Source organism: Corynebacterium sp. MSK012, assembly GCF_030232435.1.
Taxonomy (GTDB): Bacteria; Actinomycetota; Actinomycetes; order Mycobacteriales; family Mycobacteriaceae; genus Corynebacterium; species Corynebacterium jeikeium_D.
The window spans coordinates 111,185-168,855 of record NZ_JASPJU010000005.1; the positions used below are offsets into that span (position 1 = coordinate 111,185).

Here is a 57,671-nt window from a genome sequence, read left to right on the forward strand (position 1 = left end):
CGAGCGGGGATGTTCCGTGGTGGGAAGTCGAAATCGAGATGTGTGCCGTGTTTTCCCCGCGCGAGCGGGGATGTTCCCATGTCGCCCATGAACTGCCACGCCGGGACAATGTTTTCCCCGCGCGAGCGGGGATGTTCCGTGGTGGGAAGTCGAAATCGAGATGTGTGCCGTGTTTTCCCCGCGCGAGCGGGGATGTTCCGAACACGCTTGAGCTGCTGTCTCCGTTGCTTGAGTTTTCCCCGCGCGAGCGGGGATGTTCCCCCACAAATCCTCTCCGCATTCTGGGCAGCATGGTTTTCCCCGCGCGAGCGGGGATGTTCCCAAGTTTTGGATTACTCGGCGGCGCAGATTCCAGTTTTCCCCGCGCGAGCGGGGATGTTCCTCCGCGCCTGCGACAACTGATCCTCAGCACGCTGTTTTCCCCGCGCGAGCGGGGATGTTCCGGTACAGCTGCCAACGGAATTTCACGTTGCAGCGTTTTCCCCGCGCGAGCGGGGATGTTCCGACTCCTGGTTCGTGGCTGATTACAGCCAAGTGGTTTTCCCCGCGCGAGCGGGGATGTTCCCTCCATCTGCAGCTCCGGGTGATGGCGGAACCCGTTTTCCCCGCGCGAGCGGGGATGTTCCGTGGATGCAGGGGAAACCCGCCACCGAGCAGGAGTTTTCCCCGCGCGAGCGGGGATGTTCCTGCCCACGCCGGTTGACGCAGGCATGAAAAAAGGTTTTCCCCGCGCGGCAACGCTCGCCCCGGCTCAAAGCGTTAGTTTTCCCCGCGCGAGCGGGGATGTTCCGTAGACCTGCTTACTGCACAGCGGGAGACGTTTGTTTTCCCCGCGCGAGCGGGGATGTTCCCGCAGCACCCGGTACGGAGACGCTACACCAGCTGTTTTCCCCGCGCGAGTGGGGTAGTTCAAGTTTGATTATGAGGGGATATTATCCCGATAGAAACACTCAGGAGGGTACACGCATGACAAGGTATTGGGATCACAGCGGCAGTATCTACAAAGATGACGGTCAGGAAGACTGGTGCGTTTACAATCCGTCTTTGCGTGATTGGGAGCGCACCCCGCGCGCTAAGGAAGCCTACGACCAGGCAGGACAAGACTCGTTCGACCCCATCACCGAGCAGCAAGCACTCGCTGAGATCGCAGAGCAGCAGGAACAGCATGACGAAAGGGCGAAGAACAAAATCAAGGAACTGCGCGCAAGAATGAAAGCTGTCGGCGCGCAGGCAAGGCAGGCTGACGAACAGCCGTATCCAACTTTTTCTCAGCAGTCCGCCGCATACCGTGAGGGCGCGCAGGCCTACAACGAAGGCAAATCTTGGCGCGATAACCCGCATGCCCCCGAGTCAGGTCTAGCCGCCCCGTGGCGCATGGGTTTCAATACCCGCAAGCAGCAGGTAGCGGAGATCAGGGCACAGCGAGCCGCCGCTGCGAAAGAGGAAAACTAGGCCCTGGCCACAAAAACGCTCAGCCAAAGCTCTAAAATTCCCACAAATTCCCGGTTCCAGCCCCGCGCAATCTGTTACACTTAGCAAAACGAAACTCAGGAGCTTGGTGTGCAGTACTTTTTCACGGTCCATGGCCGCAGAGATATCAACGCGTATGACTCTGATGAGGAAATGCACGCTGCCTTTGAACGGATTGGACGCTTCAATCAGAAGCTTCAGGACGAAGGCCACTGGGTTATGTCCGGCGGGCTGGTTCCACCGGAGGATGCCATGACGGTGCTGCCGGATGGTTCGCACAGCGATTTGCCGTACTACAACGCGATGACGTTCCCGTCAGCTTTTTGGATTGTCCAAGTCGCAGACGAGCAAGAGGCCATCAATCTAGCCCACGAAGCCGCGGAGGCGTGCGCGCAGGCAGTCGAAATGCGCGCCATCGCCGATTAACTCACCGCAGCCCGTGCACCCGGCGCATGATGGTCAACATCGCTTGCGTCGGGATTCGCCGCATGAAGGGCACTGCAACGCTTGCCGACGACCCCCGCGCCACCAGAGCCAAAGGTCGCTCGGCGGTCACCTCGCGCATAACCACCTCAGCAATCTCCGAAGCGGGAATGCCATCTTCCTCATTGGCGTTCAACTTCGTCAGCATGCGGTGGACATCAGCAGCGTAAACGGAGCCCTCATCGCCATACGTCGTCCGACGTGTAGAAATCCCCGTGTTGATGGCACCCGGTTCGACAACCGTCACCCCAATACCGAACTGCGCGACTTCACCGCGCAACGAAAGCCCAAAGCCGCGGATAGCGGCCTTCGTCGCCACATAGGAAGAACGGTAGGACAGCGGCAACCCGCCGAGCATCGAGCCAACCAGCACAATTCGGCCACGACCGGCCTCGCGCATGCCAGGCAGCAGCTGCTGTAACAGCTCCACCTGCCCCAGAACATTGACTTGGAAGAGACGCTCAAGCGCCTCGCGGGGTAGCTCCTCGAAAGCGCCCGACTGGCTCTCACCGGCGTTGGCGACGACGACGTCGTAAGGCCCGTGGGCGACCACAGCAGCGATGTCGTCGGCGCTGGACATGTCGAGTGCCACCATCTGCACGCCCTCGGGGTGCGGCGCCTCGGCGCCCCTGCGGGACGTGCCAACGACCTCGAAACCGTCCTTGACTAGTGCCTCCGCGCATGCCCAACCGATGCCGGAGGAAGCGCCGGTCACTAACGCACGGCCGCCACCTACACTCGGCAGTTTCGGTCCGCGGGTGAGATTCGCAAAAGCACCGGTCAGGCCATCAGTCATCGAGCCTGCACCGCCTCAATGGTCATGCCGCCCGCGCGGAGACGGCGGGACAGGGCGTCGCCAAGCGCGACAGTAGGAGTGAGCACGCCGGTAGCGTCCGGCAGATCGTCGTGGACGAGTGCGAGGGCGGCGCTGGAAATCATAATCGCGGTGCCTGCGTACCCCGGGTCTTCCTCGAGAGACACCTTGGAACGCCAGTGAATGCCGGAGGTATCGACAGTGTAGGCCTCGATGGTGAAGCGACCCTCGGCCTGTTCTTCAGCGCTCGGGCCCTCACCCGGCTTCGGCAGCTTCTTATCAATGAGCTTGGCCGTCGGCCCGAACGCCATCGCCGCCAGCGCCAACCTGCAGACAGCCGCAAAAATATTTGCGCGGACGAAAGCCCTCGGGCCACGGCCGACATTGAGTAGCTCGCGGTAGCGGAAGGAATCACCGTAATCCGCCAGCATCGCCGAGCGCTGAACAATTCGGGTGTTGAACGGCGACATGAAGAAGGGCGCTCGCCAGTGGCGGCGGAAGCGCGCCGGGCGCAGGTCGACGCCGAACTTACCCTGGTCGGGACCCGGCTCAGCCAGGGCGTACTGATCGGCGATGATGCGACGCAGCTTGGGGTCCTTCTTGGCCTGTGCAAGCTGGACGCGGACCGAATCGATAGTGCCGCCGGAGACACCGCCCTTGACGTGCTTGAACAGCAGGGTTGTTTCACCGAGCTTGGTGTGGGCCGCCTCGTGGAGCTCGCGGACAGCGACGTCGGAAGGAATCGAGTCGAAGCCGCAGGAGTGAACAATCTTCGCTCCGGTCTGCTGTGCCACCTCGTGGTTATTCGCGATGGAGTCGTGGACGAACAGCACCTCGCCACACAGGTCGACGTAGTGAGTACCGGCCTTGGCGCACTCGGCCACCAGAGTGCGGCCGTACTTCGCGTACGGTCCCACAACGGTCAGCACCACCTTTGTGCTGGCCGCAAGCTGAGCCACCGCTTGCTGGTCGGCGGCATCCGCAACAATGACCGGCCAGTCCGATACGCCTGCGTTCTCCGCGACGTCGGCAAGCTTCTGGGCGTTCCTGCCTGCGAGCGCCACCTTCGTCTGACCGGCGTGTTTAGCCAGATAGTCCACAATCAAGCGGCCCACGAAACCCGTGGCACCGTAGACGACGATGTCGTACTCGCGGTCGTGATTGCGACTCTGTGGCTGTGCGGAAGAAGTAGTCATGCCTACGAAACTAATAAAACGAAAGCGATACCGCGGGCGAATTAAAAAGGTTTTCTGAATCCGGGTACTCAGCGAGAGGTTTGGAGGGAGGGTTAACGTAGGACAAGTGACTAGCGCTAACGAAAACCCCGAACAGATCGAAGGACTACGGCCAGAAGATCCCGGATTCCGTCGCGCGCTTATTGCTGTGCTTTTCGCTGGCCTGGCATCGTTCCAAGCGCTCTACGCAACGCAGGCGCTACTGCCCACGCTTTCCGACGAGCTATCGGTCGACCCCGCCACCGCCGCGCTGACGGTATCCGCCACCACCGGTGGCTTGGCCTGTGCGATTATCCCGGTGTCCATTTTGTCGGAGCGCTTTGGGCGCAGGCGCGTCATCGTCATCAGCGCATTTGTGGCAACGCTACTGGGGCTCGTGGTGTCAATTGCGCCGGGCATCGGTTCGATGATTGCGCTGCGCCTGTTGCAGGGCATTGTCATTGCCGGTGTGCCCGCAGTGGCTATGGCGTATGTCAGTGAGGAAGTCCACGCCGACCATGTCAGTCGCGTGATGGGGCTGTATATCTCGGGCACGACGGTCGGTGGCCTGCTCGGCCGTATTATTCCGTCCATTGTGCTGGAGTTCGCCTCCTGGCGGGTGGCGATTGCGGTCTCGGCGACGGTGGCGTTTGTTTTCGCCATTCTGACCTGGTACTTCCTGCCGCAACAGCGTAGGTTCCAGCCGAAGCAGCTGTCGTTTGCAGGGGAGGGGCAGGCCATAGCGCGGCACTTGCGCGACCCGCGCATTCTCGCGCTGTGCGCCCTGGCGTTCCTGTTTATGGGGTCGTTTGTCTCTCTGTACAACTACCTGGGCTTCCGACTGGGCGATAAGTTCGGGCTCTCCCCGGCACTGGCAGGGTTCGTATTTATTCTCTACCTGTCGGGCACGTGGTCGTCGGCACGCGCGGGCGTGTGGGCGAAGACGGTGAGCCGCCGTCGCCTCATCGCCATTGCGACTCTGGCCGCGTGCGTGGGCCTGGGGCTGGCGCTGCTGCCGTGGCTGCCCGCATTGGTTGTGGGCGTACTTGTATTCACGGCATCGTTCTTCGTGGCGCACTCACTGTCCTCGTCCGGCGTGGGGCTGGTGGCGCAGCGCGACCGCGCCGAGGCGTCATCGATGTACCTGTTCAGCTACTACGCGGGTTCGTCCATTGTCGGTTGGGTATCCGGCATGGTGTTCAGTCGCTTCGAGTGGGCAGGGCTGATTCCGTGGTTGGTGGCGCTGTCCTTCATCGCGGGCGCGTGTGCTGTGGCGGGGTTGAAGCCGCGGCGGTAGAAGATAAACCTACTTCTGGCCCACAATCAGCTCAGTGCCTTCGGCTGAAAGCGATGCCTGGCCAGCGGGCTTACGCGACGGGCCAGAAACAACCTCACCAGTAGCAATATCAAAGTGTGAGTTGTGGTTCGGGCAAATCATCACACCATTGCTGACCTCGGTGATACGACCATTCTGGTGCGGGCAGGAACTGGAGAAAGCGGCGAACTTGCCTTCCTCCGGCTGCGTGACGACGTAATTGCCGATCACCACACCGCCGCCAACCGGAATGTCGGCAGCGTCAACCTTTTCCACCGCAGACTTTGGTGCACAAGCGGCTACGAGTGCGCCAGCTGCAGTGGCGGCAGTTCCCAGGAGGAAACGACGACGGGAGCACGGGGAGACATCAGAACTCATGGCATTGAGATTACCTCTATTTCGCGACCTTTATTTCTGATAGGAGCGCTCACCGAAGATGGCGCGTCCCACACGGACGGTGGTCGCCCCCTCGGCGATGGCTTCGCGGTAGTCGCCGGACATACCCATTGACAGTTCGTTGAGGCTGACACCGTCCGGCAAATCCCCGAGCAGACTGTCCCGCAGCTCCCGCAGCTCCGCGAAGGTCTCGCGCACATTCGGATCATTCTGGGCCGCGATGGTCATAAACCCGCGCAGACGCAGGTTCGGGTATTCGCCATCGGGGCCAAACATGCGGACAAACTCCGCCGCGTGACTCGGCGCCAGACCCGACTTCTGCGGCTCGCGGGAGGCATTGACCTGAATCAACACATCGAGCTTGCGCTCGGAATCGGCCAAGCGACGCTGCAGCGCCCCGGCCACCTTCGGGCGATCCAGCGCCTGAAACTCATCAGCACAGCTGACTAAGTGGCCGGCCTTATTCGTCTGCAGTGGGCCAATGATGGCCATATGCGGTGCCTTGTCGCCGAAGGCCTCCCGGAATGCCTCCGCCTTGGCCACCGCTTCTTGGACGCGGTTTTCCGCCAGGCCAGCGCAGCCGGCTGCTGCGAGCTCCGGCCAGGATTCCACCAGGGCGTCGACAGGCACAGTCTTGCTGACTGGCAGCAGGCGGACCTCGGAGGGCTGGCGCCCAGCTCGTCGGCAAGCGTCGTCAATCTCGGAGCGAACCTTGCGATAGTTTTCCACGAACATACCTCCCACTCTAAGGCCTGAGTAGGAAGAACTGTGCGGTAGTGTCGAATCATGCTCATGGACAGACTCTCGACGCTTTCCGTCATGCAGAGACGGATCTTGGCAATTGTATTTGGGCTGGTGTCGCTGGTCGTTGTCATCGACTTCATCTATCTTGCGGCAACTGCCTACATGATGGACCTCGAGGTCTTCCAAGACGCCGGCTGGGCACTACGACGAGACCAGGATCTCTACTCACCAGAGTTTCCCACCAGATCGGGTTTCCGCTTCATCTACCCACCGTTTGCGGCGCTGCTGTTTTACCCGCTGACCTGGGCGGGGCCGGTGACCCTGCAGATCATCTGGACGTTCGCCACGCTGGCGGCGGTGTGGGCGATGCTGTGGATGGTCTTCACTCGTCTCGGCTCTGAGCGTCCGAAGCTGATGGCTACCTGCGTGCTCGGTGTTGTGATGCTGCTCGACCCGCTGCGCGCCAACGTGCTCTTCGGGCAGATCAACGTCTTCCTCGCGCTGCTGGTGGTCTCCGATGTGCTGGGCTTTTTGCCCAAGAAACTGCGTGGACTGGGCGTGGGTATCGCGGCGGGAATTAAGATCACCCCCGCGGCATATGCGCTGGTGTTCCTCATGCGCCGTGACTTTGCGGCCGTGGCCAAGAGCTTCTGCTGGTTCCTGGTGACCGTCGCTATTGGTTTCGCCGTGCGCTTTAAGGAGTCCATCTACTTCTGGACCGATGAGTTCTTCGCCGGCAACCGCGGTGGCGCCCCGACCTATGAGGCCAACCAGGCGTTCAGTGGTCTGCTCGCCCGCGCCGGGGTGGAGGGTACCGCGCTCGATATTGGCATCTACGGTTTCTTCCTCATCGGTGCCATCGCTGCTGCTTTCGTGGCGTGGATCTACCACCGCAACGGCTATGATGTCGCAGCCCTTGGTTTCGTTGCGCTGGCGGTCAGCTTCGCCGGGCCATACGCGGTCAGCCACCACTGGTCGATCGTCATGGTCTTCGTGCCGCTGGTGCTCTTCGTCCGCGAGATCGGGCACATTATTGTCGGTGTCCTGTTCATGATCGCCCACTGGTGGGCACCGTACGAGGTGTTCGTGGGCAATGACTTCGGCCACGCTGCCAATGTGGGGCAGTGGTTCTACGGCAACATGCAGGGAATCATGGGCGGCGTGCTCTTCTTCACCTGCCTGGGCTACGCAATCTACCTCTGGCGCAAGCCCAGTCGCGTGCGGGCACAGGCAGCTGCTTAACGACGGGCTTGCTTAACGACGACGCTTCGTTCTCGCAGTAGCCTGCTCCTCCCACGGGTTCTCCGGCCACGGGTGCTTGGGGTAACGGCCCCGCATCTCGGAGCGAACCTGTGCGTAGGCGCCATTCCAGAAACTTTCCAAGTCCTGAGTGACCGCGAGTGGTCGCTGAGCCGGTGACAGCAAATGCATTGTCACCGGCTTTTCCAATACCTGCGGGGTCTCCGCCAGGCCGAAGCACTCCTGCAACTTCACGGCGAGCACAATCTTTGCCTCAGGGTTCGTGGGGTCCTCCGGGTACTCCAGGCGAATCTTCGAACCGGAGGGGACCTCCAGGCGTTCGGGCACCAGCCGGTCGAAGTCCGTGGCCTCCGGCCAGGGCAGCAGGCGGCGGAGGTGCTCGGCATCTAGCTTGGGAGGGGTCGGGCGGTCCAGCTCGCCAGCAAAGAGGAGCTCGGCCTGGGCCGCGAGCCCTGCGGGGGAGACATCCGGCCATGGGGCACCGCGATGAGTGTGGAGAAAGGCCATGCGGCGGCGGAGTTGTTCGGTGTCGCGGTCGAGGTTGGGGGCGGCGTCGGCAAGCCAGGCGGAGTTGGCAGCAATGCACTGCTCAGGTGTTGGGGAGACCTGGCGGGAGGACAGCTCGATGGCGCCGAGCAGGTCACGCTCGCGGGCGCGAACGCGGCCCTGTTCGACGCGCGCCGTGGTCTCCGTGCGGGCGAGGTGGCCGGCGGCGAGCATGGCGATTTCCAGGTCGATCGCCTCGCCGTCGCGAATCAGTGCGCGGCCGTGTGAGAGCCGCGAGATGTCGGCGGCCGCGATCCATTCGTGGCCGTGTAGGTCAGAACCGCGGGCGAGTTCCGCTGCGGTGCCGCCGGTGAAAAGGTACTCGTCGGAATTCGCACTGCGGCGTCGCCCGATGAAATCCGGCCAGGCCAGGGCCGTGACCAGCGCGGGGATGTCCGAGGGCAGCAGGTTGGCGGGGGCCTCAGTATCCAGCTCAATGCGGCGCACCTGCTTGGCCAAGCCGCGGGCATCGGTGAGTTTCTCCACCGCGCGTGCGACCGCGCCCGCGTGCTCCGGCATCATGTCCGTAGCCGTCAGCAGCGCGCGTCCCATACGCGGATGCACCGGCAGGGTAGCCAAGGTGCGGCCGAGTTCCGTGATGTCACCGGCCTCATCAACAGCGCCCAGGCCAGCGAGAATGCGGTTTGCAGCCTCGGCGTGGTGGGGTGGTGGGTTGTCGAGAAGCTTCAGTCCCTGCATCCCAGGCGTGCCCCACGCGGCGGCGTCGAGGAGCGCTTGGGTCAGGTCGGCGACCTCGATTTCCGGCGCGGGCCAGGCGGGCAAGGACGCGAATTCCGACTGGGAGACGCAGCGCACCACGATGCCCGGGCCCTCACGTCCCGCTCGGCCTGCGCGCTGGTTCGCCGAGGACTGTGCACACGAGCTGGTGACCAGGCCGGAGAAGCCACGCGCAATGTCGAGCCGCGGTCCGCGTGCGAGGCAGGCGTCGACAACGGCGCGCACGCCCGGCACAGTCACGGATGATTCCGCAATCGCGGTGGACACAATTACGCGTCTACCATCCGCTTGCCGACGGAACACGCGGTCCTGCTCCTCGGAGCTCTGCTGGCCGTGCAGCGTCAGCACCGCCACCTCCGAGGAATCCGCGATATAGCCTGCGCAGCGTTCCACCTCGCGGATGCCAGGGAGGAAAACCAGCACATCACCGGCGGCTTCTTCCGCGAGTGTGCTGGCCTGGGCGGCAACGTGCTGCAGGAAGTCGTCGGTCACACCGCGTGCATCCAGCCGCTGCGGAAAGGGCGCGTAGCGGATGTCCAGCGGAAAGATCTCCGCCTCCGCCGCCACAATGGGGGCCGGGGTGGAGCCGCCGAGCAAGGCCGCGAACTTCGGCGCGTCCACCGTTGCCGACATAGCGACAATGCGCAGGTCATCGCGGATATCCCGCAAGTCGCGCACCATCGCCAACACCAGGTCGGTGTCCAAGCCGCGCTCGTGCACCTCGTCGATGAGCACCGCGCTGGCGTCCACGTCGCCGTCGCGCAGCAGTCGGCGCAGCAGCACACCGGGAGTGACAAACTCCACGCGGGTGGCGCGGGAAACTTTTGCGTCGCCACGCACCGAGTAGCCAACTTCCTCACCGAGCTTGGTGCCCGACAGCTGCGCCAACCGCCGCGCCGCCGAGCGCACCGCCACGCGCCGGGGAGCCGTGACCACAATGCGGCCGCCCAGGGTGTTGGCCACCGCCGGTGGAACCAAAGTGGTCTTGCCGGTACCCGGTGGGGCCTGGACTACTACGTCGTGGTCGCGCACGGCGTCGGCAAGCGAGGCGAGCTGCGACGCGAACGGCAGGCCTGCAGAAATGTTCTGCAAATTGAACTGGAAATCGGTGCTCATAGAACTGGTAGTAACTCCGGAAGGGCGGGTAAAGTGCCCGCATATGCAGGACTTATCTCGTTTTGGTTGGCTTTCAGTGGGGGCGGCGGTCGTCACCATCGCGCTGAAGTTTTGGGGCTACACTCTGACCGGATCGGTGGGCCTGCTTTCCGACGCGACGGAGTCGATTGTCAATCTGGTTGCGGCAGTTGTCGCAATTATTGTGCTCAAGGTTATCGCGCGGCCCGCGGACCGCGATCATGAGTTCGGCCATTCCAAGGCAGAGTACTTCTCGGCCGGGCTGGAAGGTGCCATGATCTTCGTGGCGGCGGCGGCCATTATTTATGTCTCCATCGAGCGGTTGGTGAACCCGCAGCCGATTGAGCAGATTGGCCTGGGCCTCGTCGTGACCGTAATTGCCTCGGTGATCAATGGTGCGGTGGCGCTGATTCTGCTTAAGGCCGGGCGCCAACACAACTCCCTGGCGCTGACCGCCGACGGCAAGCATCTTATGACCGACGTGTGGACCTCCGCCGGAGTGCTCGTAGGTGTGGCGCTGGTGTGGGTTACCGGCCTGTGGTGGCTCGACCCGATCATCGCGCTGGCCGTGGCCGTAAACATCCTGGTCACCGGCTACAAGCTGCTGCGCGATTCCGGTAACGGCCTGATGGACAAGGCCATGGAGGGCGACGACCGCGTGGCGGTGGATGAGATTTTGGCCTCGCACCGTGACCGGAGTCGTGGCATTGACGTCCACGAAATCCGCACTCGCGAGTCGGGGCATCAGAAGTTCATTGAGTTCCATGTGCTGGTGCCGGGCGCGTGGAGCGTGGAGCGCGGTCACGATGTGCTTACCGCGATGGAAGGTGAGCTGCGGGAGCGTTTTCCCGGTGTGCATATCTCCTCGCATCTGGAGCCAATTGAGGACGAACGCGCCTATGGGGATGTGCAGTTGTAACGCGTGTGAGGCAAATTCCACGAAAGCGCTGAAAGTGATGAGCCTTACACTTTAAGATTGTGTATACAAAATCATGCACTGTTTAAGTCCACTCGAAGGAACTGCATAAATGACCTCCGAAGCCTCAACCACTTCCACTGGGGATAGCCGTTTTTCCGCGAAGAGCCCGAAGTTGCCGGAGCCGTGCCCTCGGCAGGACATCATTATTCCGGCAAATGACCGCGTCCTGCTGCGCGGAACCATGTTCCGCCCGAAGGAGAACCCAGAGAACATTCCCAACGGCATCATCACCGTTCACTCCGGTACCGGTGTGCCGCAGGGTTTCTACCACCGTTTCGCTGAGACCGTGGCAGAAAAGGGCTACGGCGTTATCACCTATGACTACCGCGGAATTGGCCAGTCCGCTCTGAAGACTGACCAGAACAATGAAGACATCCGGATGTCGGACTGGATCACCAAGGATATTCCGGGTGTGATCGAGTGGGCCAAGGAGACCTACCCGGACGTGCCGCACTTCGCTGTCGGCCACGCGGTTGGTGGTCACGGCATCGTCTACGCCGGCTCCGAGGGCACCTATGACGCAGCGGCGTTGGTCAACTGCCGCGGTATGCGTATTTCCAAGGTGCCGTCCGTGGCGGGCAAGGTCCGCGCATTCTTCATCTTCAATATTCTCGGCCCGATTAGCGGTTTCATCACTGGCCACATTCCGGCGTCGGCGTGGCGTCTAGCTGTTGAGCCGCCGAACGGTGTCATGCGTCAGTGGGCTCGTTGGGCTCGCAAGGAAGGCTACTTCTTCGACGACTCCGAGTTCGACTTCGCTAACCGCTTCTCCAAGGCTCCGCAGCCGTTCCTGTCCATCCGCGTTCCGGATGATTACTGGACTGAGGAGTCCTCGGCAGACCTGATCACCAATGTGATGAGCTCTGCTGAAAAGATTGAAAAGCGCCAGGCTCAGCCGGCTGGCGGCAAGGGCGTGGGCTACGGTGGTTACTTCCGCTCCGGTCACGAGAAGGAGTGGGACGAGCTGTTGGCCTGGTTCCAGGCCAACAAGGGCTAAGTAGGAGGTTTTATGGCGATTTCCCAGGTAGAAACGCCTTTCGGCGCGCTTGGAATCGCCACCTCCGCTCGCGGGGTCGTCGAAGTCAATCTCTTAGGCCCCGTGCTTGACGACGACCCCAGCGCCGCCGACCCCGAAGCGCAAGCGGTGGCGGAACAGGCAGCGCAGCAGTTCCGCGAGTACTTTGCCGGGCAGCGCCGCGAGTTTGCGCTGCCGCTGGACTGCGACATATTCACCCAGGATTCTTTCCGCGCTCGTGCGCTGACCGCACTGCGCGACGTGCCGTATGGCCAGGTTGTGACCTACGGTGAGCTCGCTGAAATGGCCGGATCACCCCGTGCCGCCAGAGCTGCCGGCTCGGCCTGTGCCACCAATCCGCTGGGCATTCTGATTCCCTGTCACCGCGTGGTGCCCGCCAGTGGGGGAGTGGGGTCTTTCGGATCCTATGCCGGCGGCCGCGAAATGAAGCGCTGGCTGCTCGAACTCGAAGGTTGGCAAACAGTTATTCTTTAATGCATGACTTCGCATTCTCCGCGCGATCAGTTCGCCACCGAATTTGAGAACATCATCCGCAACCGCCGTGCCACGCGCGTCTATGCTGACGAACCGCTTGACGACGCTGACGTGCGCCGCCTCCTGGAGCTATCTCTGGAAGCTCCCAGTGCTTTTAACATTCAGTCCCGCGCAATCGTGCGCATCGAGGACCCTGAGGTGCGCCAGCAGGTAGTGGAAGCTGCCGGTGGTCAGAAGCAGGTTGCCAATGCGCCGCTGCTGCTCGCCTTCATTGGTGAGCCGACCGGATGGAAGCGCGGTATTCCGCGCCTGGTTGAAGCCAATAAGGCCACTGGCCTGTGGGACGAAGTCGCCGCTGCCGAGCGGGAGGCCTCGATGACCTCCTTCCATAAGGCCCGCGAGGAAAAGGGTCTCTCCCGCGAGTTCGCAATCCGCGACGCCATGATTGCCGCTTCTTTCGCTATGGTCACTGCCAGCGCCTTTGGTTGGGCTAGCTCCCCGATGACGGGCTTTAGTGAGCAGAAGGTCAAGGAAGCTATCGGTGCTGGTGACACCGATGTGGCGGTAGCGCTGTTGCTGGCCATCGGTGTCCCGGGTGAGTTCCCGGCTCACCCGGGCCGTTTCGAGTTCGAGCAGCGCGCCTACACCGACCGCTACGAGGCGTAGCAGCCCTAGCCCTACAGCGCGAGCGCTACCTCAACGGCCTGGCGGATGGCACGCTTTGCGTCCAGCTCAGCGGCCACGTCCGCGCCGCCGATGATGGTGACATTGGAGTTATCGCCGGTGACGCTCTCGCGATTCTTTCCGCCCAGGCAGTCCAGATTGGATACCTGACCAGTACAGACAATCACGTTGTCAACCGCGATGACCTGTGGCTTTTCATCGATGGTGATGTGTAGGCCCTCGTCATCGATACGGTTGTAGGTGACGCCGGTGTACTGCTTGACACCGGCCTTCTTGATCTCCGCACGGTGAACCCAACCAGTGGTCTTGCCCAGGCCCTTACCGATGCGGGAGGTCTTGCGCTGCAGCAGGTGCACCTCGCGCTCAACCTCAAACTCCTCAGCCGCGCCAGAGACCGTGCCCGGCTTGGTCAGACCCGCGCGGAACTCCGCAGGGTCACCGACGCCCCAGGCGTCCTTCCAGGCTTCGATGGTCTGGTTCGGCTTGCGGGTGAGGTATTCACACACGTCCACACCGATACCACCAGCACCGATGACGGCCACCTTGTTGCCGGCCTGCTTCGCACCCGAGAGCAGTTCGTCGTAACGAATGACCTTCTCGTGGTCGATACCGTCAATGCCCGGGATACGCGGGGTGACACCCGTGGCCACAATCACGTGGTCAAACTTGGCCTTGAGCTCGTCGACGTCGGCACGCGTGTTCAGGTGAACCGGAACTTCGAGCACCTCCAGGCGACGGGAGAAGTACTTCAGCGTCTCGCCATAGTCCTCCTTGCCCGGAATCTTTGCGGCGAGGTTGAACTGGCCACCAATCTGGTCGGCGGCTTCGAAGATCTCCGGGTGGTGACCGCGCTGAGCTGCGGCTTCCGCGAAAGCGAGTCCAGCCACACCAGCGCCGATGACGGCGACGCGCTTGGCCTTGTCCTTTGACACCGGCACGGATACCAGCTCGGTTTCGTAAGCCGCCTTTGGGTTGACCAAACAGGTGGAGCGCTTGGCCGCGAAGGTGTGGTCCAGGCAGGCCTGGTTACAGGCGATACAGGTGTTGATCTGGTCAGCTCGACCATCGCCCGCCTTGATGGCGAAGTCCGGGTCAGCCAGCAGTGGGCGGGCCATGGAAATCAGGTCCGCATCGCCGTCAGCGAGGATCTTCTCCGCAACCTCGGGGCGGTTGATTCGGTTGGAGGCTGCCACCGGGACGTCGACAAGCGAACGGAGACGACCCGTCAGATCCGTGAATGCGGCGCGCGGCACGGACGTGACGATGGTGGGGACGCGTGCTTCGTGCCAGCCGATACCGGTGTTGAAGACATCGACGCCAGCCTCGACCAGACGCTGCGCGAGTTCAGTGGTCTCGGACCAGGTCTGGCCGTCTTCCACCAGGTCAAGCAGCGAAATGCGGTACTGCAGTAGGAAGTCCTCGCCCACCTCGGCGCGAATGCGGCGGACAATTTCGATGGGCAGGCGCATGCGAGCCTCGGCGCTGCCACCCCAGTTGTCCGAGCGGTGGTTGGTGCGCTCGGCCAGGAACTGGTTGAGCAGGTAACCCTCGGAACCCATAACCTCGATGCCGTCGTAACCGGCGCGCTTTGCGAGCTTCGCGGCGCGGACATAAGCGCCGATAGTGCGTGAGACATCAAAGCCGGTGAGGCGGTGAGCCTTAAACGGGCTAATCGGCGACTGACCGGTATTGGCGGAGCGAGCCAGCGGGCTGTAGCTGTAACGACCGGCGTGCAGCACCTGCAGCACGATGTGGCTGCCGTGGGAGCGCACGAGGTCAGTAACGCGGCGGTGATTGTCCGCCATGCGCTTCGACGCCATCATCGAACCGGCCGGAGTCAGCCAACCCTCGATGTTGGGAGCATAACCGCCGGTGACGATGAGCCCCACGCCACCTTCGGCGCGCCGACCCAGGTAGGCAGCCAGCTTGGGGATATCACGGGTGCGATCTTCCAGGCCGGAGTGCATTGAGCCCATGATGATGCGATTGCGCAGAGTTAGAGGACCGACGTCGAGAGGGGAGAGAAGATGTGGGAAGTGAGGCTGGTCAGACATGCAACCAGTATCGCGGTTTTAGCAGCTGCGTATGAGGTGAATCGGGAAAATTCCTGCACAGTTTTATATACGTTTCACGTGGAACATCAGGTGTAAAGCACGCGCAGTCTTCGGCGCAGGAGGGTGTCGTATGACTACAGTCGGGAATATCAGTAGACGCATGTAGCAAGGAGTTAAGCCCCCATGACCTCTGAAACTTCAACTAATGGCAAGAAAGTAGCTGTAGTTACCGGTGCTTCTTCCGGTATTGGTGCAGCCACTGCCAAGCAGTTCGCAGCTGAAGGTTTCCGCGTTGTGCTGGGAGCCCGCCGCGAGGACAAGCTGGAGGCTGTCGCGGAGGAGATTCGCGCTGCCGGTGGTGAAGCGACGGTCTACAAGGTTGACGTCACCTCTGACGCCGATGTGGCGGCGCTGGCTAAGGCCGAACCGCGCGTCGACGTGCTGGTTAACAACGCCGGTGGCGCCTGGGGCATGGAATCGGTTGAAGGCGCTGTCGAGGAAAAGTGGCGCTGGATGTACGAGGTCAACGTGCTGGGCACCCTGCGCGTCACCCGCGCGCTGCTGCCCGCATTGAAGTCCACCAGCGGCATTGTGCTCACCGTCGGCTCGATTGCCGGCCGTCAGGTCTACACCGGCGGCGCCGGTTACAACGCAGCCAAGCACGCTGAGCGCGCGCTGGTGGAAGTCCTGCGTCAAGAGGTTGCTGCCGATGGCGTGCGCGTCACCGAAATCGATCCGGGGCGCGTCCACACCGACTTCTCACTCGTGCGTTTCGACGGCGACGAGACCAAGGCCGCAGCGGTCTACGATGGCGTTGAGTCGCTGACCGCCGATGATGTTGCCGACATCATTGTGTTCGCGGCCACCCGTCCGAAGCGCGTCAACATTGACTTCCTGCAGGTGACCCCCATCGACCAGGTGGGCGGCGCGAAGCCGAAGAAGTAAACCGACTACATAGAGGAGCCGTACATGAGCATCGATATTGCCGCTGACACCAAGATTGCCCTGGTCACGGGTGCAAGCCGTGGTATTGGCCTGGCGGTCGCCAAGGATCTCTCCCGTGACCACCATGTCATTGTGGGCGCTACCAGTGCTGAGTCTGCCGAGAAGGTGGCGTCGCAGTTGCCGTCGGCAAGCGTATTCGTTGCCGACCTGGGTGATCCCGACGCCGTAAACGCGGAAGTGGCAAAGCTGTTGGAGGCGCTCGGTGGGCGCGGGTTGGATGTGCTCGTGCACTCGGCGGGCGTGTACGTCGATGGGGACGTGGCGGAGGTTTCGCGTGCGGACTGGTCGCGAATTATGGACATCAACGTCGTCGCCGTCGCCGACCTGACACGCCAGTTGCTGCCAGCGCTGCGCAAGGCGGAGGGCACGCTGGTGACAATCAACTCGGGCTCGGGATTCCGCGCTTCAGCTGGTACTTCGCCGTATGCGGCGTCGAAGTTCGCGCTGCGGGCCTTCACCGATGCACTGCGCGAGGAAGAGCGTGGCGCGGTACGAGTCAGCTCCGTGCACCCCGGGCGCGTCGATACCGATATGCAGGTTCAGCTGCAGTCGAATTGGCACCGCGATGATGCGGATTGGCGTTACGACGGAACGAAGTTCATGCGGCCTGAATCGATCGCAGCCGCAGTACGTCTGGCCGTTGATACCGGAGCGGATGCCAACGTGGATGAAATCCAGGTGCGCCCGCGCGGATAGCCGTGTAAAAGGTAGCGGAAATAAGCAAAAAGTGTGCCCACCAGGCGGATAGCCGGTGGGCACACTTTCGTGTGCAGGCTTCTTACTGAGCGTCCAGGTTCAGGCGCTCGTGCATTGCTTTGACCTCGCGCGGGACAACCTTGCCGATGGCGTTGCGCGGCAGGGAGTCGACGAAGAAGACGCGGTCCGGAGTGGAGTGCTCGGCCAGAGTTTCGCGGACGTACTCGCGCAGCATGTCCTCGGTGAGGTTCTTGCCGGCCTCATTGTCCTCGCGGACAACGTAGAGGAACAGGTCAGCGAAAATCTCGTCGTTTTCGTTGCTGCCGTGGCAGAAGACATCGGCGATGCCCGGCACCGGGCCCAGAATTTCTTCGACCTCGCGTGGGAAGACGTTCTCGCCGCCCTTGATCACCATGTCGTCGGAGCGACCACAGATGTACAGGTAGCCGTCCTGGTCGATACGGCCGAGGTCACCAATCTGGAACAGGCCATCGACGGTGGTGAACTTGTCCTTCTTGTTCAGGTAACCGATGAAGGAGAGCTCCTGAGCGGTGTGGATCATGCCAACCTCACCCGGCTCGACTTCCTTGCCGTCGTCACCCAGGATGCGAACCTTGGCGCCAATTGCCGGGCGACCTGCGGAGTCCGGGCGGGCTGCGAGGTCCGCGCCGGATGCGATGGAGCACAGGCCGGCCTCGGTGGAGCCGTAGAAGTTACAGATAACCGGACCGAAGCGGTGAGTCAGCGCGGAGACGAGCCAGCCCGGGATGGCGTTACCAGAGGAGACAATGAAGCGGAACGGGCCAATCTTGCGGTTCGGCTCCTCATCCAGAACATCCTTGATCTGGCGCAGGAAGAAGGCCGCGGAAATCATGCCGTTACAGCCGTACTGTTCACACTGGTCAACAGCCTTCTTCGGGTCGAAGACACGCATGGTGACAATGGTGGAGCCGGTAGCCATGCCAATCAGCACATTTGCCCAGCCCCAGGCGTGGAACATGGATGCGGACTGGTGAATGACCATGTTGCGGCGCCACGGAATACGATCGGCGATTGCACCCACGGTTGCCGGTGTCTTGGGCTCATTGCGCAGGACACCCTTCGGGATGCCGGTGGTGCCGGAGGACATGATGATGATGCGTCCCTGCTCCGGCTTCGGATCTAGCTTGGCGTTCGATGTACGACCTTCTTCAATGAGGTCTTCCATGAACACGAAGTTCTTGCCCGCGTTCTTGCGGGTCTCCGGCTTGGTCACGGAGGTAATAACGACGGTGACATCGTCGAGGTCTTCTGGCAGGTTGCCCAGGAACTCGTCATCGACGAACAGGAACTTGGCCTTATTCTGGTCAACGACACCGCGAATCTGAGTCGGGCCGGAGCCGATGTTCATCAGCATAATTTCGGAGCCGATGAATCCCTTGATGGCCATCGGCAGGATGATGCCGCGGCCGTTGCGTGCGATAACGCCGAAGCTGGACTTCTGGGTCATGCCACGGTCCATCAAGGCGCGAGCCAGGGCGTGAGAGTTGTCAAGCAGCTGAGAATAGGTGAGTTCACCGTCATCGTCGACAAGGGCGAGGCGATCCGGGTAGCGCAGCGCACTCATGGAAATCAGGCTGGCGACGGAGAACTTCAGGCGACGCAGGTAATCGAGAATCTTCGGCGCCGTCTTCGGAGTCATGTACAGGGCACCAGTACGCAGGAGTGGTGGAATCGACTGGGCAAAAGCCTTGATTTGGAGCCCAAGTGGTACTTCCGGAGCCTTCATTTCAGCTGCCATGGGTGAGAATCCTCCAAGATGATGGACAAGCGATTAATAGCGCCAAGCGACTCTTTAGTCACACTGACACCATCAGTCACGGTAGTGCGATTTTGTAACAACCAGACTTTAACAAACCTGTGCCGCGTCAAAAAGTAGTTTCCACGAAGAAAAGTAAAAAATACGCAGTTAGTGTGCGCAGTGCTTTACGACGGGTACCTTTTCGCGTACGGGCTCGAGGATACAGTGTTATCAAACAGTTATAAACCGACAGGAAGCAGTGAATATAACGAAATGATAACACTACGGTAACGAATTCAATTCTGATATTGACGTATATAACTCTATGAACCCAGGGGTTTTCGGTTGGTTTGTTTGACGGGGCGGGCAGTAGCTGAATGGCGGTCGCCCCCAGAAATTAGGGGGCTAGGAATCTTCAGAAAAATAGAAATGTTCGCGACTAGGAGGGGCGGAGGTTGCGAACACGTAGCTAAATAGGTGACATATTCGCCGGCTTGAGCCTCGGTGTGTGGCATCGGTGAGCGCCGGAGGAAGTTGCCCTAATTCAGGGTTAGGGCGGCAAGTGCGGGCTCATCCTCTGGTGTGCAGGTAGAGAGCCAACGGTCGATGGCATCGTACTCCGCCTGTGTGAGCCACAGGTGGTATTTCTGTTTTACTGCCACCTGGCGAGCGACATACTGGCAGCGAAATGGCTTATTGGCGGGTACCCAGGATGCGGCATCGCTATCCCGCTTCTGTTGATTGGCGGGGCCATCGACGGCCAAGAGGTTGAGGGGGTCATTGGCAAAGTCCTGCCGAACCTCGGGCGGGAGTTGCTGTGCCCCCTTTTGCCAGGCGTCGCTTAAGGCTACGACATGGTCGATTTGAACGGCAGAAGAGGTATCGCGGCCACGCTGGAACTCAATCATCGTGCCGGTATAGGGATCCAGTAATTGCCCTGAAAGCACGACGCAATCGTGGCTATTTGGTTTGTACTCCTTATTAATAAGGTCACGATTCAAAATATCGTTTCGCGTGTCACATCCGTTGTGCCCAAACTCGGCAGAGACGTCGTCGCTCCAACGTTGCCCGAACTCATCGCGCGCATAGCCGGTTTTCGGTGCGCGCCCTTTTACCTCCAGCTGGTTGAGGGCGCTACGGATGCCGTCGATAGGCGATGTGCCGGGCGCTGGGGTGTCCGGGGCGGCGGGGGTGTGGGGCGCTTCGGGAATCTCGGGCGCGGGTTCCTCTGGCTCGGGCGTAAATGCGGGTGCCGGTGCCGGGCTGTATGACTGGCTCTCTGGGGTGGGGGCTGTGGGGGCCGTGCAGCCGCTGAGGATTGTCGCTGCGCCGATAAGGAGGGCGAGGCCCTGCAGTGGCGAGCGGAAACGACGGTTGGCGAGCATGGAGCTAACCATAGCGGTGGGGGCGGATTGGGTATGGAGGGAGGTTTGCTAAAGAATCGAACAATTGTGCGTAGTTAGCGGGGGTGGTAGCTCGATTAGGGGGTTATGGCGTTAAAGCGGGTAGTAAAAGCCCGGTTTTAGTCGAACGGGAAGGGTGTTCTAGCTCCTTCGGGGGTGGGTAAATATAGCTAGTTCCCTAAATACGTATTGCAATACGCCTAGATGAAAGTGCATTGTTAAAACAGTTGGAAATATAGATAACCCGTGTCCCCCAATTGGCACATTGCACCTACAAGGGGAAAACAGCCATGACAGCTAAGACAGCCATGACTCTGACCGAAACAGCGACCACATTGCCTCGTGGTCCTCAGAGGGAAGGTCTCTACCACCCGTCGAACGAACATGATGCGTGTGGCGTGGCCTTTGTTGCCGACATTTACGGTCGCCAGACCCATGACATTGTGGAAAAGGGCATCCAGGCACTGGTCAACCTCGACCACCGCGGTGCCGCCGGCGCTGAGAAGACCACCGGCGACGGTGCCGGCATTCTCATTCAGGTTCCGGATGCCTACTACCGTGCTGAGCTGAGCAAGGAAGGCGTTATTTTGCCGCCGGCTGGCACCTACGCCACCGGTATTGCGTTCCTGCCGCAGTCGCGCATGGCCACCCTTGATGCCATCCGGGCTATTGAAGACATCTGCGCCGAAGAGGGCATCGAGATCTTGGCATGGCGCGATGTGCCGATTAACGCTGACGGGCTTGGCCAGATGGCTCGCCAGGCTATGCCGGTGCTGCGTCAGCTCTTCGTTACCGCGAAGAACTACGAGGGTCGCCAGCTCAGCGATATCGATCTCGACCGCAAGATGTTCTTCCTGCGTAAGCGCTGCGAGCGTGAGCTGGGTGAACAGGGCGCTGGCGAGGGCTCTGGTGGCGACACCGTGTACTTCCCGTCGCTGTCCAGCCGCACGATCGTCTACAAGGGCATGCTGACTACTCCGCAGCTGAAGGATTTCTACCTTGACCTGCAGCAGAAGGAAGTCACTTCCGCGCTCGCCATCGTGCACTCACGCTTTTCCACGAACACTTTCCCGTCCTGGCCGCTGGCACACCCGTACCGCTACGTCGCTCACAATGGCGAAATCAACACCGTGCGCGGCAACGAGAACTGGATGCGCGCCCGCGAGTCGCTAATTCGCTCTGGCAAGCTGGGCAACATCGACCGCGCACTGCCGGTGTGCGACCCCAACGGTTCTGACACTGCGCGTTTCGACGAGGCCCTGGAGTTACTGCATCTCGGTGGTCGTAGTCTCCCGCATGCGGTCATGATGATGGTTCCGCAGGCCTGGGAGCACGACGACAATCTCAGCCCGCAGGTTCGCGCGTTCTACGAGTACCACGCCTGCCTGATGGAGCCGTGGGACGGCCCCGCTGCCATCTGCTTTACCGACGGCCAGGTCATCGGTGCCACCCTGGATCGCAATGGTCTGCGCCCGGGGCGCATCTGGGTGACCGACGAGGGCCTGGTGGTGATGGCCTCCGAAGCTGGTGTCCTGGATATCCCGCCGGAGCAGATTGTGCAGCGCACGCGCGTGCAGCCGGGGCGTATGTTCCTGGTGGACATGAAGGCCGGTCGCATTATTGAGGACAAGGAGATTAAGTCCACGCTGGCCGCCACCGGTCCATACGAGGAATGGATCAAAGAGGGCCTGGTCGACATCACCGACCTGCCACGAGAGCGCTACCAGTACATGCCGCATGCCCGCGCGGTGTTACGACAGCGCGTCTTCGGCATCACCGAAGAAGACGTTGACCTCATCATCCGCCCGATGGCACTCACCGGCGCGGAGGGCCTGGGTTCGATGGGCTCAGACACGCCGATTGCGGCACTGTCCAACCGCCCTCGCATGCTGTTCGACTTCTTCTCGCAGCGGTTCGCGCAGGTGACCAACCCGCCGTTGGACTCGCTGCGCGAAAAGTCCATCACCAGCATGAATACGTTGCTGGGGGCAGAGACCAACATCCTGGAGCCCACCGCCGATGCCGCCCGTCGCATCCGGCTTGAGCATCCAATCCTGGACAACCACGACTTTGTCACCCTGTGCCAGGCGGGCAAGAACGAGGAGTATTCCGAGTTCCGTGCCGAGGTCATCTCCGGTCTGTACCCGGTCGCCCGCGGTGGCCGCGGCCTGCGCAACGCTATCCGTCGTGTCCGCCGTGAGGTCTCTGAGGCCATCGACCGTGGTGCCCGACTGATTGTGCTGTCTGACCGTGAGTCCAACGAGCGCTTTGCCCCTATCCCGTCGCTGCTGCTGACCTCCGCGGTTCACCACCACCTGGTGGAGGAGCGCACTCGCACGCGCGCCAGCCTCATCATTGAGGCTGGCGACGCCCGCGAGGTGCACCACATGGCCATGCTGCTGGGCTTTGGTGCCGATGCCATTAACCCATACATGACTTTCGAAACCATCGATGAGCTGCGCATGAAGGACCAGCTCGGAGCTCTGACGTTGGATCAGGCCTGCTCGAACTACTGCAAGGCTGCCTCCAAGGGCGTGCTGAAGGTCATGTCCAAGATGGGTATCGCCTCACTGCAGTCCTACCGTGGCGCTCAGCTGGCCGACACCGTCGGTCTGTCGCAGGAGTTCCTGGACGAGTACTTCACCGGCGCTGTTTCTCCGCTGGAAGGTATTGGTCTCGACGAGGTCGCAGAAGATGTTGCCGCCCGTCACCGCAGCGCATTCCTGCCGCGTCCGGAAGAGCAGGCACACCGTGAGCTGGATCTCGGCGGCGAGTACAAGTGGCGTCGCGAAGGCGAGTACCACCTATTCAACCCAGAGACAATCTACACGCTGCAGCATGCGACCCGCACTGGTCAGTACGCGGTCTTCCGCGACTACACCAACAAGGTTGATGAGCAGACCAAGCAGCTGGCAACTCTGCGCGGCATGCTCGAGTTCGCCTCGGACCGCGAGCCAATCGACATTGATGAGGTCGAACCGGTCTCGAGCATCGTCAAGCGTTTCTCCACCGGCGCAATGAGCTATGGCTCCATCTCTGCGGAGGCACATGAGACGCTGGCCATCGCTATGAATCGCCTGGGCGCCATGTCCAACTCCGGCGAGGGTGGCGAGGACCCAGACCGTTTCGAAATGGAGGCCAACGGCGACTGGAAACGCTCTGCCATCAAGCAGGTCGCATCGGGCCGCTTCGGTGTGACCAGCCACTACCTGTCCAACTGCACCGACATCCAGATCAAGATGGCCCAGGGTGCAAAGCCCGGCGAGGGTGGCCAGTTGCCACCGAACAAGGTCTACCCGTGGATCGCGGAAGTCCGCATCACCACCCCGGGCGTGGGGCTAATCTCGCCGCCACCGCACCACGACATCTACTCAATCGAGGATCTGGCACAGCTCATCTACGACCTCAAGAACGCCAATCCGCGCGCCCGCATTCACGTCAAGCTCGTCTCCGAGCAGGGCGTGGGTACCGTCGCCGCTGGTGTCTCGAAGGCGCATGCCGACGTCGTGCTGATCTCCGGCCACGATGGCGGCACTGGTGCCTCGCCACTGACCAGCCTCAAGCACGCCGGCGGTCCGTGGGAGCTGGGGCTCGCTGAAACCCAGCAGACCCTGATGCTCAACGGGCTGCGCGACCGCATCCGCGTGCAGTGCGATGGCCAGCTCAAGACCGGTCGTGATGTCGTGGTCGCGATGTTGCTGGGTGCTGAGGAGTTTGGTTTTGCTACCGCTCCGCTGGTGGTTGAGGGCTGCGTCATGATGCGCGTCTGCCACCTGGACACCTGTCCAGTTGGTATTGCCACCCAGAATCCGAAGTTGCGGAGCAAGTTCACCGGCCGTGCCGAGCACGTGGTCAACTTCTTCACCTTCATCGCCCAGCAGGTCCGTGAATACCTCGCTGAGCTGGGTTTCCGCACCATCGATGAAGCGGTCGGACATGCCGAGTGCCTGCGTCCGCGCAAGGATCTCGACAACCTTCCGCGCGTCGCAAAGCTTGACCTGGAGCGAATCCTGCACGTTGCCGAAAGCCCCTTCTTTGCGGACCAGGATTCCTACTGCACGAAGGCGCAGGACCACGGCCTTGAGGGCGCGTTGGATGAGCGCCTCATCGACGAAGCGCAGCCCGCGCTGCGTACGGCGCGCGCGAATGGGCTGGCGCCGACACCGGTATCGCTGCACCACGCCATCAGCAATGTGAACCGTTCCGTGGGCACGCGCCTGGGGTATGAAGTCACCAAAGTCGCAGGTAAGCAGGGGCTTGCCGACGACTCCATCGTCGTCAACCTGCTCGGTTCCGCCGGTAACTCGCTGGGTGCGTTCCTGCCGGCCGGTGTGACCATCAAGCTGGAGGGCGATGCCAACGACTTCGTCGGCAAGGGCCTGTGCGGTGGCAAGATTGTGGTTCGACCTTCACGTTCGGCCCCGCCGACCGCGGATGTGGCTACCGACACCATTGCCGGCAATGTCATTGGTTTTGGTGCCACCAGCGGTGAGATCTTCGTCCGCGGCACTGTCGGTGAGCGCTTCTGCGTGCGTAACTCCGGTGCTACGGCCGTGGTCGAGGGCATCGGTAACCACGGTTGCGAGTACATGACCGGTGGCCGCGTCGTAGTGGCGGGCCCGGTCGGTCACAACTTCGGCGCCGGTATGAGTGGCGGTATCGCTTACCTGCTGGATAACGAGGCGACGCGGGCGAACATCAACACCGAGCTGGTCGATATTGTGCCGCTCGATGATGAGGACATCAGCTGGTTGGAGGCCACGCTGTCGAAGCACCGCAAGCTCACGGGTTCTAAGACTCGGTTCCCGGCTGCACAGTTCATCAAAATCATGCCGCGTGATTACGCCCGAATTCTCGACGTAGTCGCGAAGGCAAAGGACAACGACGCTGACATCAACGAAGCAATCATGGAGGCAGTAACCAATGGCTGATCCGAAGGGGTTCATGAAATTCCAGCGCGAAGAGCCTGCTCATCGCCCGGTTCCGCTGCGTCTGATGGACTGGAAAGAGGTCTATGAGGAGGCTAGCAACGAGCAGGTGCAACAGCAGGCGACCCGCTGTATGGACTGTGGTGTGCCGTTTTGTCACTCGGCCTGCCCGCTGGGCAACATCATTCCGGAGTGGAATGACCTGGTTCGTCAGAACCGCTGGCACGAGGCTTTCGAGCGCTTGCACGCCACCAACAACTTCCCGGAGTGGACGGGCCGCCTGTGCCCGGCACCGTGTGAGGGCGGTTGTGTGCTCGGCATCAATGATGATGCCGTGACCATTAAGAACATCGAGCTGGCCATCGTTGAACGCGGCTTCGATGAGGGCTGGGTGCAGCCGATTGTGCCGACTTTCGACACCGGCCAACACATCGCTGTCATCGGCTCCGGGCCGGCGGGCCTTGCTGCAGCACAGCAGCTGACTCGCGCCGGGCATGATGTCACGGTCTTCGAGCGCGACGACAAGATTGGTGGTCTGATGCGCTACGGCGTGCCGGACTACAAGATGGAGCAGCGTTTCCTCGACCGTCGTCTCGAGCAGATGGAAATCGAGGGCACTGAGTTCCGCACCAACATCTCACCGACGGCTGCTGACCTGGCCGAATTCGATGCAGTGGTCCTAGCTACCGGCGCGTCACTGGCCCGCGACCTGCCTGTCGATGGCCGTGATTTGGAGGGTATTCACCAGGCTATGGAGTACCTGCCGGGTGCCAACCGCGTTGCCGCAGGCGAGCTCGACACCCCGCCGATTGATGCGAAGGGCAAGAAGGTCGTTGTCATTGGCGGCGGTGACACCGGCATTGACTGCTTCGGTACCGCGCTGCGCCAGGGAGCGGCGTCCGTCACGCAGTTCGATATTCGCCCCCGTGCACCGAAGTCCCGTGCGGCGTCGACTCCGTGGCCGATGTACCCGCTGGTCTGGCGCGTGGCGACTGCTCACGAAGAAGGTGAGTACACCATCACCGGTTCCGAACCGCCAGAGGTTACCGAGGCGCTCGGCCTTAACGCTCGCGTCACCGGCGAGACCCTGGGCAAGCGCGTCTTCAACGTCAACACCGTCTCCTTCCACGGCGAGGACGGTCACGTGACCGGCCTGTCCGCCAACGAGGTCGAGGTCATCGATGGCAAGCGTGTGCCTATGGAGGATACGGATTTCGAACTCGATGCCGACCTAGTTCTCATCGCGCTGGGCTTCTCCGGTCCGGAGCGCGGTGGTCTGTCGCATGAGCTGGGGATTCAGTTCAACGATCGCGGTGTGATGATGCGTGACGACGACTACCTCGCCGTGCGCAGCGACATCGAGCAGAACTTCGACGGTCCGGTGTTCGTGGCCGGTGACAATGGCCGCGGGGCCAGTTTGATTGTGTGGGCTATCGCCGAAGGTCGCGCCTGCGCCGAGGCCGTGGACCAGTACTTGATGGGCGAGTCCAATCTGCCGCGCGCTGTCGAGCCGGAGGATGCTCCAATTAAGTTGTAAACCCTGGTTTAGTTCACCACTATGTTGCCGCGTGCCCCCATTTCGGCATGCACCATCTGGTGGTCGACAAAGCGGTACGTGCCAGGCTCCGGGAATTCGGCCTCAACATAACCACCCTGCGCGGCACCGAGGTCAAGGGCTTGGGCACCGCCCACGCCGTCGTCAAGCAAAAGCGCGCCCTCCTTGTACACGCGATGGAACTGCGTGCCGACGATATGGAAGCTCGTGCCCTTGTTGGGGCCGGCGGCAAGTACCCAGAAACGTACCGTCTCACCTGCGCGAATGCGAATTGGGTGGGTGAGATACTGGTCGGGGTAGCCGTTGAACTTGTAGATATCGGGGTCCTCGGCCATGGTCTTGTCGGCGTCGGGGCCGTCCTCGCCCCAGTAGCTTTCCGACTGCACCAGAAGAACCTCGTGGTCAACATCAGTGAGATTCGGTGGGTCGATGATGACGGCACCGTGCATACCGGCAGCGATGTGCATGGACATGGGCATGGTTGCGCAGTGGTACATCCAGATGCCCGCGCGGTCAGCACGGAAGCGGTACTCAAGCTTCTCACCAGGGGCGATGTCGCGCATTGGCTCGTCCGGCGAAACAATGCCGGCGTGAAAGTCGATGGAGTGACTCATGGTGCCGTCATTAATGAGCGTGACGACGAACTCGTCGCCCACCTTGCCGCGCAAAGTTGGCCCCAGCGGTTTGCCGTTGAATACCCAATGCTGCTGCTCGACGCCAGGGGCAGCGTAGCCGGTGAACTCGCTGGCTCGCAGCGTGACGTGGTGAACCGTGGCGTCCTCGGCGGGCGTCAACATTGGATTGATGGTGGGGGAATCCGGGCCGGGTAGCTCGCCGACATTCCCGAGTGCGCCTGGCGTTGCGAGGTCGGAGTGGCTGCTGTTCCCAGTGTGGTGTGAATGATTCGAACCACCTGCATTGACCGTGAGCGTCATGCCCATCTGGCGGTGGCCAGCAATGGTGCACCAACCGTCAATGTCGCCAGGGACGACCGGCACTTCGATGGTGGCGGAGTCGCCGGGGGAGACTCGGCCGGTGTCCTCGCCGGTGGCCAAGCGCAGATCGTGGACTTGGGAATCCGCGTTGACCATGGTGATGACCAGGCGGTCGCCGGGGTTCGCCTCAATGACGTTCGGGGTATAGGTCATATCGTTGGCAGTAACCGTGACCTCGACGGTTTCTCCGGTGGGCGCAACATCACCGGTGGTTTCCATGCTGCTCGTACCACCACCGCTACCGCTCAGCGCAACGCCGACGGATACTACCAGGCCTAATACAGCCAGAGCAGCGGTAGTTTGAGCACCGAGACGACGCGCGGTTGCTTGCAGCTCGACCGGCTTCGGCGATGCTTCCTTGTTAGCTCGTGCCTTCTGGCGTTCCTTCAGCGCACCAATCTGTGCCTTTGCGGCCCGGCCGACAAGTGGCAGATAAGACACCAAGGCAAGGGAGACCATTGCGGAGACCGCCACTTTGGTCCAGGAAGGCAGCGGCATTAGCCACAGTGCCAGACCAATATTGATGGTCGACCAGCGGAATGCGCCCGCGCGGTCAAGTTCCTTCATACCGGCAGAGACTGGACCAGCACCTCCGCCGATGGTTGCGGGCAGGAGTTGGCTCATCATGCCGATAAGCAACTGAGCGCCGAAACCGATTACCAGCGGCAGCGTGAGGGTTGAGATTACGAAGCCGTCGTCAAGCGCCTTGACTGTGGCGACTGCGAGTGTGCCGATTAGCCATACGATGGCGGCCGCGACAGACAGCGCCGGGTAGCTGAGACGGTCGCGCGGGTCTTTAGCGACAGTCATGACGTTGTGTGCCCACGGGATGGCGGCTATGACCCAGCCGATAGTGATAATGCCAAGGCCGACCGAGGCGATCCAGTTGAAGCTGGTCAGTGCACCGATCGCGGTAACTGCGATACCTATGAGCTGTACTGCTAGTGCCAGCTTCGGGCGGGAATGCGGCGACATCTGGGTTCGCCACAGCGCTGGGAACATGGTGATGAGCGTGCCGCAGGCCGCGAGCCCGAGGAAGCCAATGAGGTTGACGGCTTCGTGTGCCAATAGGAGGTCGTCGTGAAGCGCTTTGCCCTTCGGAGATGCGAGGATGGCGCCGAGTGCAGCGCCGATGGGCAGTAGGCATGCCGACGCGACGTAGTGCGCAACGGAGATGGCGAATGGCCGATCGCGCTTCGCTACCAGGTCGCGTCCGAGGGAAATCGCATGCCATGCGACGGCGACGCCGATGACCGCCGCGCCGACGGTGGTCACTGGCCACCAGTCACCGAGCTTGCCGACGACCGTTGCGACAATACCTACGTTGAGCAGGTAAATATTTGCCAACTGAATCTTCCGATTGCCAACGGGCACGTCGATTTTCAGTAGCTTTTCGGTGAAGTGGCGGCCCCAGATGAGGATGGAGTTGGTGACGGCGCCGAGGGTAAAGAGATGCACCAACAGCCAACGGCCATCGGTGACGAAAGGGTGAATGAGTGCTGCCACAATGATGGAGGCGAACCACCAGCGCACTGGCATACCGGCCTTGCGATGCCAGGACATGCGGCGCTTCTTGCCAGGCTTAGTAGGCGGTTTGGTTGTGGGGGATTGGGGTTCTGGTGTGGCGTGCGACGACATATATCAATAATACGCATACTGGGTGCGCATTTAATATGGGCGCATGTAAGAGTGCTTTTATTTGGTCGGGTCTTCGCCGTTTTTGTGGGCCTGCCAGAACTGTGTGGTCTTCTGTGTCTGACCCATCCGGTTTTGAATCAGCATCAGGGCAGCAAGGAAGGGCTTCCGGGTGATGAAAGCGCGTGCCCGACGCATTGATGATGTGCTCACGGGGAAGTGTAACCCTTTTGTCAAAAACGATTGTTTGAGTATTCACGCAAATACTTCCTTGAATAAATATCTCAATAAAGAGGTGATTGTGCATTAATTGCAATCGTCAGGAAGTGGTTACGTTAGAAGCTAGTTTGTACAGCTAGTTAGATGAATGTAAACAGATTGAAGCTTCAGTAAACAGTTGGTGAAACGTTGTTTTACCAGGGAGAATGATGAGTGGTAAAGGTGGCTTTTTGGCTACCCGAACGATGGGGTAGCCCTTTGTAGTAGGGGGCTGTAAATGTAGTTCATATCGCATAGTATGCCAAGCCTGTGGAACGCATTGTGCGTAAGAAAATTTAACCAGCAGTAAAAGGCATAAGAATGTTTATCCGAGACTGGAAGCAGCTCGCCTGGTGCATATTTGACGTACTCGCCTGGCTGATTGCGCTGTCCGCCGCTAACGGAATCGTCCGCGGTGAATTGGTATCTTTCTCTGAAATATCAGGCACTAATTTTTTGGTTGTCGCTGTCGCCGTGGCCGTCATCGTCCTGCTCGGCCTGCTGCTCGGGGAGTACACCAACCCGCAACGCGTATGGCCCGGCAGTCGAACTGAAGATATTGTTCTGCTGAGCATCAGCATGGGCGGCGCTACCGCAGCCACTGGGTTGGCTCAAATCCTGAAGACCTTCCCGGAAATTGCGTGGTACGTTCCGTTCGCCGGTGGCTGTGTCGCAACTTTGGCAAGTATCTATACCCGCACTCTCGCTCGCTGGATTACCAACAACTTTGGCTCCCGTCAGACGGATGATCGCTTGATTGTTCTCGGTGCAGGCCGTCGCGCCAAGTTCTTTATTAACAGTCTTACGGATTCCGGTATCTCCCGTGAGAACCGCTTCCACCTGGTTGGAATCGTCGATCCCAAAGAAAGCAGCGAGAGCCATATTTCTCGTATCCATGGTCTCCGCGTGATTCGTGGAATTGATCAGCTGGGTGAGCTCGCATCGCGCACTTCGGCGCAGTCGGTCATCATTGCTACTGATGAGCCACTGTCCACTGAGTGCATCAACGTCCTCAACCACATTTGTGAGGAATCGTCCCTGCGCCTGCTCATTCTGCCGCCGGTGGAAGAGTACTCGCGCCACCGTGGTGCTGTCGCTACCTCGCAGGTGCGCGAAATTAACATCGCCGACCTCATTGGCCGTCAGCCTCTGCACCTGGATGAATCCAAGGTCGCTTCCATAATCCGCGGTAAGAAGGTGCTGGTCACCGGCGCTGGAGGTTCTATCGGTTCCGAAATCTGCCGACAGGTTCACCGCTTTGAGCCGGCAGAACTGATCATGCTGGATCGCGATGAGGGCGGCTTGCATGCCACGCAGCTGTCGCTGACGGGTTCGGCGCTTCTCGACGGCTCCGATACCGTCCTGGCTGATATCCGTGACGCGGAAATGCTGACGCAGATCTTCACCGAGCGCAAGCCCGATGTTGTCTACCATGCTGCAGCTCTCAAGCACCTGCCGCTGCTGGAGAGCTATCCCGCAGAAGCAGTGCAAACCAATGTCATCGGAACTCAGAACGTCCTGGATGCAGCGGCTGCGGCCAACGTTTCAACCGTTATTAATATTTCCACGGACAAGGCTGCGAACCCGGCCTCGATTCTGGGTGAATCCAAGCGCGCTGCGGAACGTCTGACTGCGCACATGGGGAAAACTCACGAAGGTGTCTGGGCATCTGTCCGCTTCGGTAACGTGTTTGGCTCGCGCGGCTCGGTCATTACGACTTTCCAGCGTCAGATTGAAGAGGGCGGCCCGGTGACGGTGACGCATCCTGACGTTCAGCGCTACTTCATGACCATTCCGGAGGCATCGCAGCTGGTGCTGCAGGCTACCGTTATTGCAGAATCCGGTGAGACTCTGGTGCTGGAGATGGGTAAGCCGGTCAAGATTGCTGAGCTGGCGGAGAACCTGATCAGGCTCCATGACGCAGACGTAGAGATTGTCTACACGGGTCTTCGTGACGGTGAGAAGATCTCCGAGGATTTGGTTGATGACCGCGAGGTTCCCAAGATCGGTGATCGTCATCCGCTAATCACTGAGGTACGTGTTGAGCCGGAACGGCTGAATTCGCGGATTCTCCCGTGCACACATAATCACGATGCTGCACGTCGTTGGCTTGCAGAGCACGGTGGGGCGCAAAGCAGTATTGAGGCGCATCCCACCGGTGCACAATCACTTGCAACCGTTAGTGCGAAAGCAAAAAAGTTAGGATGACTCCCCACCGTGACAACTACCAGCTCCTCTAACTCCGGGCAGCTGGCGCAAAGAGTTCGAACAGTTGCGACGATTTCGGCAGCTTCAGCGCTCGCCGCAGTCGTCGCCTTTGTGGTCAGTATTCTTTCCGCGCGAGTGCTGGGGCCCGCCGGTCGAGGCGAGGTCGCTACCGTTTTGCAGTTCGCCTATATTGTGGCGCCATTCGTCGGCTTTGGGGCCGATCGGCTTTTGCTGCGCCGCGATGATTACGACCACGGTCTCATTCCGAGTGGTTACGCCATGACCGTGGTCGCTCTGATTGCCTGCGCCATCGCAGGAGTCGTCTACGGACCGTGGACGGCAATGGCCGGCGTCGTCGCCTTGGTTACCGTGTCATTTTCCATGGTTCGTGCGATGGCTATCAGCCGCCATCGAGTGTCCTTCTTCGTCGCAGTATTCGTCGGCTTCCAGGGCTCAGTACTGCTGATTAGCGCTGCACTATATGTCGCCGGAGTCGAAGACTGGCGCTGGTGGGCTGCGGCCTATATCTTCCCGGCACTGCCACTGGCAATCTGGTCGCTAGCGAAGTCACGCAAACACACCGATTCTCGTGTTGGCGGAGTGGTAGAGACGGCTCGAACAAATGCCCCATTCATCGCATCGGGGCTGGGGCCGCTGACGACGACACGCTTGGGGCGCGTTTTACTGCCGGCGCTGGCCTCGCCGGCGTCGTTAGGTCTTTTCGTAGTCGTGGCGACGGCGACGGAACCGCTGTATTGGATCGCGCAGTCAGTCGCCGATCAGCGCACCAGCGACCAGAGGGGGCGCGAACTCACCCCGTCTCGTGTGCTCCGACACCTTGGCATAGTCACTGCAGCGTACGGCGCGCTTGGTGCGCTCGGTGGTATGGCACTCTACTTCCTCATCGTGCCGGTATTCGGCCATGAGTTTGAGCCTGCTCGGGAGTTGGTGCTGCCACTGACTATCGCGGCCGTGGTGCTCGGCTGCTACCGACACCTGTGCGGTGAAATTCTCGGCAGCGACAATCCCCGTCGAATTGGCCGAGTGGAGCTCATTTCCGCCGTTATCGCTGTCATTTGTTACCCGATTGGCATTCTTCTCGGAGACGCCCTCGGTCTCGCGTGGACCAGCGCAGTTGTCTACTTTGCAGCAGCCGTTGTTGCCGCAGTGGCGTTGATGCAGCCGAGCAGAGGCCCGAAAAATCCATCAACCACCAACGAAGAACTTCCCGTCGACGTAATCGAGGAAAGCTAAACAATGCGAATCACTTATATCCACCAGCACTTTGTTCTCCCCGGTGAGCCGGGTGGTTCCCGACCCTACGAGTTTGCCCGCCGAATGGCCGCTGCAGGCCACGAGGTGACAATGATCTGTGGTCGCGATGAGGCCATGGATAAAACGGTCGATGGCATCCACGTGCGTCGTTTAGCGATTCCGTACCGCAATGAAATGTCGAAGCGCGAGCGCATCGTCAGTTTCTTCAACTTCCTGGTGCGCGCCTCCGCGGTTGCTGCCCGTGTGCCTGCCGACGTGATTTACGCGTCCTCGACTCCGCTGACTGTGGCGGTTCCGGGAATTGTGGCGAAGTTTACCCAGCGTGCGCCGTTGGTGGCGGAGATCCGTGACCTGTGGCCAGAGGTGCCAATCAAGTTGGGCTACCTCAATAATCCGGTGGCGATTTTCCTGGCCAAGCAACTGGAGAAGGCATTTTATGCGGCATCGAGCGAGGTCGTGGCGCTGTCGCCGTCGATGGCCGATGGCGTCAAAGAGGTAGCTCCGAAGAAGTGCGTGACTGTCATTCCGAATGCGTCGGACTTTGAGCGTTTTGATGTCCCGGTCGAGCAGCGTGCAGCTTTCCGTAAGGAGCAGGGCTGGGGCGATGACGTGGTGGCGGTCTACGCTGGTGGTTTTGGCATGTCCTACCAGCTGGAGTGGCTTGTGGATTTGGCGGCGCAGCTGCGTCGTGATGGCGTGGAGAATGTGCGCTTTGTCCTGCTGGGGCAGGGAAGCGACTCGGATGCGTTGTACCAGCGCGCTGAGAACGCTGGCCTCGATGCCGATGCGATGTTCCTCGGCCGTCAGCCGAAGGAAGATGTCGCCAAGTACGTGTCTGCCGCCGATATCGCGCTATCGCCGCTGCGTGATGACCCCTGCCTGGAGGGCAATTCCCTGAACAAGGTCTTCGATGCCATGGCCGCATCGCGTCCGGTGGTGTTCAACCACGGTGGCTGGCTGGAGGAAGCCGCAACCGAGCACGATGCCGGCTGGCGTCTCTCGCGCGATATTCCGACTGCGGCCAAGCGATTCGCTGAGATCATCTCCGACCGCGATGAGATGCGCGCAGCGGGACAGCGAAACCGCGAACTGGGTGAGAAGCGTTTTGCTCGTGACAGCCTGTACTCCCAGCTCATCGAGGTACTCAACCGCGTCCGAAAGGTGCAGAAGTAATGACTAACGCTGACGCTAACAAGCCCAATGAGCGGATCTTTCTTTCGCTCGCGACAGTCACCGAAGCAGAAGAACAGGCTGTCGTTCGCGCACTCCACTCTGGTTGGGTGGCTCCGTTGGGACCCGAGGTAGACGCGTTTGAAGCGGAGATTGCCAAGCGCTGCGGTGTTGAGCACGCGCTCGCGCTGTCTTCCGGCACCGCTGGCCTGCACTTGGCGCTGCTCGCGCTGGGGATCGGTGAAGGTGACTACATTCCGGTTTCCACCATGACCTTCGCGGCCACGACCAACGCCATCGCTTACGTTGGCGCTACGCCGGTGTTTGTCGATGCGGCAGAGGACGGAAACATCGACCCTGAGCTGCTGCTCCGCACCGTCGATGAGCTGCTCACCGAGGGCAAGAGCGTTCCCGCCGTGATGATTGTGGACCTCTTTGGCCGCTGCGCCGATTACCCGGCCTTCGCGCCACGCCTGGAAGAACTCGGCATCGCGCTCATCGAGGACGCCGCCGAGGCGCTCGGTGCCAGTGTCGATGGTCAGCCGGCCGGCAGTTTCGGCCGTGCCGCCGCGCTGTCTTTCAACGGCAACAAAATCATGACCACCTCCGGCGGTGGCATGCTGCTGTCCGATGATGCCGATCTCATCGCTCGCGCGCGCTACCTGTCCACCCAGGCGCGTCAGCCCGTCGCTTGGTACGAACACACCGAAATCGGCTACAACTACCGACTTTCCAATCTCCTTGCCGCACTGGGGCGGGCGCAGCACTCGCGTCTGGACGGCATGATTGCTCGCCGCCGCCAGATTCGCGATGCGTACATCGATCTGCTCGCCTCGCTTGACGACGATGCCCCTGGTAAAGGTACCCGCTTGCTCTCTGACTCCGACGAGCGTTTCACCGAGAACTGCTGGCTGACCTCAATTGTGCTGCCGCAGGAGGCCGTCGATAAGGGCGTGCTGACCCCGGACAGCGTGATTGCAGCACTTGGTGAGGCCAGCATTGAGGCTCGTCACCTGTGGAAGCCGATGCACCTGCAGCCGGTATACGAGGACGCACGAGCCAGCATCAACGGCACCGCTGAGAATCTTTTCTCCCGTGGCATTACTCTTCCTAGTGGTCCGGCGCTGGATGATGATGACGTCGCGCGGGTGATAGGTGTTTTGAAGGAAGTGCTGGGATGACTTCTACAGAGGTAGCAGGAGAAACTGTAAAACAGCGAAAACCAATACTGCAGTCGCTGTTTATTGTGGTGGCCGCGGGAATGTTTGCTGGTGTCCTCTACGTTGGCGACACGACGATGAAGGACGTCTCTTCGGCGCTTCCTAATCTCTCTCTTGCATTGCCGATTTTGGTAATCGTTGCAATCCTTACAGCCATCGGCACCCCAGAAGCGCAGCGCCAGAGTTGGCTGAATGCGATGAAAGGCGCTGGCAATGTAAAGCAGTGGCCGATGGCCGTGTGGGCATTAGTGGCTTTCTATGCCTGGTTGTTCTGGATGATGCTGTCCGGACTGTGGGCCCCCGAAGCTGCCGAAGTTGCTCCTGTCGTTACTGCGTTGATAACGCTTGGGCTCATCGCCACGATGTCAGCAATACTGTTCTATTTGCATCCTCAGGCACTGGTATGGCTGTGGTTAGCAGTAGCCATTTGCTCGCTTATTTTTCTCTACGGTGGCATTACTGGTCCGAAATATGTCGGGCGCATGACGGCGTTCGGCGGTGGACCGAATGTCTTTGCCCGTTTCATGCTGTACGGCATCGCGGCAGCTGTGTTTTTCATGCTGTGGCGTAAGTTCATGTGGGCAGTTCTCTTGTTTGCTGCACCATTTGCTTACGGTCTCGTTGCGTCGGGAAGCCGCGGTGTACTGGTTGCTACCACCGTGGTAGTCCTCTTTACCGCAATAGCTGTGTTTTTTCACTGGGGTTGGAAGTGGGCGACTGTTTTTTACGTCGCAGTCGCCGCAGCGGTCGCGTATGGATACTCGCGGTTCATCGCAGGTACCGAGATTGAAGAATACTTTAAGACGCGCTTTATCCAGTTGACCTTCGAAAAAGAACATGATTCCGGACGCGGTTATCTCCATGATGAAGCTTTCCGAATCATGGGTGAACACCGCATCTTTGGTGGAGGCCTGCATAGCTTCGTTGTGCTGTCGACACCGAGGTCTTCACGTCCACTGGAGCATCCGCACAATATCTTCTACACAGTCGGGTCTGAAGCGGGTGTCATAGGTATCGGCCTGTTTGTGATTGTGCTGGTTGTGCTGGCAATCGCCTGTCGCCACCTATTCAAGTTTCTTCAAGCTGGTCTGACCGCAGCTGTGGCGTTAGCGGTTCTTGTGGCACAGGTTTTTTCCGGCTACTACTACGATTCCCGTTCGCTATGGCTATTTGGCTTTGCAGCAGCATTTACAATGCTGAGCCTACGGCGCAAGGACGCAGCATCGGCAGAACCAGAGCTGGATGAGCAGCCGCAACCAGAACCCGCAGCCGAGCCCGAACCAGTCATGGTCACCGATACCGCGGGGCCGGTTGTGCCGGAGCCGGAGCCAGCGGTGGCCGTCGTCAAGCAAAGTGCGCCTGACAACAAGAATGACAACAGGAAGCTGCGCGTTGCGGCAGCGTCGTTTGCCGCGGCCGGTGTAGTGGGTGCGGTTGGTTGGCTGGTCAGGAACCGTTCTAATGCGGAAGTCGATGCGCGTGCCGAAAATATTCTGCGCGAAATGTTCAACGAAAAGTAGGAGATGACCAATGGATTCACCGAGCATCCGCGCGCAACGCGTAATTAAGCGTGGCGTCGACATCGCGGCATCTGCAGCAGGTCTGATTGTGCTGTCGCCAGTTATGGGCGCTACGGCGCTGGCAGTGCGACTTTCCATGGGGAAGCCAGTCCTATTCCGCCAGGAACGCCCGGGCCAGGATGGTGAGCCGTTTAATATCCTCAAGTTTCGGACGATGCACCACGTCAATCCGGCAAAGGGGCTTGTCGACGATGCGTCCCGCCTCACCGAGGTGGGAAAATTCCTGCGTTCGACAAGCTTGGACGAGCTCCCGGAGCTCTTTAACGTCCTGCGTGGAGACATGAGCCTCGTTGGCCCACGTCCGCTGCGCATGAAGTACCTAGAGCGCTATTCGCCGCGCCAAGCACGCCGCCATGAGGTGCCACCGGGGATTACGGGGCTTGCCCAGGTCTCGGGCCGCAATGGCATCACCTGGGAAGAACGTTTCGAGTACGACGTGCAGTACGTGGATAATTGGTCGCTACTGCTCGATGCAAAGATTCTGCTTGACACGATCTTGGTGGTGCTCAAGCGTGAAGGGATCTCGGAAGAGGGGCAAGTGACTATGACCGAGTTCACCGGTTCGTCGGAGAAGGACGTCTCGGCTAGCGCAGGTTCTTAATCACACTTGCAGGAACACCGGCGACAACGGTGTAGTCATCGACATCGCTAGTAACTGCGGCTCCGGATCCGATGTACGCTCCCTCGCCAACGGTGAGGCCGGGGTTGATTACGGAGTTGGCGCCTAGGGTGCAGGCTTCGCCAAGCGTGACAAAGCCCGACACGGCATTGAGCGGGAAGATTGTGCAGTAGTCCCGCAGCACCGCATCGTGGCCAATCGTGACATTCATATTGATTTGGGCGTGCTTGCCTACCTCAATATTGCAGGTCAGGCGCGCTCCGGGGCAGATGACGGTGCCCTCGCCGAGCGTGACCAGCGCGCCGATGCTGGTGTCTGGGTGGACCAGAGTCGCAGGCACGAGCCCTTCGGTATCTGCGCGTTGCGCAATCGAACGTCGAGCTGCGCCGCTGCCGATTGCGACTGTGTAGTAGACCCCCTCGGGCAAGTCCGCGAGGATTTCGGTTTTGCCCAAGAGTTGCACGCCCATTTTGTGGAAAAAGGTCATATCTGGGGTGCCATCATCAATAATGCCTAGGATTTCCCACTGCGGTGGTAGGCCGTTGGCTGCTGCGTAGTCGTTGATGTCCTTGATGAAGCTGACCACGTTTCGGCCAAAACCACCAGCGCCGACGATGACAATCTTTTCGGTCGTCGTGTTGTTAATCCACTGCTTTGGCATGAGTGTCATTATCCCACTGATAGCCGTATTTAGCCGGAGTGCGTGACTGCGAATTCACCTACCACCAGTAGGTGGGATACCGAAGGCCGCGCAGTCGATTTGCGAGGATGCCAAGCACCACGATCATGATTGACGAAGCGAAAATGAAGCCTATGAAGCGGAAGTCGTTGGCAAGCCCATGGCCGTGTGGCATCAGCACGGTGACCATAGCGGTAGCGGTGGCAGGGGAGTGAGCCGCGCGAGCAAGAAGCATGAGCGCGAAGGCAACGCCGGCGGCAACCGCTGCAGCAATGATGGTCGAACCCAACATGTGCAGAGTTGCGATGCCAGTCGTGCAGCCGATGAGGTGTCCGACCACGACATTTCGTGGCTGAGCCAGGGGTAAGTTCGGTGCGCCGACGATAAGTGCCATGGCAGCGCCAATAGGAGGCAAAAATAGCAGGTCAGAGACAGAAGTTGAGATGAGTGCCAGGGTCATCAGCGGCAGGCTCACGGCTACCGAGGCGGCGATAACATGGCGCAGCGGCGGGCGGGGTGGCGCTTCGCTGGCGATTCGGGGCCACTTCGGAGACCGTGAATTAGACATGAGAACGATGTTAGGGTGTGCAGCCTCATCTGCGTCGCGGTTCGAGGTTTTTATTGAAATAGAAGTTTAAATGGGGTGGCGCCCAGGTCTCCCAAGCCTCCAAACCCGAACCAGACCCGAACCAACCCCCGACCATTTTCACCGGATATGACACACTTAAGGGCATGGAGCCTATCGATGTCGCAATCCGGGATGAGTCCATCCGTCTCGGGCAATTCCTGAAGTTGGCAAACCTGGTGGAAACGGGCGGTCTGGCCAAGGAACTCATTGCCGAGGGCCAGGTCAGCGTGAACGGTGAGGTCGACACTCGCCGTGGCAAGGTGCTGCGTCCAGGGGACGTCGTCTCTGTTGCCGGTATGTCGGCACGCGTGGCCACCGCCGATGAAGTCGATGATGACTACTTTGATGAGGCCACCGCCGACGATGACTTTGATCCTGAAAAGTGGAGGAACTTGTAACTCATGCCCGCATTTCCCGCCGAATTTGGCATGCCCCTGCGCGTAGATTTGCTCTCCGCCGCACCGCGTAAGACCGAGCGCTTCTACCGCGGCGTTCTTGGGTGGGCTTATCGCAATACCGCGCCAATCCATGAGGATGCCCGCGAGGCATCCGCTGGTCGCCGCGTTGCCATGCTGTCCGGAATGCCGGTGTCGGTGCTGCTTGAGGCCGATAAGGACGCTGAGGATGCCTTCGTCAACCAGTGGCGCGTGAATTTCCATGTCGACTCCGCCGCTGGTGCCGTCGAGAAGGCGCGTGAGCTCGGCGCCGAGGTCTTCCAGGAACCGACCCCGCTTGTCGACGGATCCACGATGGCCGTCGTTTCCGACCCCGCCGGTGGCCTCATTGGACTTTTGGAACAGCCGGGTGAGCAGGCCTTCATTGCAGCGGGCGAGCCCGGCACCCCGGTGTGGTTCGAGCTGGTCGCAGGCCCAGAGGAGACCTTTGAGCAGGTCGCGGACTTCTACCACAACTTCTTTGGCTGGGAAATCGCAGTGCGCAACAAGAACGAGCACGGCACTTTCGCAGTTGCGATGGAAGACGGGGCGCCGTTCGCTGGCTTGGTAGCCAGCTCGGTTGCTGCACAGACCGATGCGGCAGATAAGAGCTTCGTTGGCTGGCTGGCCTACCTTGGCGTGGAGAACATCGACACCGCTGTCGCCAAGGCTGAGGAACTGGGCGGTTCCGTGCTCGTTGCCCCGCAGGCCACCGAGTTCGGCCCGCTGGCAACTGTGCAGGATCCGTGTGGTGCGGCAGTTGTACTCTGCGAGGTGCCGCTGCCACCGGAGGAGGACATCCGCGAGTCCGACCCGCTGGAAGGCATTGACCTCAGCCAGTTCCAGTAGGAGCTAGAGCTCTTCTTCGTCGTCCTCAGGGTCCTGTTTTCCGGTGTAGTTAACGTGTAAAGGATCGTCTTCGTTTTTGGGTGGTTTGCTTACGCACTCGCGAATGCCATCAATGTGTTCGCTAAGGCTATCGGTAATCGGGGCCCACATCGGGTCGAGAATGAAATCTATCCCAGATCTGCGGGCATGTTTGGCTGCAGGGACGAAATCACTGTCGCCCGAAATCATGATGATTTGATTTACATGTCGTTGTTCAGCAAGAGAAGCGATGTCGAGACCGATTCGCATGTCCACTCCTTTCTGAGAAATATCAAGGGTGAAATCATTTTCGGTCAGCTGTGAAACATCGATAGTGCCACGGCAAAGCTTCTTGAGCGGAGCCTCTTTTAGGGTGTACCCACCTTGAGTTTCAAGAGGCTCTCCTCTTCTAATCGCAACCTTTCGTTTTTTAGCCAATGCAGCGAAGAAGTCATTGGTCCAGGTAAAAAGTTCACTTTTACCAAGGTTGACTTGCTGCTGGAGCAATGGGTGATAAACAACCCGCTGTGACGGTGGGCAGTCGTAGTAAAAGATTCGGTACAGTCCAGCGCGCGATTCACGTATATGGCGATGGCAGTACTTGACCAGTTCATCAGCGCGATCCTCTGCGGTCTTATGACCAAACAGTGTTGCCGCACGTTTGCGGTAAAAGCCACCATCAACAAGCACTGCTGTAGTGATCTCGCGTAAAGGCACAGCTCGCGCAGCACTATATCTGTTTCTACTCATATTTCTTGGCCCTCCCCCTATGAGTAATCCCAGTCATCGGCGCTCTCCTTATCGGCGGAGGGTCAACGGCTGGGATTGATAGCAACCACTTTAATTGCGCTTCGTAATCGAGTCAATGCCTACAACCCCAGCTCCGCCCGCACTGCAGTCACAAACTCGCTGGTAGTCGCGGTGCCGCCGAGGTCTGGCGTCGGCGCGGTGCACTTGGCGGCGAAGACGGCCTCGCGCAGCTTGGCTGCGGGCGCAAGTTCCGAGGTCGGATGCCCAAGGTGCTCCGCGCACATTGCCGCAGAGAGCAAAAACGCAGCCGGGTTGGCGATGCCGCGCCCGGCAATGTCCGGTGCCGAACCGTGCACCGGCTCGAAAACCGCAAAGTCGTCGCCAACATTCGCCGATGCCGCCAGCCCCAGCCCGCCAATCAAACCGGCACCGATGTCACTGAGAATGTCGCCGATGAGGTTTTCCGCGATGATGACATCAAAGCGCGCCGGGTCGGTCACCAGCTGCATTGCCACGGCATCCGCATTGGCAAAATCGAATGCGACCTGCGAATACTCCTCCGCCACTTCTTCAACTGCCCCGCGAATCACACGCGCAGAGTCCCGCAGGATATTCGGCTTGTCCGCCACCGTCACCGTCGGCGTGGCCTCCGAATCGGGGTTTGCCGCCTGGCGCGCGAGAGCCAACTTGGCCGCCTGTCGCGCAAGGCGGTGCCACGCAAAGGACGTCGTCACGCGCAAAGAAATCGCAACGTCGCCACGCTTATCGACGGCGCGAGCCACCGTCGAGTCCTCCGCCACCTCTGCCCACAGGTGGTGGTGCGGGGAGTCGGTCGGGGTGTCGTAAGGCGGGAGGAGATAGTCGTGACTGTAGAGACCCTCGGTGTTTTCGCGGACAATGGTGAAGTCGACAGCCGCGCCGGGCAGGGTGACCGGGCGGATGTTGGCGAAGAGGTCGAGGCGCTGGCGCAGCTGGAGAACAGGGGAGCGGTAGGTCAGGCCGGTATCGCGCAGATGCGGTGCTAGTTCTTCCTCAGCCTCGCGAGCGGGCTTGGAGGTAATCGCCGCGAGCAGAGCGGCGTCGCTGCGTCCGAGTGTTTCCCAAGTTTCCTGCGGGACGGGATTGCCGTGCGCGCACCACTGGGACCAGCCAATTTGTGCCTCTGTCAGCTCCCAGTGCGGGAAGACATCGGCGATGAGTCCTCGGCAGGCATCGGTGATTTCGGGGCCGATGCCGTCGCCGGGCAGGAGTGTGATGCGGCGCGGTGCCGCTTCTAAAGCAGTCGCAGGCTGGTCGGTTTCCATGGCTCTTAGCCTAGGACTGCGACGCCTGCGCGTGTGCGGTTTGGCTACTTTGCGAAAGTAACCGGGATCTCGGTGATGTCCTCGAAGCCCTCGCTGTGGTCACCGAAGAGCTTCAGCACGCAGTCCTGCTGGGTGCAGTCCACGGCCTCGCCGGTGGGGACGACGCTGAGCTCGAAGTGTGCGGTGTTGTCGTCGGCGATGGTGGTGGTGCCGCCGGACTTCTTGGTAATCCACTGCTGCGACTGGGTGCCGGCACTGCGGTCACCGGTGCAGTCCGGGACGGGGTTGCCTGGAGCCTTCTCGGCGGCGCAGAGTGCGGCGTAGTAGCCGTAGTCGGGGTCGAGACCAGACAGGTCGACGGAGATGACATCGCCCTCGGAGAGGTCGTTGACCGGCTCGGCCTCCATGGTTACTTCGCCGGCGCTGGCGTCGGTGTCGGTTTCTTGATCTGCAGCCGAGCTGGTGGTTTCCGAGGCGTTGGCAGCATCCTGCGCGGCATCGGACGCGTCATCTGCGCCACAGGCGGCGAGAAGTGGAAGTGCGGCGACGGCCGGAATAGCCAGGAAAGCCGCGCGACGCTGGAGTGTACGAGTAGTCATAGGAGGTAACGTCCTTCCGAAAAACTGTAGAAATTACTATCTTTATTTAAGGGTAGGCTAACCTAGAACTAAAAGATAGCCTAAGATTCTTTGGGTGAGTAGAGCAAAGTCCTTTCTAAGCTCTTTGTTACTAGTGTTAGTCGTTATTTAGTCATTCTTTTTGTCGTCTATCTCCGTGCAGCGTCAGCTCACAGAGGGGGAATATGTTCACCGTGCCTGCCTGTCGCGTTCGCAGTCTTGCCGGAACACTGCTGAGTGTTGTCCTAGTCGCAGGACTAGTCGCCTGTGGTTCCGATGATGCCGCGAGGGAGGGGGCATCGTCGTCAAGCGCTGGCGTGACGACGGTTCCGCGCGCCGACAACATTTCCGCTCACGGTGCCGCGCATGCGAACCTGCCTTCGGAAAACCCCGAAGTGCTGCTGAAAGACCCGAAACCGGCGGCGGACAAGGACTACCAGCGTATTCTCACGCTTGACCGGGCGGGAGCACTCAGTCGTGCGGTCTACACGCTTGGCCTCGGAGACCGTCTGGTGGGGCGCGACTCCACCTCCGATTTCCCGGCGGTAAAGGATTTGCCGAACCTCACCATCGGCGGGCATGCAGTCAATGCTGAGTCGGTGATGAAGCTAAAGCCGGAGCTCATCATTACCGATGGCACGATTGGCCCTAGCCGTGTCTTCGACACGTTTGAAAAAGCGGGGATCACCGTCGTCCATGTGTCGGACGAGCGCACTCCCGAGACGATCAACACGCTTATCGACGAAGTCGCGGGCGCAGTCGGCCTGGCTGACCAAGTTGGCCCGGTGAAGGAGCACCTGGACAAGGAGCTGGCGGCTGCGACCGAGTACGCGCAGGCCAAGGCCGATGGCCGCAAGATGATGATTCTGTATGTGCGCGGAACCGGTGTGGCCATGATTGCGGGACCGGATTCTGGTGGGCGTTCTCTGATCACTCGTCTCGGCGGTGTTGATGCCGGTGAGGGCGTGGGTATTGAGGGTGCGTTCACGCCGATTACTCCGGAGTCCCTGATTGCTGCGGCTCCAGACACCATCCTGGTTATGTCTGGTGGCCTGGAGTCCGTCGGCGGGATTGAAGGCTTGAAGGAAATCCCGGGTATCGCACAGACCCCGGCGGGCCAGAATGAGTCCGTTGTGGACGTGCCCGATTCGCAGCTGCTGTCCTTTGACTCGCAGTCGCCGCGTGCGATTCGCGCCATTGCGGATGCTCTCTACGGTGCTGACAAGACTGCGGGGAAGTGACTGGCTGAGCAATGCAGACAACCGCGAACAAAACTAGTCCGTTCAGACAGGTGGCCGTTTTCATTGGACTCGCCCTAGCGCTGGTGCTGGCAATAGGTTGGTCGGCCTCCGTGGGGCAGTTCGGCGCCACCATCGGCGAATCACTGAGCTCAATGGTGAGGCTAGTGTTCAATGGCGGTCTCGGTGACACGCCAGAGCCCATCGATACTGTGCTGTGGCAAGTGCGATTGCCGCGCATCGCGCTGGCCTGCCTCGTTGGTGCGGGACTAGCCCTCGCGGGTGTGGCGCTGCAAGCGGTGTTCGGCAACCCGCTTGCCGAACCCGGCCTCATCGGCGTTTCCTCCGGCGCCGCCGTCGGTGCTGCCACCGCCACAGTTTTGGGCACCGCCGCCGGGCTTTTCGGAGTGCTCGGCGGAGTGTTGAGTGTCTTCGCCAGCAGCTGGGCCATTGCGGTCTCAGCTTTTATCGGTGGTGCGGTGGCCACGGCTATTGTGGCCGCCAATGCGCACGGTGGCCGCGATATCGCCCGAATCATTCTGGTCGGTGTGGCTGTGAACTCTATCTGCGGTGGTCTGGTGTCGCTCCTGACATTCGTAGCCTCCACGGCTGCCCGCGACCGCATTGTGTTCTGGCAGATGGGCTCGTTTGCCAGTGCCACCTGGACGCAGGTTGTCATTATTACGTTGGTGACAGTTCCGGCCGTGATTGCCATGTGGGTCAGCTACCGCAAGCTGGACATTCTGAGTCTTGGTGAAGCGCAAGCCCGCCACCTGGGTATTAACGTCGTCACGCTGCGTCGCGCCATCATTTTTGGCACGTCCCTGGTCGTGGCGGCTGGAGTGGCATTTTCCGGCATCATCGTCTTCATCGGCCTGGTCGTGCCGCACGCTGCACGACTGCTGCTGGGACCAGCGCATCGCACGCTGATTCCCGCATGCATCCTCGGCGGCGCGCTGGCCACAACGCTGGCCGACCTCGCGGCCCGCACCATGATCACCGGTGCGGACCTGCCGCTGGGAATGCTCACCTCGATTGTCGGTGGCCCACTGTTCTTCTGGCTGCTCCTGCGTTCGAAGAGGGCGGTGCACTAATGGAAATTCACTCTGGCCTGGGTATTTCTGCCGAAAATGTCAGCATCACCCTGGGTGGTCACCGCATCCTCAACGATATTTCCGTGGTCGCCGAGCCCGGAAAAGTCACCGCGCTGGTCGGCCCGAATGGTGCTGGAAAGTCGACACTGCTCGCAGCGCTTTCTGGCGACCATGAGCTCAGCGGCGGCAACGTCCGGATTGGCGAGCACTCCATTGCCGAGCTCTCCATCGCCGACCTGGCCCGCTACCGCGCCGTCCTGGTACAGAGCCAAGAACTGTCCGTGCCATTCACCAGCCGTGAAGTCATCGACTTCGGACGCAACCCCTGGGGCTGCCCGAACGAGGAGCTGCTCGCGGAAGTGATCACTGAATGCGACGTCGCGCACCTCCTTGACCGGGAAGTCCCGACCCTCTCCGGCGGCGAGCGCGCCCGCGTCCACAGCGCCCGCGTGTTCTACCAGGACACTCCCGTCGTGCTTCTCGACGAACCGACCGCGGCCCTGGACCTCCACCACGCCGAAAAAATCATGGGAATGATGCGCGCCCGCGCGGCGGCGGGCAAAGCCGTGGTCGTGGTCCTGCACGATTTGTCCGCCGCAGCGGCGTATGCCGATCACGTTGTGGTGGTGGCGCAGGGGCGCGTCGTAAAGCAAGGCCCGCCTGCGGAAACCCTGGATGCACAGACCGTCAGCGAAGTCTACGGCATCGGTGTGGAAGTGCTTCAGGACTCCGCGGGCAACCCCGTGCTGGTGCCTCAGCGTGCGGGCCACAATCTCTCACCCCAGTCTCCGAACCTCACAGAGAAAGAAGAAAATCATGGTTGAAAACACGATTAAAGAAGGTGACAAGCAGGCTGCTCAGCCCCTGGCAGAGCGACTCAAAGTGGAGACTGCGGGTGTCCACAGTGAAGCGGAAAACTCCGACTTCATGTCGAGACTGCTGGCGGGTGAACTGGACGCGCAGGCGGCCATCGATTTAACTGGTCAGCTCTACTTTGTTTACGAAGCGTTGGAGCAGGCAGTGCGGTCCACTGCGGAGTCGCCGCAGGTCAGCGCGGTCTACGATGCGCAGCTGGAGCGCCTGGAGGCTCTGGAGGCCGACCTTGAGCATTTGGTGGGGCCTGGATGGCGGGAAAAGATCTCGCCTGTGGAGGCGACAAAGAACTACGTGGCCGAGCTTCGTGAAATCGAAAGCAACGGCAACGCCAACGCCGCATTGGCGCACCATTACGTTCGCTACTTGGGTGATCTTTCTGGTGGTCAGGTAATTGCGTCCATGCTGGCCAAGCACTACGGCATCGGTGCGGAGGGAACCCGATTCTATGACTTCTCCGCTATCGGAAAAATTAAGCCCTACCGCGACGGCTACCGACGGAGTCTGTCTGAGCTGGGCATTTCGGATGCCGATAAAGATGCCGTGGTCGACGAGGCGAAGAAGGCATTTCGTCTCAACCGAGCGATCTTCCATGACCTAGCTGGTGGTCTGGACGACGCAGTGGCGTAGGTTGCGGCGGAGGGCGCGGACTGGAGTGTTGCGACTGTGGCTGTGGGGGTGTGCATTAGCCGATGTACACCACTGCGTTACGGCCGCCCGTGCACTTGATGTTGCCGCCAGCAGGACGGCACCACATGTTGTAGGTCAGGCCAGTCGTTGGGCTGTAGGCCGTGATGGTGCCGGATTCCGCACCAGTGGAATTGCGGTAGCGGACGTAGGCGCTGTGTACATTTCGAACGAACGGATCGCTCGTTGAGGACGTGCCCTTCCATGCGCTGGAGAGGTTGCCGCCAGCCAGGCCCGATGAGCGAGACGAGCCCGAATTACCGGATGAGCCACTCGAATCTTGAACAACCACGGTCTCAGTCTGTGTGACCGGTGGGTTGGGCTGGCTCGAAGCATCGGCAGCGGCCTGTGTAGTGGCAGCCGTCTGTGTGTCGGCCGCAGTTACCGAGTCATCTTTACTCAGGGTGACATAAAGTACCGCGCCAACCAGGCCCAGCAGGACCACGACCAGCACTGAAATGAGCGCAATCATTGCGCCGGAAGTACCTGATCTTTGCTGCGGATACGCCGGGGCTGTGTAAGCGAAAGTTGGTGCCGGCTGCGCAGCGAATTGGGGCTGCGGCTGTGGTTGGGGTTGAGGTGCCTGGTTCGGGTACACGGGGCCGAAAGAACCGGTGGAAGGATTCGAATTGTAGTTGGGGTCTGAGCTGGGGAACTCGTTATGCGACATGCTGGACGTACCAATCACGAGGAGGAAGTGTTCCCCCTGTGATGAGCCCAACCCGCGTAGCGAATGGTGTTCCATCCCCTGGGGACACGGTTAACGGCTTTTATTGTATTACTGGGAAAACTGTAAAGCATGTTAGGAGACGCATGTTGTCCGCAAAATGCGGCAAGGACGGGTTTAGCTAGACCCGAAATGAGGTGGTGAGCTTCAAATGAGGTTGTGACCATCGAGAAACTGCCTAAGTTTATGTCAGTTTCGGCACTAATTTCTGCTTGTTTTTGTCATAAACCTAGTCAGTAACTTGTGAGCCGGCCCAAGACTCCGGGCTGCATATGTGAAACTGGGGCGCGCGTGAAACCCCACGGCCATTTTTCGGCCGTTTCGTTCATGCGCACCCCAGTTTGTTGCGAGGTGTAGCTGGTAGCTGCCTATTGGTTAGCTGCTTAGTGGCTACATCCCCAGGATTTCCTTGAGTTCGGCCTTAATCTGGTCGAGCCGCTCGGCCGCGGCCACGTGCGGAATCGCGGCCGAAGCGACCGGCAGCACGACTTCCAGGTAGCACTTCAGCTTCGGTTCCGTGCCGGAAGGCCGGGCAATGACGCGGTCGTTGGCCTCGGTGAGGATGAGAATGCCGTCAGTAGGCGGGATGTGATAGCTCTCGCCCTTGGCGTCGACCATGTCTAGGCCATCATTCATGTCCGTGACCTGCGTGACCTTCGCTCCGGCCAGCTGTGCAGGCGGGTTGGCGCGCAGAGTGTCCATGCCCTTGGTAATCAGCGACCGGTCCTCGACACGGAAGGTCAACGGGGCGGTCTTGTAGAGACCGTGGGCACGGGCAACATCATCCAGCAGGTCCTGGATGCCAAGACCCTGGCCCTTCAGTCGCGCCACCGCGTCGGCGACACGCACCGCCGCAGATACGCCGTCTTTGTCTCGCACGACTGCCGGGTCAGTGCAGTAGCCAATGGCCTCCTCGTAGCCGAAGACGAGCCCGTCCACACCAGCAATCCACTTAAAGCCGGTCAGTGTAGCGCGATAATTCAGTCCGTGACCTGCGGCAATCTTGCCCAGCAGGCGCGAGGACACAATCGAGTTAGCCATTGTGGCCGGAAACTCTGCGCCCTCATCATTGGTCACGGTCGCAATCCCACGGGCCTCGGCATCCGCAGCGATGACTTCACCCAGAAACGCACCGATGTCATCGCCGGAGAGCTGTCGCCAGCCGCCATCGACGCCGCTGTCCGGAATAGCTACCGAGCAGCGGTCCGCATCCGGATCAGCCGCGATGATGACATCCGCGTCTTCAGCACGTGCCAGCTCAAACGCAAGATCCAGCGCCCCGGCTTCCTCCGGGTTCGGGAACGATACCGTCGGGAACTCCGGATCCGGCGCGAACTGCTTCTCAACCACGCTGACATTCGAGAAACCTGCCGCGTTCAGTGTGCGCACGATGGTCTCGCCACCGACACCATGCATCGGGGTGAGAACAATCTTCGCTGCCTGCTTCTCTTCGCTTGACGACGTCGTTGCGAGCGCAGCCGCCCGTTTCACATAGGCGTCCAGTAGTTCAGGACCAACCTGCTCGACGGCATCGAAGTCACGCGGAACCTCATCAGCTGGTGGAGCAGCGGCAATGGCGTCCGCAATTTGCTTGTCATGGGGCGCGATAATCTGGACGCCTCGGCGGGAATCAGACTCCACCGCGCGGCCACCGAGGTAAACCTTGTAACCGTTGTCCTTCGGCGGATTGTGGCTGGCTGTGACCATAATGCCGGCATCGGCATTGAGGTGGCGTACGGCAAAGGCGGTCACCGGTGTGGGCAGCTGCTGCGGCAGGGCCAGGGCCTTGCCACCGGCTGCGGCGACAACCGCGGCGGCATCGCGGTGAAAATCAGCGGAGCCGTGGCGGGCATCGCAACCAATGACCACGGTGAAGTCATCGCCGACAATGTTCTTCAGATGCGCAACCAGGCCAGCGGTGGCACGGATGACCGTGGCACGGTTCATGCGAGACTGACCAGCGGCAACGACACCGCGAAGACCTGCAGTGCCGAATTCGAGTGGCCCGGCGAAACGGCTTTCCAGCTCGGCAATCGCATCGGGGTTGGCGGCCTTGGCTTCGTCGTAAAGCGAGGAGAGCTCAGCGGCGGTGGCCGAGTCCGGATCGTGGGCGATCCAATCGGTGATGGTGGCTTGTAGCTGTTCGGAGAGCATCGGGGTTAGCCTACTTCAGACCGTCGAGGACAGCGGCGGAGGAAGAAAGGCCCAGGCGAGAGGCGCCAGCGGCGATCATTTCCTCAGCGGCAGCGGCATCGCGGATACCGCCAGAGGCTTTGACTCCAAGGCGGTCGCCCACGGTTTCGCGCATGAGTTTCACGGCGTGAGCGGAAGCGCCACCAGCTGGGTGGAAACCTGTGGAGGTCTTGACGAAGTCTGCGCCTGCGGACTCGGAGGCCTTGCAAGCTGCGATGATTTCCTCATCGGTCAGGGCGGCCGACTCGATGATGACCTTCAGAACCTTGCCCGGAATGGCATCGCGAACAGTCTTGATTTCGGCCTCAAGGTCGTCGAAGCGGTGCTCCTTGGCGAAGGCGATGTTGATGACCATGTCAATCTCTTCGGCACCATCGACCACGGCGCGGGCGGCCTCGGTGGCTTTGACCTCGGCCTTCACCGCACCGGAGGGGAAGCCTACGACAGTGGCGATGTGCAGGCCCTCAGGCACCTCGACTGGGAGCTGCGAGGGGGAGATGCAGATGGAGTAGGTGCCGAGCTTGGCGGCCTCGGCGATAAGAGCCTTGACCTGGTCAGAGGTGGCTTCTGGCTTGAGCAGGGTGTGGTCAATCATCTTGGCAACATCAGCGCGGGAAGTCATGGGAGAAATCAAGTCCTTTCGGAAATTTGGGAGAGAGCGTCAAAGTAGGGAGATGGCGGGCTCGGGGCGGGGAAGTGGCGCCGGCGCGAGCCCGTCAGAAATTTTCTAGGACACGCGATCGAGGATAATCTCGCGCTCGGCTGTCGGCGCGGTGTCGCCGATTTCAATGCCCGGCTCGATGGACTCGAGAGCGCGCTCGAACTTATCCGGAGTTTCAGTGTGCAGCGTGAGCAGCTTCTGACCCTTGACCACCTTGTCTCCCGGCTTGGCGAAAATCTCAATACCGGCAGTGGCCTGCACCGGATCATCCTTACGAGCACGTCCTGCGCCCAAGCGCCAGGAACCAACGCCGAGAGCCAGTGCATCCAGCTTGGTCAGGTAACCGTCAGCCTGCGCAACCACATCGTGCGTGTGAGGTGCCACCGGCAACGCGGCATCCGGATCGCCGCCCTGAGCGCGGATCATCTTCTTCCACGAATCCATTGCGCGGCCGTCCTTCAGAGCCTGCTCCACGTCAGCATCGTGTACGCCGGCCAGCTCCAGCATGTTTCGGGCCAGCTCACAGGTCAGCTCCACGACGTCCGTGGGGCCACCGCCAGCGAGAACCTCCACCGATTCGCGGACCTCGAGGGCGTTGCCGATGGTCAGGCCCAGCGGAGTGGACATGTCCGTTAACAGTGCGCGGGTATTCACGCCCGCGTCGTTGCCCAGGTCAACCATGGTGCGGGCCAGTTCGCGGGCCTGATTCAGATCCTTCATGAAAGCGCCTGAACCGACCTTGACATCCAGCACCAAGCTGGAGGTGCCCTCCGCAATCTTCTTGGACATGATCGACGAGGCAATCAGCGGAATGCAGTCCACCGTCGAGGTGATGTCACGCAGCGCGTAAATCTTCTTATCCGCAGGTGCCAGACCCGCACCGGCTGCTGCGACGACCGCGCCGGAATCCTCCAGGATCTGCATCAAGCGGTCATTCGGAACATCAGCCTGCCAGCCAGGAATGGATTCCAGCTTGTCCAGGGTGCCGCCGGTGTGGCCGAGGCCGCGGCCGGACAGCTGCGGGACGGCCACGCCGTAGGAGGACACCAGTGGGCCCAGCGGCAGCGTGATCTTGTCACCGACACCACCGGTGGAGTGCTTGTCCGTGGTGGGCTTGCTCAGCGATGCGAAGCTCATGGTCTCGCCCGAGTCAATCATCGCCTGAGTCCAATCCACAATTTCGCGACGGTTCATGCCGCGGATAAAGATGGCCATGTTCAGCGCCGCCATCTGTTCATCGCCCACGACGCCGCGAGTGTAGGCGTCAATGACCCAGGAAATCTCTTCCGGACTGAGTTCACCGCCATCACGCTTTACCTTGATGACGTCAACTACATCGAACTTTTCAGCCATTGTTCGCTCCTTTTATAGGCGATTGTGCTTAGCGATATTGGTCTTGTGAACTCTGCTGATTCCGATTATCATCAGCACTAGAACAAATGTCAATAGTTAACTTTCCATTTGTACCCACATAAGTATGTTTGCATAAACACCTCGCACAGGCTCGGGGAGGGAGAGCACAATGTCCCACATCTCAGACGAAGAACTACTGGCTAAGGCCTACGCAGCCACGGAAAACTCGTACGTCCCCTATTCAGGTTTTCCGGTCGGTGCCGCACTTCTGCTTGACGACGGCACGGTGGTCACAGGCTGCAACGTGGAAAATGCGTCCTATGGGTTGACCAACTGCGCAGAGCGCACAGCCGTGTTCCGCATGGTCGCGGAGCACGGCGGCAACCATAAGATTGCGGCCTGTGCCATTGTCGGGCGAAAGGCGGCACCGTGCCACCCCTGTGGTGCCTGTCGGCAGGTCCTGCACGAATTTGGGTGCAAGCGTGTCATTGTGGAATCCGAGCGCCCGGAAAATGGTGGTTTAGGCGCTCCGGCCAGCATCGACTTCGAAAAAATTCTCCCTTACGCCTTTGGTCCCGAGGACCTGTAGGCATCATCACCACAGCCTCTTTTATCAAGAAAGAAGACCTTAGTCATGGATAGACTGCAAGGCTTACTGGGCATCATCCTCGTCATCGGATTTGCCATTGCTATCTCAAAGAACAGGAAAGCCATTAACTGGCGCACGCTCGGCGTTGGCCTGCTGCTGCAAGCGGTGTTCGCGCTGGTAGTGCTGAAGTGGGAACCCGGCTTCCAGGCGTTGAAGAGCGTCGCCGGTGCCATTGAGAAGATGATCGACTTTACAAATGAGGGCACCTCATTTGTCTTCGGTAATCTTTTCGACGGCACGGGGAAAAACTTCGTCTTCGTGCTCAACGTGCTGCCAGTGATCATCTTCCTGGGCGCAGTCCTCGGTGCCCTCTACTACCTGCGGGTAGTGCAGTACTTCGTTGAGTATGTCGGGTCCGCACTGAAGTTCATTATGGGAACCTCGAAGGTAGAGTCCGTCTTCGCTTCCACGGTGATTTTCCTCGGGCAGTCGGAGGCTCCGCTCGTCGTTAAGCCGTATATTCCGAAACTGACCAAGTCGGAGCTGTTCGCATGTATGTCGGGCGGTTTTGCTTCGGTGGCCGGATCGACGTTGATTGGTTACTCCCTGCTCGGTGCGCCATTGGAGTACCTGCTGGCGGCATCGGTAATGAACGCGCCGGGCTCGCTGCTGATTGCGAAGACTTTCTGGCCGGAGACGGAGGAATCCGATCTGGATGCGTCGGTGAAGGATGTCCGCGACACTGAGTCGAAGAACGTCATTGACGCGCTAGGATCGGGTGCGTTGGCCGGCGGTCGTATCGCTGTGGTTGTGGCATGTCTGTTGATTGCGTTCATCGCTGTGATTGCGATGCTGTCGGCCATGATTGGCGGCATCGGCGGCTGGTTCGGTCAGGAAAACTGGTCACTGGAGGGGCTGTTCGGCCTAATCTTCGCGCCGATTGCCTGGTTGATTGGTGTGCCGTGGGAGAACGCAGGGCTGGTCGGTAGCTTCATTGGTGAGAAGACGATTCTGAACGAGTTCGTCGGCTACACCTCGTTCTCGGAGCACGTCGACTCGCTGGATCCGAAGTCCATCATGTTGGCGACCTTCGCCCTGGCTGGCTTCGCCAACCTGTCTTCCATTGCAATTCAGATCGGTTCCTTCGGTGCGCTATCGCCGGAGCGTCGCGGTGAGATTGCCAAGAACGGTCCGCTGGCGCTGATTGCGGGTCTGTGCACCAACCTGCTCAACGCTGCAATTGTGGGTGTGATTGCGCTATAGCTCTTCCTCAGTTCGGAATTCGGCCGCCTGCTTTTCTAGATTCTGATGGATTTTCTGCTCGCCCTCGGCGGCCGCGGTAGCTCGGGGTGGAAGCTGGATGTATCGCTCTGCGGGCAGGCCGGCGCGCAGTTGGCGCATCCTCTCAACCTCGGCATCCAGCTTGAAGCCGAAGACCACGACGACATTAATGCCCCAAAGTGCAGTCATGAGAGCAATGACGGCACCCATGGCGCCGTAGGGGTTTGAAGCCGCAAAGTTGAACAGGTAAAGCTGCAATGCCTTGCCAATACCCAGCGAGCTGATAATTGCCAGTGCCGAACCGGTACTGAGCCAGCGGAATTTGCGCATGCGCACATTCGGTGTGAAGTAGTACAGCGAGCCAATCAGAATCATCGACATGACGATAATGACCGGCCAGCGCAGCCAACTCCAGACGGAGATGCAGAAGTCAATGACCTGTCGCGTGGTCGATTCAATACCCAACGGGCGGGCAACCGGTTCGACGATGGTGATAACTAGCTGGTCATTGACAACAATCGCAATGAGCAGTACCACCGTGCCAATGAGCAGCAATAGCGTAATGGCGACCATGAGCAGGTGGTAGCGAATAAGCGTGCGGCCTTCGGATACGCCATAGATGGAGTTACCCGTGCGCGAAAATGCGCGCGTGTAGGCCGACGACGAAATCAGCGCAAAGACAATACCGATAGTCAGTGCGACGAGACCGCCCGTGGCGGAGCCGATAATCGTTGAGATGACATTGCGAATCGGTTCGGCATACTCAGCTGGAATGTAGCTGCGGATGAAATCCTCGGTCAGTCGGTTGAGGTCATCGGTGTAACCGGACAACATCAGCGTGGCAATTGAGTAAATCGCAAGCAGTGCGGGTGCGAAGGTTAGCACCGTGTAGTAAGTCAACTTCGCGGCGGCGTCGAAACCGAGCTCCAAGAAAAACTCGATACCCGCACGCTTGAGAGCGTAGAGCGCTCCTTTCCACCCCACGGGTGGCAACTTCTTCGCGGACTGAGCAAAAGATGCGTCCGCCGACTCGTAGGCCTGGAGTGTGTGCTTGATCTGCTGTGCTGGTGACACCTAAAGAATCGTCCTCTCCGACCGGACAGCGGCTGCAACATATATGCGGACATCTGCGCTCGCTTAAGTCTATCGGTCGAAGAGGGCAGAGACGCTTCTCGGGCCCGGGTGTCAGTTCTTTGTACTGATGCGTCCCGAGACAGCTAATCCGTGGCAGAGGGAGGGGTGGAGCTAGTGGGTGAGTCTGGCGAGCCCGGTGAGTCCGATGAGTCGAGCGAAAGTAGGCGCTCGGCGGTGGCATCGTCAATGACCAAGTGAGTGGCCAACTTTGTTCGAAGGGCCACATCGATAGCCTCGGCCTTGTGTGCGCCACCGGCCACAAGTACCCGAGTGGGGATCCGGCGCAGGTCAGAGAGGCTGATACCTACCGTGCGGGCATCGACCTCTGGCAGCGCAATGCCACCGTCCGGGCGGTAGAAGCGTGAGCAGGCATCGCCCACTGCGCGCTCCACGAGTAAGTCCTTTTCGGTTGCCGACAGCTGCCCCAAGTTCAAGGCCAGTGAATCATGGTCGACTGCGCCGACAGTGAAAACGGCAATGTCCACCGTCCGGCCAAGCGCCAATACGCTGGCGATGAACCGATCCTGTTCCACGATGCGCTTGGTCTCGACCGAATCGAAAATCACCGGCAGCGGCAATGTGCGGGCATAGGCATGGAAAGCGTGGCAGAACCCGCCAATAGTGCGGATGTCATTCGTCGACTTATCGGAATGACTCATTCCGCCCTTGAGCTGCACAATTTCCACGCCCGAGACATCCTTGGACTTCAGTTGCGTGGATACGGAGTACATGGTCTTACCCCACGAAACACCGAGAAGGGTACCGTCGACCACCAGCTCGTCGAGAAGCTCGGCGCCCACACGCCCCAACTCGCGGAGCAAGACCGCGTTGCCAGCGCGTGCCGGTTGCGCCAGGCGCACATCGTTGAGCTGGTAGCGATCCCGCATCTGCGTCGCGGTCTCTGAGGCTTCCTCGCGCGGGTCGTGGATTTCAATGCGCACGTAACCGCGCTCACGGCCAAGGTTGAGCAGTTTAGAGACCGTTGGGCGGGAAACCCCGAGTTCGGTTGCAACCTGAGACTGTGTGAGCCCCTCGCCGTAATAGAGCTTGACGGCGGTGAGTGCTTGGATGTCGCGGGTGTCCACAGCGGCCTCCTCCAGCAAGAGCACTTAGTAAGCGCACTTGTAACAGGAACCTCGCTTGATTGGGACCCTGCCCGACTTGGTCATCGGGAAAGCGTGCGCCTCACCTGTGATTTTAGTTCTACGTTTGCAAAAACAAAAAGTCAGCTTTTGCATTTGTAGTAAACGGTGAGGCGTTTGCTGTCCCCGGAGGCTGCGGAAGGCATCGGAGAGCCCGGAAAGCATCGGAGGATAAGGCAGCGCAGGTTGGGTTCCCGCAGAATTACCAGATATTCACGCGCTCATTCGGCTCACGCCACATGCCGTCCCCCGCTGAAGTGCCGAAGGCCTCATGGAACTCATCGATGTTGCTGGCAATGACGTTGCAGCGGAACTCCGCCGGCGAGTGCGGGTCAATGGCAAGCAGCTGACGTGCAAACTCCGGACGAATCTTGGAACGCCAGACCAGTGCCCACTGCTTGAACAGGTCACGGTAGGTCTCGGGGGTGTCCTCCAACCCGAGTTCCTTTCCGCGGGCAGCGAGGAAACGGCGGAAAGCGACGACAGCAATACCAAGCCCGCCCAAGTCACCGATGTTCTCTCCCAGGGTGAAGCGACCGTTGACACCGGGCAGGTCAGCGCCCTCCTCGGCCTGCTCGCGCAGAGCCTGCGGAACCAGGCCCTCGTACTGGTCCACCAGTGCGGAGGTCAGCTTCTCAAAAGCTGCGCGATCCTCATCGGTCCACCACTGGTGAAGGTTGCCGTGACCGTCATACTGCGAGCCCTGGTCATCAAAACCATGACCAATCTCGTGACCAATAACCGCACCGATGCCACCGAAGTTCTCCGCCGGGGAAGCGTCCGGTGAGAAGAACGGCGACTGCAAAATCGCAGCCGGGAACGTGATGTCATTGACCACCGGATTGTAGAAGGCATTGACCGTCTGCGGAGTGCCATGCCACTCATCACGATTGGCCGGGGTTCCCAGCTTTGCCACCTCATAATCATGCGCAAAAGCGCTGGCAGCGCGAGCATTGTCCATCAGTGAATCCCCGAGCTCCATCGCCGAGTAATCACGCCAACGCTCCGGGTAGCCAATCTTGGCCTTAAACAGCGACAGCTTCTCCAGCGCCCGCTCCTGTGTCGCCTTCGTCATCCACGGCAGCTTCGAAATTCGCTCCCGGTACGCCGCCAGCAGGTAGTCCACCAGTTCCAGGACCTGCTCCTTGTACTCCGGAGGGAAGTGCTTTTCCGCATACAGCTTGCCGACGTCATGTCCAACCGCCCCGTCCGCAAAGGCAACACCACGCTTCCAGCGTGCACGCTGCTCGGTCGAACCCTGCAGGGTGCGGCCGTAGAAGTTAAAGCTCTCCGCAGAGAAGTCATCCGACAGGTAGGCGGCGCGCTGGTGGAGGACGCGCCACAGTGCCCACAGGCGCAGATCTGCCAGGTCAGTGTCCTGCCACAACTTGCTCAAGTGCTCGAAGTACGACGGCATCATCACCACGATGGTGTCGATGGCAGTCTGGTTCGTCTCATTGACACCGGTGGCCGCGAGCCACTCCGCGACCGGGAAGCCGGTGGGGAGGTCAGAAATGGCCGTCTTGTTATAGGTCTTCAGTGCATCGCGGGTATCGACCACATTCCAGTGACCAGCGGCAATACGCTTTTCAAAAGCCACGATGCGCGCCGCCGCAGCGGCCGGGTCCACCAACTCGAATGCAGCAAGCGCGGTGGAGAGGTTCCCCGCGCCGTCGTCATGCGAGGAGAGAAGCTTCAACATAGCGGCAACATGCTGCTCATAGGCAGCGAGGGTGTCGGCGTGACCAGGCT

The 57,671-nt window shown here is 60.3% G+C and carries 48 protein-coding genes and 1 CRISPR repeat array (1 of these 49 cut by a window edge); of the genes, 26 read left to right on the forward strand and 22 right to left on the reverse strand.

Annotation, left to right across the window (positions count from 1 at the left end; translation table 11 throughout):
- The first annotated feature begins 49 nt into the window (after positions 1–49).
- Positions 50–688: direct repeats of the CRISPR family, unit length 28 nt; unit sequence GTTTTCCCCGCGCGAGCGGGGATGTTCC.
- A 278-nt stretch (positions 689–966) separates the two neighbouring features.
- Together QP977_RS04520 and QP977_RS04525 are read left to right on the forward strand one after the other, a co-directional pair.
- A complete protein-coding gene (locus QP977_RS04520; RefSeq protein WP_070607207.1) occupies positions 967–1,452 on the forward strand; it encodes a hypothetical protein in 486 nt (161 codons plus the stop codon).
- A 108-nt stretch (positions 1,453–1,560) separates the two neighbouring features.
- Positions 1,561–1,896: a YciI family protein gene (locus QP977_RS04525; RefSeq protein WP_049172565.1), complete on the forward strand. Its 336-nt coding sequence runs from the start codon at positions 1,561–1,563 to the stop codon at positions 1,894–1,896.
- Between the two features lies 1 nt (position 1,897).
- On the opposite strand, the gene QP977_RS04530 is transcribed toward QP977_RS04525, so the two are convergent.
- A complete protein-coding gene (locus tag QP977_RS04530) occupies positions 1,898–2,749 on the reverse strand; it encodes an SDR family NAD(P)-dependent oxidoreductase (RefSeq protein WP_070767668.1) in 852 nt (283 codons plus the stop codon).
- Positions 2,746–3,963, reverse strand: a complete 1,218-nt coding sequence (locus QP977_RS04535) for a saccharopine dehydrogenase family protein (protein WP_070595870.1) — start codon at positions 3,961–3,963, stop codon at positions 2,746–2,748. Before QP977_RS04535 ends, QP977_RS04530 begins: the two co-directional genes overlap by 4 nt.
- Positions 3,964–4,069: 106 nt before the next feature.
- On the opposite strand from QP977_RS04535, the gene QP977_RS04540 reads away from it, so the two are divergent.
- Positions 4,070–5,278, forward strand: coding sequence for an MFS transporter (locus QP977_RS04540; RefSeq protein WP_284847176.1), 1,209 nt, complete (start codon positions 4,070–4,072; stop codon positions 5,276–5,278).
- Positions 5,279–5,287: 9 nt separating this feature from the next.
- Here QP977_RS04540 and QP977_RS04545 read toward each other — a convergent pair whose 3' ends face one another.
- Positions 5,288–5,674, reverse strand: a complete 387-nt coding sequence (locus QP977_RS04545) for a Rieske (2Fe-2S) protein (RefSeq protein ID WP_049172555.1) — start codon at positions 5,672–5,674, stop codon at positions 5,288–5,290.
- Positions 5,675–5,704: 30 nt separating this feature from the next.
- Positions 5,705–6,427 (reverse strand): YggS family pyridoxal phosphate-dependent enzyme, encoded by a 723-nt coding sequence (locus tag QP977_RS04550; RefSeq protein ID WP_049193390.1) that lies wholly within the window; start codon positions 6,425–6,427, stop codon positions 5,705–5,707.
- 84 nt (positions 6,428–6,511) lie between these two features.
- On the opposite strand from QP977_RS04550, the gene QP977_RS04555 reads away from it, so the two are divergent.
- Positions 6,512–7,678: a glycosyltransferase 87 family protein gene (locus tag QP977_RS04555; RefSeq protein WP_224433604.1), complete on the forward strand. Its 1,167-nt coding sequence runs from the start codon at positions 6,512–6,514 to the stop codon at positions 7,676–7,678.
- 12 nt (positions 7,679–7,690) lie between these two features.
- Here the strand turns inward: QP977_RS04555 and QP977_RS04560 are convergent, their stop codons facing one another.
- Positions 7,691–10,096 (reverse strand): ATP-dependent RNA helicase, encoded by a 2,406-nt coding sequence (locus tag QP977_RS04560; protein WP_284847177.1) that lies wholly within the window; start codon positions 10,094–10,096, stop codon positions 7,691–7,693.
- Between the two features lie 43 nt (positions 10,097–10,139).
- Between QP977_RS04560 and QP977_RS04565 the strand changes: the two genes are divergently transcribed.
- The 4 genes from QP977_RS04565 (at position 10,140) to QP977_RS04580 (ending at position 13,269) form a co-directional block, all read left to right on the forward strand.
- Positions 10,140–11,033: a cation diffusion facilitator family transporter gene (locus QP977_RS04565; RefSeq protein ID WP_258225543.1), complete on the forward strand. Its 894-nt coding sequence runs from the start codon at positions 10,140–10,142 to the stop codon at positions 11,031–11,033.
- 109 nt (positions 11,034–11,142) lie between these two features.
- Positions 11,143–12,090, forward strand: a complete 948-nt coding sequence (locus QP977_RS04570; RefSeq protein ID WP_049189819.1) for an alpha/beta hydrolase family protein — start codon at positions 11,143–11,145, stop codon at positions 12,088–12,090.
- A 12-nt stretch (positions 12,091–12,102) separates the two neighbouring features.
- On the forward strand, positions 12,103–12,603 hold the full coding sequence (locus tag QP977_RS04575) for a methylated-DNA--[protein]-cysteine S-methyltransferase (protein ID WP_070862546.1): 501 nt from the start codon (positions 12,103–12,105) through the stop codon (positions 12,601–12,603).
- 3 nt (positions 12,604–12,606) lie between these two features.
- Positions 12,607–13,269: a nitroreductase family protein gene (locus QP977_RS04580; RefSeq protein WP_049193382.1), complete on the forward strand. Its 663-nt coding sequence runs from the start codon at positions 12,607–12,609 to the stop codon at positions 13,267–13,269.
- A gap of 11 nt (positions 13,270–13,280) precedes the next feature.
- On the opposite strand, the gene QP977_RS04585 is transcribed toward QP977_RS04580, so the two are convergent.
- Positions 13,281–15,341: an oxidoreductase gene (locus QP977_RS04585; RefSeq protein WP_284847178.1), complete on the reverse strand. Its 2,061-nt coding sequence runs from the start codon at positions 15,339–15,341 to the stop codon at positions 13,281–13,283.
- A gap of 183 nt (positions 15,342–15,524) precedes the next feature.
- Between QP977_RS04585 and QP977_RS04590 the strand changes: the two genes are divergently transcribed.
- Positions 15,525–16,286, forward strand: a complete 762-nt coding sequence (locus tag QP977_RS04590; RefSeq protein ID WP_049193380.1) for an SDR family oxidoreductase — start codon at positions 15,525–15,527, stop codon at positions 16,284–16,286.
- 24 nt (positions 16,287–16,310) lie between these two features.
- On the forward strand, positions 16,311–17,042 hold the full coding sequence (locus tag QP977_RS04595; protein ID WP_272708114.1) for an SDR family oxidoreductase: 732 nt from the start codon (positions 16,311–16,313) through the stop codon (positions 17,040–17,042).
- 82 nt (positions 17,043–17,124) lie between these two features.
- Here the strand turns inward: QP977_RS04595 and QP977_RS04600 are convergent, their stop codons facing one another.
- Together QP977_RS04600 and QP977_RS04605 are read right to left on the reverse strand one after the other, a co-directional pair.
- Positions 17,125–18,822, reverse strand: a complete 1,698-nt coding sequence (locus QP977_RS04600; RefSeq protein WP_016421788.1) for an AMP-binding protein — start codon at positions 18,820–18,822, stop codon at positions 17,125–17,127.
- Between the two features lie 539 nt (positions 18,823–19,361).
- Positions 19,362–20,219, reverse strand: a complete 858-nt coding sequence (locus QP977_RS04605; RefSeq protein ID WP_080971510.1) for an HNH endonuclease family protein — start codon at positions 20,217–20,219, stop codon at positions 19,362–19,364.
- 314 nt (positions 20,220–20,533) lie between these two features.
- Between QP977_RS04605 and gltB the strand changes: the two genes are divergently transcribed.
- Together gltB and QP977_RS04615 are read left to right on the forward strand one after the other, a co-directional pair.
- Positions 20,534–25,156, forward strand: a complete 4,623-nt coding sequence (gene gltB, locus QP977_RS04610) for a glutamate synthase large subunit (protein WP_187404433.1) — start codon at positions 20,534–20,536, stop codon at positions 25,154–25,156.
- Positions 25,149–26,690: a glutamate synthase subunit beta gene (locus QP977_RS04615; protein ID WP_284847179.1), complete on the forward strand. Its 1,542-nt coding sequence runs from the start codon at positions 25,149–25,151 to the stop codon at positions 26,688–26,690. Before gltB ends, QP977_RS04615 begins: the two co-directional genes overlap by 8 nt.
- 8 nt (positions 26,691–26,698) lie before the next feature.
- Here the strand turns inward: QP977_RS04615 and QP977_RS04620 are convergent, their stop codons facing one another.
- The gene (locus QP977_RS04620; protein ID WP_070652685.1) at positions 26,699–29,266 is read right to left on the reverse strand and encodes a multicopper oxidase domain-containing protein; all 2,568 of its coding nucleotides are present in this window, start codon (positions 29,264–29,266) and stop codon (positions 26,699–26,701) included.
- Positions 29,267–29,398: 132 nt separating this feature from the next.
- Positions 29,399–29,551, reverse strand: a complete 153-nt coding sequence (locus QP977_RS04625; RefSeq protein ID WP_161798520.1) for a hypothetical protein — start codon at positions 29,549–29,551, stop codon at positions 29,399–29,401.
- Positions 29,552–29,917: 366 nt separating this feature from the next.
- Here QP977_RS04625 and QP977_RS04630 point away from each other — a divergent pair, with 366 nt between their 5' ends.
- From QP977_RS04630 to QP977_RS04655, 6 genes are read left to right on the forward strand one after another with little or no spacing between them, the layout of a single operon-like run.
- On the forward strand, positions 29,918–31,804 hold the full coding sequence (locus tag QP977_RS04630; RefSeq protein ID WP_070827229.1) for a polysaccharide biosynthesis protein: 1,887 nt from the start codon (positions 29,918–29,920) through the stop codon (positions 31,802–31,804).
- A gap of 9 nt (positions 31,805–31,813) precedes the next feature.
- Positions 31,814–33,058 carry a lipopolysaccharide biosynthesis protein gene (locus QP977_RS04635; protein ID WP_049172530.1) on the forward strand — a complete coding sequence of 415 codons (1,245 nt, stop codon included), beginning with the start codon at positions 31,814–31,816 and terminating at the stop codon, positions 33,056–33,058.
- Between the two features lie 3 nt (positions 33,059–33,061).
- Positions 33,062–34,252 (forward strand): glycosyltransferase family 4 protein, encoded by a 1,191-nt coding sequence (locus tag QP977_RS04640; RefSeq protein ID WP_049172528.1) that lies wholly within the window; start codon positions 33,062–33,064, stop codon positions 34,250–34,252.
- Entirely contained in the window at positions 34,252–35,430 is a 1,179-nt protein-coding gene (locus QP977_RS04645; RefSeq protein ID WP_049172526.1) for a DegT/DnrJ/EryC1/StrS family aminotransferase, read from the forward strand. The genes QP977_RS04640 and QP977_RS04645 overlap by 1 nt, the downstream gene beginning before the upstream one ends.
- Positions 35,427–36,989 (forward strand): O-antigen ligase family protein, encoded by a 1,563-nt coding sequence (locus QP977_RS04650; protein ID WP_070827228.1) that lies wholly within the window; start codon positions 35,427–35,429, stop codon positions 36,987–36,989. The genes QP977_RS04645 and QP977_RS04650 overlap by 4 nt, the downstream gene beginning before the upstream one ends.
- Positions 36,990–36,999: 10 nt before the next feature.
- Positions 37,000–37,650 (forward strand): sugar transferase, encoded by a 651-nt coding sequence (locus QP977_RS04655; protein WP_049172523.1) that lies wholly within the window; start codon positions 37,000–37,002, stop codon positions 37,648–37,650.
- Here the strand turns inward: QP977_RS04655 and QP977_RS04660 are convergent.
- Both QP977_RS04660 and QP977_RS04665 read right to left on the reverse strand, forming a co-directional pair.
- Positions 37,634–38,329, reverse strand: a complete 696-nt coding sequence (locus tag QP977_RS04660; RefSeq protein WP_049172520.1) for a NeuD/PglB/VioB family sugar acetyltransferase — start codon at positions 38,327–38,329, stop codon at positions 37,634–37,636. The genes QP977_RS04655 and QP977_RS04660 overlap by 17 nt on opposite strands.
- Positions 38,330–38,387: 58 nt before the next feature.
- On the reverse strand, positions 38,388–38,915 hold the full coding sequence (locus QP977_RS04665) for an HPP family protein (protein WP_049193366.1): 528 nt from the start codon (positions 38,913–38,915) through the stop codon (positions 38,388–38,390).
- A gap of 164 nt (positions 38,916–39,079) precedes the next feature.
- Between QP977_RS04665 and QP977_RS04670 the strand changes: the two genes are divergently transcribed.
- Entirely contained in the window at positions 39,080–39,373 is a 294-nt protein-coding gene (locus QP977_RS04670; RefSeq protein ID WP_005510922.1) for an RNA-binding S4 domain-containing protein, read from the forward strand.
- A 3-nt stretch (positions 39,374–39,376) separates the two neighbouring features.
- Positions 39,377–40,258 (forward strand): VOC family protein, encoded by an 882-nt coding sequence (locus QP977_RS04675; RefSeq protein WP_005510913.1) that lies wholly within the window; start codon positions 39,377–39,379, stop codon positions 40,256–40,258.
- A 3-nt stretch (positions 40,259–40,261) separates the two neighbouring features.
- Here QP977_RS04675 and QP977_RS04680 read toward each other — a convergent pair whose 3' ends face one another.
- The 3 genes from QP977_RS04680 to QP977_RS04690 form a co-directional block, all read right to left on the reverse strand.
- Positions 40,262–41,026: an NYN domain-containing protein gene (locus QP977_RS04680; RefSeq protein ID WP_070652688.1), complete on the reverse strand. Its 765-nt coding sequence runs from the start codon at positions 41,024–41,026 to the stop codon at positions 40,262–40,264.
- 119 nt (positions 41,027–41,145) lie between these two features.
- Entirely contained in the window at positions 41,146–42,330 is a 1,185-nt protein-coding gene (locus QP977_RS04685) for an isocitrate/isopropylmalate dehydrogenase family protein (protein WP_070652689.1), read from the reverse strand.
- A gap of 44 nt (positions 42,331–42,374) precedes the next feature.
- Positions 42,375–42,929: a neocarzinostatin apoprotein domain-containing protein gene (locus QP977_RS04690; RefSeq protein ID WP_016421806.1), complete on the reverse strand. Its 555-nt coding sequence runs from the start codon at positions 42,927–42,929 to the stop codon at positions 42,375–42,377.
- 203 nt (positions 42,930–43,132) lie between these two features.
- Between QP977_RS04690 and QP977_RS04695 the strand changes: the two genes are divergently transcribed.
- From QP977_RS04695 to QP977_RS04710, 4 genes are read left to right on the forward strand one after another with little or no spacing between them, the layout of a single operon-like run.
- A complete protein-coding gene (locus QP977_RS04695; RefSeq protein WP_070652690.1) occupies positions 43,133–44,188 on the forward strand; it encodes a heme/hemin ABC transporter substrate-binding protein in 1,056 nt (351 codons plus the stop codon).
- An 11-nt stretch (positions 44,189–44,199) separates the two neighbouring features.
- A complete protein-coding gene (locus QP977_RS04700) occupies positions 44,200–45,279 on the forward strand; it encodes a FecCD family ABC transporter permease (RefSeq protein ID WP_070652691.1) in 1,080 nt (359 codons plus the stop codon).
- A complete protein-coding gene (locus QP977_RS04705; protein WP_083310794.1) occupies positions 45,279–46,103 on the forward strand; it encodes a heme ABC transporter ATP-binding protein in 825 nt (274 codons plus the stop codon). Before QP977_RS04700 ends, QP977_RS04705 begins: the two co-directional genes overlap by 1 nt.
- Positions 46,096–46,782: a biliverdin-producing heme oxygenase gene (locus tag QP977_RS04710; RefSeq protein WP_070652692.1), complete on the forward strand. Its 687-nt coding sequence runs from the start codon at positions 46,096–46,098 to the stop codon at positions 46,780–46,782. The genes QP977_RS04705 and QP977_RS04710 overlap by 8 nt, the downstream gene beginning before the upstream one ends.
- Before the next feature lie 55 nt (positions 46,783–46,837).
- Here QP977_RS04710 and QP977_RS04715 read toward each other — a convergent pair whose 3' ends face one another.
- The 4 genes from QP977_RS04715 to QP977_RS04730 all read right to left on the reverse strand — a co-directional run bounded on the left by QP977_RS04715 (position 46,838) and on the right by QP977_RS04730 (position 51,773).
- Positions 46,838–47,311 carry a hypothetical protein gene (locus tag QP977_RS04715; protein ID WP_242458691.1) on the reverse strand — a complete coding sequence of 158 codons (474 nt, stop codon included), beginning with the start codon at positions 47,309–47,311 and terminating at the stop codon, positions 46,838–46,840.
- Positions 47,312–47,956: 645 nt separating this feature from the next.
- The gene (locus QP977_RS04720; protein WP_070439292.1) at positions 47,957–49,720 is read right to left on the reverse strand and encodes a phospho-sugar mutase; all 1,764 of its coding nucleotides are present in this window, start codon (positions 49,718–49,720) and stop codon (positions 47,957–47,959) included.
- 10 nt (positions 49,721–49,730) lie between these two features.
- On the reverse strand, positions 49,731–50,381 hold the full coding sequence (gene deoC, locus QP977_RS04725) for a deoxyribose-phosphate aldolase (protein WP_016421813.1): 651 nt from the start codon (positions 50,379–50,381) through the stop codon (positions 49,731–49,733).
- A 105-nt stretch (positions 50,382–50,486) separates the two neighbouring features.
- Entirely contained in the window at positions 50,487–51,773 is a 1,287-nt protein-coding gene (locus QP977_RS04730; protein WP_070549373.1) for a thymidine phosphorylase, read from the reverse strand.
- A 169-nt stretch (positions 51,774–51,942) separates the two neighbouring features.
- Here QP977_RS04730 and QP977_RS04735 point away from each other — a divergent pair, with 169 nt between their 5' ends.
- Together QP977_RS04735 and QP977_RS04740 are read left to right on the forward strand one after the other, a co-directional pair.
- A complete protein-coding gene (locus tag QP977_RS04735) occupies positions 51,943–52,362 on the forward strand; it encodes a cytidine deaminase (RefSeq protein ID WP_049189792.1) in 420 nt (139 codons plus the stop codon).
- A 45-nt stretch (positions 52,363–52,407) separates the two neighbouring features.
- On the forward strand, positions 52,408–53,625 hold the full coding sequence (locus QP977_RS04740; protein WP_048732023.1) for a NupC/NupG family nucleoside CNT transporter: 1,218 nt from the start codon (positions 52,408–52,410) through the stop codon (positions 53,623–53,625).
- Here QP977_RS04740 and QP977_RS04745 read toward each other — a convergent pair.
- The 3 genes from QP977_RS04745 to QP977_RS04755 all read right to left on the reverse strand — a co-directional run.
- The gene (locus QP977_RS04745) at positions 53,620–54,717 is read right to left on the reverse strand and encodes a YihY/virulence factor BrkB family protein (protein ID WP_049172490.1); all 1,098 of its coding nucleotides are present in this window, start codon (positions 54,715–54,717) and stop codon (positions 53,620–53,622) included. The two genes, QP977_RS04740 and QP977_RS04745, sit on opposite strands and share 6 nt — an antisense overlap.
- Before the next feature lie 143 nt (positions 54,718–54,860).
- A complete protein-coding gene (locus tag QP977_RS04750) occupies positions 54,861–55,862 on the reverse strand; it encodes a sugar-binding transcriptional regulator (protein ID WP_049172610.1) in 1,002 nt (333 codons plus the stop codon).
- 259 nt (positions 55,863–56,121) lie between these two features.
- Positions 56,122–57,671: the 3' portion of a M13 family metallopeptidase gene (locus tag QP977_RS04755; RefSeq protein ID WP_070429111.1), read on the reverse strand. The gene runs 484 nt beyond the window's last position; the window shows 1,550 of its 2,034 coding nt (coding positions 485–2,034); its start codon lies beyond the right edge, outside the window; it ends in the stop codon at positions 56,122–56,124.

Coding starts and splice junctions, on each gene's coding strand:
- QP977_RS04550 (WP_049193390.1), bottom strand. CDS start 6,427: ATGTTCGTGGAAAACTATCGCAAGGTTCGCTCCGAGATTGACGACGCT.
- QP977_RS04645 (WP_049172526.1), top strand. CDS start 34,252: ATGACTAACGCTGACGCTAACAAGCCCAATGAGCGGATCTTTCTTTCG.
- QP977_RS04710 (WP_070652692.1), top strand. CDS start 46,096: ATGGTTGAAAACACGATTAAAGAAGGTGACAAGCAGGCTGCTCAGCCC.
- QP977_RS04705 (WP_083310794.1), top strand. CDS start 45,279: ATGGAAATTCACTCTGGCCTGGGTATTTCTGCCGAAAATGTCAGCATC.
- QP977_RS04715 (WP_242458691.1), bottom strand. CDS start 47,311: ATGATTGCGCTCATTTCAGTGCTGGTCGTGGTCCTGCTGGGCCTGGTT.
- QP977_RS04580 (WP_049193382.1), top strand. CDS start 12,607: ATGACTTCGCATTCTCCGCGCGATCAGTTCGCCACCGAATTTGAGAAC.
- QP977_RS04570 (WP_049189819.1), top strand. CDS start 11,143: ATGACCTCCGAAGCCTCAACCACTTCCACTGGGGATAGCCGTTTTTCC.
- QP977_RS04575 (WP_070862546.1), top strand. CDS start 12,103: ATGGCGATTTCCCAGGTAGAAACGCCTTTCGGCGCGCTTGGAATCGCC.
- QP977_RS04620 (WP_070652685.1), bottom strand. CDS start 29,266: ATGTCCTGGCATCGCAAGGCCGGTATGCCAGTGCGCTGGTGGTTCGCC.
- QP977_RS04590 (WP_049193380.1), top strand. CDS start 15,525: ATGACCTCTGAAACTTCAACTAATGGCAAGAAAGTAGCTGTAGTTACC.
- QP977_RS04595 (WP_272708114.1), top strand. CDS start 16,311: ATGAGCATCGATATTGCCGCTGACACCAAGATTGCCCTGGTCACGGGT.
- QP977_RS04640 (WP_049172528.1), top strand. CDS start 33,062: ATGCGAATCACTTATATCCACCAGCACTTTGTTCTCCCCGGTGAGCCG.
- QP977_RS04520 (WP_070607207.1), top strand. CDS start 967: ATGACAAGGTATTGGGATCACAGCGGCAGTATCTACAAAGATGACGGT.
- deoC (WP_016421813.1), bottom strand. CDS start 50,381: ATGACTTCCCGCGCTGATGTTGCCAAGATGATTGACCACACCCTGCTC.
- QP977_RS04560 (WP_284847177.1), bottom strand. CDS start 10,096: ATGAGCACCGATTTCCAGTTCAATTTGCAGAACATTTCTGCAGGCCTG.
- QP977_RS04675 (WP_005510913.1), top strand. CDS start 39,377: ATGCCCGCATTTCCCGCCGAATTTGGCATGCCCCTGCGCGTAGATTTG.
- QP977_RS04735 (WP_049189792.1), top strand. CDS start 51,943: ATGTCCCACATCTCAGACGAAGAACTACTGGCTAAGGCCTACGCAGCC.
- QP977_RS04545 (WP_049172555.1), bottom strand. CDS start 5,674: ATGAGTTCTGATGTCTCCCCGTGCTCCCGTCGTCGTTTCCTCCTGGGA.
- QP977_RS04650 (WP_070827228.1), top strand. CDS start 35,427: ATGACTTCTACAGAGGTAGCAGGAGAAACTGTAAAACAGCGAAAACCA.
- QP977_RS04700 (WP_070652691.1), top strand. CDS start 44,200: ATGCAGACAACCGCGAACAAAACTAGTCCGTTCAGACAGGTGGCCGTT.
- QP977_RS04600 (WP_016421788.1), bottom strand. CDS start 18,822: ATGGCAGCTGAAATGAAGGCTCCGGAAGTACCACTTGGGCTCCAAATC.
- QP977_RS04695 (WP_070652690.1), top strand. CDS start 43,133: ATGTTCACCGTGCCTGCCTGTCGCGTTCGCAGTCTTGCCGGAACACTG.
- QP977_RS04605 (WP_080971510.1), bottom strand. CDS start 20,219: ATGGTTAGCTCCATGCTCGCCAACCGTCGTTTCCGCTCGCCACTGCAG.
- QP977_RS04690 (WP_016421806.1), bottom strand. CDS start 42,929: ATGACTACTCGTACACTCCAGCGTCGCGCGGCTTTCCTGGCTATTCCG.
- QP977_RS04615 (WP_284847179.1), top strand. CDS start 25,149: ATGGCTGATCCGAAGGGGTTCATGAAATTCCAGCGCGAAGAGCCTGCT.
- QP977_RS04565 (WP_258225543.1), top strand. CDS start 10,140: ATGCAGGACTTATCTCGTTTTGGTTGGCTTTCAGTGGGGGCGGCGGTC.
- QP977_RS04680 (WP_070652688.1), bottom strand. CDS start 41,026: ATGAGTAGAAACAGATATAGTGCTGCGCGAGCTGTGCCTTTACGCGAG.
- QP977_RS04720 (WP_070439292.1), bottom strand. CDS start 49,720: ATGCTCTCCGAACAGCTACAAGCCACCATCACCGATTGGATCGCCCAC.
- QP977_RS04685 (WP_070652689.1), bottom strand. CDS start 42,330: ATGGAAACCGACCAGCCTGCGACTGCTTTAGAAGCGGCACCGCGCCGC.
- QP977_RS04585 (WP_284847178.1), bottom strand. CDS start 15,341: ATGTCTGACCAGCCTCACTTCCCACATCTTCTCTCCCCTCTCGACGTC.
- QP977_RS04730 (WP_070549373.1), bottom strand. CDS start 51,773: ATGGCTGAAAAGTTCGATGTAGTTGACGTCATCAAGGTAAAGCGTGAT.
- QP977_RS04630 (WP_070827229.1), top strand. CDS start 29,918: ATGTTTATCCGAGACTGGAAGCAGCTCGCCTGGTGCATATTTGACGTA.
- QP977_RS04740 (WP_048732023.1), top strand. CDS start 52,408: ATGGATAGACTGCAAGGCTTACTGGGCATCATCCTCGTCATCGGATTT.
- QP977_RS04555 (WP_224433604.1), top strand. CDS start 6,512: ATGCAGAGACGGATCTTGGCAATTGTATTTGGGCTGGTGTCGCTGGTC.
- QP977_RS04660 (WP_049172520.1), bottom strand. CDS start 38,329: ATGCCAAAGCAGTGGATTAACAACACGACGACCGAAAAGATTGTCATC.
- QP977_RS04535 (WP_070595870.1), bottom strand. CDS start 3,963: ATGACTACTTCTTCCGCACAGCCACAGAGTCGCAATCACGACCGCGAG.
- QP977_RS04655 (WP_049172523.1), top strand. CDS start 37,000: ATGGATTCACCGAGCATCCGCGCGCAACGCGTAATTAAGCGTGGCGTC.
- QP977_RS04530 (WP_070767668.1), bottom strand. CDS start 2,749: ATGACTGATGGCCTGACCGGTGCTTTTGCGAATCTCACCCGCGGACCG.
- gltB (WP_187404433.1), top strand. CDS start 20,534: ATGACTCTGACCGAAACAGCGACCACATTGCCTCGTGGTCCTCAGAGG.
- QP977_RS04665 (WP_049193366.1), bottom strand. CDS start 38,915: ATGTCTAATTCACGGTCTCCGAAGTGGCCCCGAATCGCCAGCGAAGCG.
- QP977_RS04670 (WP_005510922.1), top strand. CDS start 39,080: ATGGAGCCTATCGATGTCGCAATCCGGGATGAGTCCATCCGTCTCGGG.